Source organism: Hoeflea sp. YIM 152468, from assembly GCF_029210485.1.
GTDB lineage: Bacteria > Pseudomonadota > Alphaproteobacteria > Rhizobiales > Rhizobiaceae > Hoeflea.
Map to the genome: position 1 here is coordinate 57,672 of NZ_JARGET010000011.1, position 56,017 is coordinate 113,688.

54 protein-coding genes and 1 riboswitch (1 of these 55 running past the window's edge) are annotated in these 56,017 nt (G+C 61.0%); of the genes, 29 read left to right on the forward strand and 25 right to left on the reverse strand.

What is annotated here, in order from left to right:
* Nucleotides 1-47: 47 nt before the first annotated feature.
* The 3 genes from PZ897_RS05445 to PZ897_RS05455 all read right to left on the reverse strand — a co-directional run bounded on the left by PZ897_RS05445 (nt 48) and on the right by PZ897_RS05455 (nt 3,195).
* Nucleotides 48-1,103: a glycine betaine/L-proline ABC transporter ATP-binding protein gene (locus PZ897_RS05445; RefSeq protein ID WP_275750619.1), complete on the reverse strand. Its 1,056-nt coding sequence runs from the start codon at nt 1,101-1,103 to the stop codon at nt 48-50.
* The gene (locus tag PZ897_RS05450) at nt 1,096-1,983 is read right to left on the reverse strand and encodes a proline/glycine betaine ABC transporter permease (RefSeq protein ID WP_275750620.1); all 888 of its coding nucleotides are present in this window, start codon (nt 1,981-1,983) and stop codon (nt 1,096-1,098) included. The genes PZ897_RS05445 and PZ897_RS05450 overlap by 8 nt, the downstream gene beginning before the upstream one ends.
* Before the next feature lie 204 nt (nt 1,984-2,187).
* Nucleotides 2,188-3,195, reverse strand: a complete 1,008-nt coding sequence (locus PZ897_RS05455; RefSeq protein WP_275750621.1) for an ABC transporter substrate-binding protein — start codon at nt 3,193-3,195, stop codon at nt 2,188-2,190.
* Nucleotides 3,196-4,198: 1,003 nt separating this feature from the next.
* On the opposite strand from PZ897_RS05455, the gene PZ897_RS05460 reads away from it, so the two are divergent.
* The 8 genes from PZ897_RS05460 to cobO all read left to right on the forward strand — a co-directional run bounded on the left by PZ897_RS05460 (nt 4,199) and on the right by cobO (nt 13,562).
* Nucleotides 4,199-5,665, forward strand: a complete 1,467-nt coding sequence (locus PZ897_RS05460; protein WP_275750622.1) for a cobyric acid synthase — start codon at nt 4,199-4,201, stop codon at nt 5,663-5,665.
* Nucleotides 5,666-5,715: 50 nt separating this feature from the next.
* Nucleotides 5,716-6,089: riboswitch (cobalamin riboswitch) on the forward strand.
* Between the two features lie 49 nt (nt 6,090-6,138).
* Nucleotides 6,139-6,318, forward strand: coding sequence for a CbtB-domain containing protein (locus tag PZ897_RS05465; RefSeq protein WP_275750624.1), 180 nt, complete (start codon nt 6,139-6,141; stop codon nt 6,316-6,318).
* A gap of 12 nt (nt 6,319-6,330) precedes the next feature.
* Nucleotides 6,331-7,086 carry a CbtA family protein gene (locus PZ897_RS05470; protein ID WP_275750625.1) on the forward strand — a complete coding sequence of 252 codons (756 nt, stop codon included), beginning with the start codon at nt 6,331-6,333 and terminating at the stop codon, nt 7,084-7,086.
* Complete coding sequence (gene cobU / locus PZ897_RS05475) at nt 7,083-7,607, forward strand: bifunctional adenosylcobinamide kinase/adenosylcobinamide-phosphate guanylyltransferase (protein ID WP_275750626.1); 525 nt, start codon at nt 7,083-7,085, stop codon at nt 7,605-7,607. The genes PZ897_RS05470 and cobU overlap by 4 nt, the downstream gene beginning before the upstream one ends.
* 4 nt (nt 7,608-7,611) lie before the next feature.
* The gene (gene cobW, locus PZ897_RS05480; protein WP_275750628.1) at nt 7,612-8,664 is read left to right on the forward strand and encodes a cobalamin biosynthesis protein CobW; all 1,053 of its coding nucleotides are present in this window, start codon (nt 7,612-7,614) and stop codon (nt 8,662-8,664) included.
* Nucleotides 8,665-8,669: 5 nt separating this feature from the next.
* Nucleotides 8,670-12,419, forward strand: a complete 3,750-nt coding sequence (cobN, locus tag PZ897_RS05485) for a cobaltochelatase subunit CobN (protein ID WP_275750629.1) — start codon at nt 8,670-8,672, stop codon at nt 12,417-12,419.
* Nucleotides 12,416-12,859 (forward strand): GNAT family N-acetyltransferase, encoded by a 444-nt coding sequence (locus tag PZ897_RS05490; protein WP_275750631.1) that lies wholly within the window; start codon nt 12,416-12,418, stop codon nt 12,857-12,859. Before cobN ends, PZ897_RS05490 begins: the two co-directional genes overlap by 4 nt.
* Before the next feature lie 64 nt (nt 12,860-12,923).
* Nucleotides 12,924-13,562 (forward strand): cob(I)yrinic acid a,c-diamide adenosyltransferase, encoded by a 639-nt coding sequence (cobO, locus tag PZ897_RS05495; protein ID WP_275751018.1) that lies wholly within the window; start codon nt 12,924-12,926, stop codon nt 13,560-13,562.
* A 224-nt stretch (nt 13,563-13,786) separates the two neighbouring features.
* Here cobO and PZ897_RS05500 read toward each other — a convergent pair whose 3' ends face one another.
* Both PZ897_RS05500 and PZ897_RS05505 read right to left on the reverse strand, forming a co-directional pair.
* Nucleotides 13,787-14,023: a DUF4189 domain-containing protein gene (locus tag PZ897_RS05500; protein ID WP_275750633.1), complete on the reverse strand. Its 237-nt coding sequence runs from the start codon at nt 14,021-14,023 to the stop codon at nt 13,787-13,789.
* 80 nt (nt 14,024-14,103) lie between these two features.
* A complete protein-coding gene (locus PZ897_RS05505; RefSeq protein WP_275750635.1) occupies nt 14,104-14,889 on the reverse strand; it encodes a TSUP family transporter in 786 nt (261 codons plus the stop codon).
* A gap of 453 nt (nt 14,890-15,342) precedes the next feature.
* Between PZ897_RS05505 and PZ897_RS05510 the strand changes: the two genes are divergently transcribed.
* The 8 genes from PZ897_RS05510 to cobM all read left to right on the forward strand — a co-directional run bounded on the left by PZ897_RS05510 (nt 15,343) and on the right by cobM (nt 22,717).
* Nucleotides 15,343-15,765, forward strand: coding sequence for a TerB family tellurite resistance protein (locus PZ897_RS05510; RefSeq protein ID WP_275750637.1), 423 nt, complete (start codon nt 15,343-15,345; stop codon nt 15,763-15,765).
* Between the two features lie 270 nt (nt 15,766-16,035).
* Nucleotides 16,036-16,275 (forward strand): DUF6732 family protein, encoded by a 240-nt coding sequence (locus PZ897_RS05515; RefSeq protein WP_275750639.1) that lies wholly within the window; start codon nt 16,036-16,038, stop codon nt 16,273-16,275.
* 18 nt (nt 16,276-16,293) lie between these two features.
* Nucleotides 16,294-17,505, forward strand: coding sequence for a sirohydrochlorin chelatase (locus PZ897_RS05520; protein WP_275751020.1), 1,212 nt, complete (start codon nt 16,294-16,296; stop codon nt 17,503-17,505).
* A gap of 3 nt (nt 17,506-17,508) precedes the next feature.
* The gene (locus tag PZ897_RS05525) at nt 17,509-18,150 is read left to right on the forward strand and encodes a precorrin-8X methylmutase (RefSeq protein WP_275750641.1); all 642 of its coding nucleotides are present in this window, start codon (nt 17,509-17,511) and stop codon (nt 18,148-18,150) included.
* The gene (gene cbiE, locus PZ897_RS05530; protein WP_275750643.1) at nt 18,143-19,366 is read left to right on the forward strand and encodes a precorrin-6y C5,15-methyltransferase (decarboxylating) subunit CbiE; all 1,224 of its coding nucleotides are present in this window, start codon (nt 18,143-18,145) and stop codon (nt 19,364-19,366) included. Before PZ897_RS05525 ends, cbiE begins: the two co-directional genes overlap by 8 nt.
* Nucleotides 19,363-20,091, forward strand: coding sequence for a precorrin-2 C(20)-methyltransferase (cobI, locus tag PZ897_RS05535; RefSeq protein ID WP_275750644.1), 729 nt, complete (start codon nt 19,363-19,365; stop codon nt 20,089-20,091). Before cbiE ends, cobI begins: the two co-directional genes overlap by 4 nt.
* Nucleotides 20,088-21,938 (forward strand): precorrin-3B C(17)-methyltransferase, encoded by a 1,851-nt coding sequence (gene cobJ, locus PZ897_RS05540; RefSeq protein WP_275750645.1) that lies wholly within the window; start codon nt 20,088-20,090, stop codon nt 21,936-21,938. Before cobI ends, cobJ begins: the two co-directional genes overlap by 4 nt.
* Nucleotides 21,935-22,717 carry a precorrin-4 C(11)-methyltransferase gene (gene cobM, locus PZ897_RS05545; protein WP_275750647.1) on the forward strand — a complete coding sequence of 261 codons (783 nt, stop codon included), beginning with the start codon at nt 21,935-21,937 and terminating at the stop codon, nt 22,715-22,717. The genes cobJ and cobM overlap by 4 nt, the downstream gene beginning before the upstream one ends.
* Before the next feature lie 13 nt (nt 22,718-22,730).
* On the opposite strand, the gene PZ897_RS05550 is transcribed toward cobM, so the two are convergent.
* From PZ897_RS05550 to PZ897_RS05560, 3 genes are all read right to left on the reverse strand, one after another.
* On the reverse strand, nt 22,731-23,081 hold the full coding sequence (locus PZ897_RS05550; protein WP_275750649.1) for an MmcQ/YjbR family DNA-binding protein: 351 nt from the start codon (nt 23,079-23,081) through the stop codon (nt 22,731-22,733).
* 102 nt (nt 23,082-23,183) lie between these two features.
* Entirely contained in the window at nt 23,184-23,882 is a 699-nt protein-coding gene (locus PZ897_RS05555; protein ID WP_275750651.1) for a cobalt-precorrin-6A reductase, read from the reverse strand.
* Nucleotides 23,872-24,981, reverse strand: a complete 1,110-nt coding sequence (locus PZ897_RS05560; protein WP_275750653.1) for a cobalt-precorrin-5B (C(1))-methyltransferase — start codon at nt 24,979-24,981, stop codon at nt 23,872-23,874. The genes PZ897_RS05555 and PZ897_RS05560 overlap by 11 nt, the downstream gene beginning before the upstream one ends.
* 108 nt (nt 24,982-25,089) lie before the next feature.
* Here PZ897_RS05560 and cobA point away from each other — a divergent pair, with 108 nt between their 5' ends.
* From cobA to PZ897_RS05585, 5 genes are all read left to right on the forward strand, one after another.
* Entirely contained in the window at nt 25,090-25,935 is an 846-nt protein-coding gene (cobA, locus tag PZ897_RS05565) for a uroporphyrinogen-III C-methyltransferase (protein ID WP_275750654.1), read from the forward strand.
* Entirely contained in the window at nt 25,932-27,233 is a 1,302-nt protein-coding gene (locus PZ897_RS05570; protein ID WP_275750656.1) for a cobyrinate a,c-diamide synthase, read from the forward strand. The genes cobA and PZ897_RS05570 overlap by 4 nt, the downstream gene beginning before the upstream one ends.
* A gap of 5 nt (nt 27,234-27,238) precedes the next feature.
* Entirely contained in the window at nt 27,239-28,261 is a 1,023-nt protein-coding gene (cobD, locus tag PZ897_RS05575; RefSeq protein ID WP_275750658.1) for a threonine-phosphate decarboxylase CobD, read from the forward strand.
* A complete protein-coding gene (cbiB, locus tag PZ897_RS05580; protein ID WP_275750660.1) occupies nt 28,258-29,229 on the forward strand; it encodes an adenosylcobinamide-phosphate synthase CbiB in 972 nt (323 codons plus the stop codon). Before cobD ends, cbiB begins: the two co-directional genes overlap by 4 nt.
* 131 nt (nt 29,230-29,360) lie before the next feature.
* The gene (locus PZ897_RS05585) at nt 29,361-29,792 is read left to right on the forward strand and encodes a L,D-transpeptidase (protein ID WP_275750662.1); all 432 of its coding nucleotides are present in this window, start codon (nt 29,361-29,363) and stop codon (nt 29,790-29,792) included.
* 103 nt (nt 29,793-29,895) lie between these two features.
* On the opposite strand, the gene PZ897_RS05590 is transcribed toward PZ897_RS05585, so the two are convergent.
* From PZ897_RS05590 to hemN, 7 genes are all read right to left on the reverse strand, one after another.
* Nucleotides 29,896-30,840 (reverse strand): lipid A biosynthesis lauroyl acyltransferase, encoded by a 945-nt coding sequence (locus PZ897_RS05590; RefSeq protein ID WP_275750664.1) that lies wholly within the window; start codon nt 30,838-30,840, stop codon nt 29,896-29,898.
* Between the two features lie 15 nt (nt 30,841-30,855).
* The gene (locus PZ897_RS05595; protein WP_275750666.1) at nt 30,856-31,884 is read right to left on the reverse strand and encodes a zinc-binding dehydrogenase; all 1,029 of its coding nucleotides are present in this window, start codon (nt 31,882-31,884) and stop codon (nt 30,856-30,858) included.
* 161 nt (nt 31,885-32,045) lie between these two features.
* Complete coding sequence (locus PZ897_RS05600; RefSeq protein ID WP_275750668.1) at nt 32,046-33,332, reverse strand: beta-ketoacyl-ACP synthase; 1,287 nt, start codon at nt 33,330-33,332, stop codon at nt 32,046-32,048.
* A 13-nt stretch (nt 33,333-33,345) separates the two neighbouring features.
* Nucleotides 33,346-34,551: a beta-ketoacyl-ACP synthase gene (locus PZ897_RS05605; protein ID WP_275750670.1), complete on the reverse strand. Its 1,206-nt coding sequence runs from the start codon at nt 34,549-34,551 to the stop codon at nt 33,346-33,348.
* A complete protein-coding gene (locus PZ897_RS05610) occupies nt 34,548-35,033 on the reverse strand; it encodes a 3-hydroxyacyl-ACP dehydratase FabZ family protein (RefSeq protein WP_275750672.1) in 486 nt (161 codons plus the stop codon). Before PZ897_RS05610 ends, PZ897_RS05605 begins: the two co-directional genes overlap by 4 nt.
* Before the next feature lie 24 nt (nt 35,034-35,057).
* Complete coding sequence (locus tag PZ897_RS05615; RefSeq protein WP_047032279.1) at nt 35,058-35,336, reverse strand: acyl carrier protein; 279 nt, start codon at nt 35,334-35,336, stop codon at nt 35,058-35,060.
* Nucleotides 35,337-35,463: 127 nt separating this feature from the next.
* Complete coding sequence (gene hemN, locus PZ897_RS05620) at nt 35,464-36,813, reverse strand: oxygen-independent coproporphyrinogen III oxidase (protein WP_275750676.1); 1,350 nt, start codon at nt 36,811-36,813, stop codon at nt 35,464-35,466.
* Between the two features lie 591 nt (nt 36,814-37,404).
* On the opposite strand from hemN, the gene PZ897_RS05625 reads away from it, so the two are divergent.
* From PZ897_RS05625 to PZ897_RS05635, 3 genes are all read left to right on the forward strand, one after another.
* Nucleotides 37,405-38,166: a PAS domain-containing protein gene (locus PZ897_RS05625; protein ID WP_275750678.1), complete on the forward strand. Its 762-nt coding sequence runs from the start codon at nt 37,405-37,407 to the stop codon at nt 38,164-38,166.
* A 362-nt stretch (nt 38,167-38,528) separates the two neighbouring features.
* A complete protein-coding gene (locus PZ897_RS05630) occupies nt 38,529-40,193 on the forward strand; it encodes an electron transfer flavoprotein-ubiquinone oxidoreductase (RefSeq protein WP_275750680.1) in 1,665 nt (554 codons plus the stop codon).
* Nucleotides 40,194-40,465: 272 nt separating this feature from the next.
* Nucleotides 40,466-40,822 carry a YigZ family protein gene (locus tag PZ897_RS05635; RefSeq protein ID WP_275750682.1) on the forward strand — a complete coding sequence of 119 codons (357 nt, stop codon included), beginning with the start codon at nt 40,466-40,468 and terminating at the stop codon, nt 40,820-40,822.
* Nucleotides 40,823-41,036: 214 nt separating this feature from the next.
* Here the strand turns inward: PZ897_RS05635 and PZ897_RS05640 are convergent, their stop codons facing one another.
* The 4 genes from PZ897_RS05640 to PZ897_RS05655 form a co-directional block, all read right to left on the reverse strand.
* Nucleotides 41,037-42,536 (reverse strand): AMP nucleosidase, encoded by a 1,500-nt coding sequence (locus tag PZ897_RS05640; RefSeq protein ID WP_275750684.1) that lies wholly within the window; start codon nt 42,534-42,536, stop codon nt 41,037-41,039.
* A 118-nt stretch (nt 42,537-42,654) separates the two neighbouring features.
* The gene (locus tag PZ897_RS05645) at nt 42,655-42,828 is read right to left on the reverse strand and encodes a hypothetical protein (protein WP_275750685.1); all 174 of its coding nucleotides are present in this window, start codon (nt 42,826-42,828) and stop codon (nt 42,655-42,657) included.
* Between the two features lie 22 nt (nt 42,829-42,850).
* Nucleotides 42,851-43,021, reverse strand: a complete 171-nt coding sequence (locus PZ897_RS05650; protein WP_275750686.1) for a hypothetical protein — start codon at nt 43,019-43,021, stop codon at nt 42,851-42,853.
* Between the two features lie 449 nt (nt 43,022-43,470).
* Nucleotides 43,471-43,809, reverse strand: coding sequence for a DUF2147 domain-containing protein (locus PZ897_RS05655; protein ID WP_275750688.1), 339 nt, complete (start codon nt 43,807-43,809; stop codon nt 43,471-43,473).
* A gap of 460 nt (nt 43,810-44,269) precedes the next feature.
* Here PZ897_RS05655 and PZ897_RS05660 point away from each other — a divergent pair, with 460 nt between their 5' ends.
* Nucleotides 44,270-44,536, forward strand: coding sequence for a sel1 repeat family protein (locus tag PZ897_RS05660; protein ID WP_275750690.1), 267 nt, complete (start codon nt 44,270-44,272; stop codon nt 44,534-44,536).
* A 63-nt stretch (nt 44,537-44,599) separates the two neighbouring features.
* On the opposite strand, the gene PZ897_RS05665 is transcribed toward PZ897_RS05660, so the two are convergent.
* On the reverse strand, nt 44,600-45,055 hold the full coding sequence (locus PZ897_RS05665) for a hypothetical protein (RefSeq protein WP_275750691.1): 456 nt from the start codon (nt 45,053-45,055) through the stop codon (nt 44,600-44,602).
* 76 nt (nt 45,056-45,131) lie between these two features.
* Nucleotides 45,132-46,250 carry a pyridoxal phosphate-dependent aminotransferase gene (locus tag PZ897_RS05670; RefSeq protein ID WP_275750693.1) on the reverse strand — a complete coding sequence of 373 codons (1,119 nt, stop codon included), beginning with the start codon at nt 46,248-46,250 and terminating at the stop codon, nt 45,132-45,134.
* Nucleotides 46,251-46,634: 384 nt separating this feature from the next.
* Between PZ897_RS05670 and PZ897_RS05675 the strand changes: the two genes are divergently transcribed.
* The 4 genes from PZ897_RS05675 to PZ897_RS05690 all read left to right on the forward strand — a co-directional run bounded on the left by PZ897_RS05675 (nt 46,635) and on the right by PZ897_RS05690 (nt 51,270).
* Nucleotides 46,635-47,591 carry an AEC family transporter gene (locus PZ897_RS05675; RefSeq protein WP_275750694.1) on the forward strand — a complete coding sequence of 319 codons (957 nt, stop codon included), beginning with the start codon at nt 46,635-46,637 and terminating at the stop codon, nt 47,589-47,591.
* 112 nt (nt 47,592-47,703) lie between these two features.
* Nucleotides 47,704-49,209, forward strand: coding sequence for a glycerol-3-phosphate dehydrogenase (gene glpD, locus PZ897_RS05680; protein ID WP_275750695.1), 1,506 nt, complete (start codon nt 47,704-47,706; stop codon nt 49,207-49,209).
* Nucleotides 49,210-49,275: 66 nt separating this feature from the next.
* Nucleotides 49,276-50,769 carry a glycerol kinase GlpK gene (gene glpK, locus PZ897_RS05685; protein WP_275750696.1) on the forward strand — a complete coding sequence of 498 codons (1,494 nt, stop codon included), beginning with the start codon at nt 49,276-49,278 and terminating at the stop codon, nt 50,767-50,769.
* Between the two features lie 129 nt (nt 50,770-50,898).
* On the forward strand, nt 50,899-51,270 hold the full coding sequence (locus PZ897_RS05690; protein WP_275750697.1) for a VOC family protein: 372 nt from the start codon (nt 50,899-50,901) through the stop codon (nt 51,268-51,270).
* A gap of 140 nt (nt 51,271-51,410) precedes the next feature.
* Here the strand turns inward: PZ897_RS05690 and PZ897_RS05695 are convergent, their stop codons facing one another.
* From PZ897_RS05695 to pcaF, 4 genes are all read right to left on the reverse strand, one after another.
* Nucleotides 51,411-52,712, reverse strand: a complete 1,302-nt coding sequence (locus PZ897_RS05695) for a L,D-transpeptidase (RefSeq protein WP_275751022.1) — start codon at nt 52,710-52,712, stop codon at nt 51,411-51,413.
* A 148-nt stretch (nt 52,713-52,860) separates the two neighbouring features.
* Complete coding sequence (gene pobA, locus PZ897_RS05700) at nt 52,861-54,033, reverse strand: 4-hydroxybenzoate 3-monooxygenase (protein ID WP_275751024.1); 1,173 nt, start codon at nt 54,031-54,033, stop codon at nt 52,861-52,863.
* Nucleotides 54,034-54,038: 5 nt separating this feature from the next.
* Nucleotides 54,039-55,097, reverse strand: a complete 1,059-nt coding sequence (locus tag PZ897_RS05705; RefSeq protein WP_275750698.1) for a 3-carboxy-cis,cis-muconate cycloisomerase — start codon at nt 55,095-55,097, stop codon at nt 54,039-54,041.
* A gap of 1 nt (nt 55,098) precedes the next feature.
* Nucleotides 55,099-56,017 carry the 3' portion of a 3-oxoadipyl-CoA thiolase gene (pcaF, locus tag PZ897_RS05710; protein ID WP_275750700.1) on the reverse strand. The gene runs 287 nt beyond the window's last position, so the window shows 919 of its 1,206 coding nt (coding positions 288-1,206); its start codon lies beyond the right edge, outside the window; its stop codon occupies nt 55,099-55,101.

The following is a 56,017-nucleotide window of genomic DNA, read 5'->3' on the forward strand; positions in this document are numbered from 1 at the left end:
GTCTGATCCGTTTGAGATGCCCCGACAGGCTGCGGGGCAAGTGAGGATCAGGCGGCTGCGTCTTCGTGATCGACCGGTGTCACCATGGCAGAAATCACGTCATGGATATCCAGCGCCCCGACAGGCTTGCCTGAGGCATCAGTGACATGGGCCATCGATGTGTTGGAGTCGGTCATCTTCTTGGCGGCAACTTCCAGCACGGTTCCGGATTTTACCGCCATGCCCTGCGGTTCGCCCGACAGCGGTTTTACAACCATGTCGACGGAAATCACCCGGCCGCGATTGACCTCGCGCACGAAGCTGGAGATGTATTCATCGGCTGGATGAAGCACAATCTCCTGTTTCGTGCCCTGCTGAACCACTTCGCCGTCGCGCAGAATGGCGATGCGATCGCCGAGGCGAAGCGCTTCATCGAGATCGTGGGTGATGAAGACCACGGTCTTGCGGATTTCCTTCTGCAGATCCAGAAGAACGGTCTGCATGTCCATGCGGATGAGCGGGTCGAGCGCGGAGAAGGCTTCGTCCATCAGCAGGATCGGGGCGTCATTGGTCAGCGCGCGCGCCAGCCCGACACGCTGTTGCATGCCACCCGAAAGCTGATTGGGAAAATTGTCTTCAAAGCCATCCAGCCCGACACGGGTAATCCAGCGCCGCGCCTGCTTTTCCTGCTCTTCTCGCGGCAAGCCCTGGATTTCCAGGCCGTAAACCGCGTTTTCAAGAACCGTACGGTGCGGCAGAAGGGCGAACTTCTGGAACACCATGGCGGTCTTGTGACGACGGAACTCGCGCAGCTCGTTCTCGTTCATCTTGACGACGTCATCGTCACCGACAATGACTTCGCCGATGGTCGGGTCGATCAACCGGTTGATATGGCGGATCAGGGTCGACTTGCCCGAGCCGGACAGGCCCATGACCACCTGAATGCCGCCACCGGGCATGTCGATGTTGATGTCCTTGAGGCCGAGCACGTGATTGTGTTTGTCGTTGAGCTCGGTCTTGCTCATGCCACCTTTGACGGCGTCGATATAGGCTTCCGGATTGGGTCCGAAAATCTTGTACAGATTGCGGACACTGATTCCGATTTCTTCGGATTGCTCAACCATGGACCACCTCCAAATGCTTCTGCAACCGCTTGCCATAGGCTTGGCTGGTGCGGTCAAAGATGATGGCGATGCCGACAATGGCGAGGCCGTTGAAAATACCCAGCGTGAAATACTGGTTCGAGATTGCCTTGAGCACCGGCAGGCCCAGACCCTGGACGCCAATCATCGAGGCGACCACGACCATGGCGAGCGCCATCATGATGGTCTGGTTGACGCCAGCCATGATGGTGGGCAGCGCCAGCGGCATCTGCACATTCTTGAGCCGTTGCCAATTGGAAGATCCAAACGCATCCGCGGCTTCCAGCACATCCTTGTCGACCAGGCGAATGCCGAGATTGGTCAGCCGGATGATGGGCGGAATGGCGTAGACCATCACCGCGATCAGGCCGGGAACGCGACCGATGCCGAGCAACATGACCACCGGGATGAGGTAGACGAAACTCGGCATGGTCTGCATCACGTCGAGGATTGGATTGAGAACAGCCTGGATCTTGTTGGATCGACCCATGAGAATGCCGATCGGTATGCCAACAATAATGGCAAGGATCGTTGCCACCACCGTCATGGCGATGGTCTTCATGGTGTCTTCCCACATGTCGAAATAGCCGATCAGCAGCAGCGTGATGATGACACCAAAGGTTATCTTCGGGCTGCGGCTTGCCAGCCACGCGATCACTGCGAAAGCGAGAATGACGAGAGGCCATGGCGAACTGGTGAGCAGTTGCTCGACACGATACATGAACCACTGCACCGGATAGAGTGCCGTTTCGAACATGTCGCCATTGGCGCGGGTGAAATTGCGGAAGCCGAGATCGATCGTCTTTTTCAAGGCCGTCAGTCTGTCGGTGTCCATGGCGGGAAATTCTATGAGCCAGTCCATTTTCACGCTCCAAATACGGGAAATTAGTGTGCGCAGATCCCGAAGGACCAACAATTCATCGCTGCCTTCAGTCCGACGAACGCACCCAATGGCACTTGCTTCCCCCGGCCTCGGCCCCAGATCTGAGCGGCGCTATGGTCCCCAGCCGCATGTATCTGGTAAAAAAGATGGCGGACCAAAGCCCGCCACCTTTGAAGCGATGTCTTACATCACTGCTTTCTTGACCTTTTCAGCCGCTTCGGGCGAGACCCACTGCGTCCAGATATCCTCATTTTCCTTGAGGAAATGACGGGCCCCAGCTTCCCCGGTCGCCTGATTGTCGGCCATCCAGGCCAGCAATTTGTTCACCGTGGAGTTGGGCCAGCTGCGGTTTGCCAGGTAATCATAAGCCGGGCCGGCACGCTTTTTGAAATCGTCGGTGACAACCGTATAGACTTCAGACTTGGACCAGGCATTCTTCACCGGATCGGGACAGTCGGTGATCGAGGTGCAGCGGTCCCACTCTTCCTTGTTGTGCTCCACGCCATGGTCGAGCTTGACCATTTCGTATTTGCCAAGGATCGCGGTTGGCGCCCAGTAGTATCCGAGCCATGGCTTTTCGCTTTCGTAGGCCTTGGCGATCGAGCCATCAAGGCCAGCAGCAGAGCCGGTTTCGACTGTTACCCAGCCCTTGTCTTCAGCTCCATAAGCCTTGAACAGGTTGGTGGTGATGATGCGGCAACCCCAGCCTTCGGGGCAGTTGTAAACGCCGCCCTTGCCTTCGTTTTCCATGCCGGGGGCAGGGAACAGCTCTGGGTGTGCCAGCGCATCGTCAATGGTTTTGATTTCGGGGTGTTCGGCAGCGAGATATTTCGGGATCCACCAGCCTTCGACACCGCCATCGCTGAGCGATTCCGACGCGTAGTGCAGCTTGCCTTCGGCAACGGCCGCATCAAGCAACGTACGCAGCGAGTTGATCCAGGCTTCCGGCGCGACGTCCGGCTCCTGCTTTTCAACCATGGAGGTAAGTGTCGGCGTGGTGTCGCCGGCAACCAGTTCGGCCTGGCAGCCATAGCCTTCGGAAAGGATGATCTCGTCAATATTGGCCAGAACTTCCGCCGAGGCCCAGTTCATGTTCGCGATGGTAACGCGACCGCAATCTGCGGCAGATGCAACTCCGGCAAAGCCCATGAGGCCAGCGGCGAGGACGGTGGAAGCGAGTAGCTTCTTCATAAGTAAGACCTCCCAGTCTTGTTACGGCAGTGGTTGTTCCATTATTCGGCAAATCCGGTCACTGCGTCTACCGGAAACCGATGCAATTGACGTCGTGCCGTATCCAGATCTGCGGCTGCCAAGCCAGAGGCTGGCCAGCGACAAAAGGGCAACGACATCGACGTTTGGGTATGTGACCTGCGGAACTCTGTCACAGGCCTCAAGCGTCAATCTAACGCAGTTCAGGGTAAGGACTTGGCAAAAGAAATCAACCGCGTCGGCGTGATTTTGCAATTCGCCGCGTGGCATTTTCGGTCAAACGGCAAAAAAGATCGGGCAAAGTGAATTAATTGCCCGATTCATGATTGGTTAGGGTTTCACTAACCGTCCGGTAACGATGTCCGGGTTAAACCTTCACACACGGCGGGGGACAACCGCCGACCATTCCGGATCAGGTATTGCGTACCGGGATGTCGCGATCCTCGCGCGTTTTTGCGAGGGCGCCAGGCGTATCTTTGGCCGGCCGTCCGGACCGCAGGGTCCGGACGGCCTTCGCATTTGATGGCTGAATTCGATCTGTTGCAATGAAAAAAGGCCGGATGCCTGAGCATCCGGCCCTGTCGCGACTGCAGAGTCGTGTTGCGCGCTTTGTGGTGGGGCTGATCAGCCCGCAGAAAGCGTGCGAATAACGCTGTTGATGAACCCGCGATGGTTCTTCTGGTTGGCCCTCTGGGCCGGAATGACGCCATTCCATGCGATCTGAACGCGGTTGGCAGAATTAAATACGTAAAGCATCGCGATGCCCTTTCGGTCTGGTATTGATCACGCCTGAAATGGCCCATGCCATCTGCAGCAGCTCTAGGCTGATTGGCCATGCGGAGATGCATCAATCCCGCCCCGAAGTGTCGCAATTCAGATGTCGTGAAAAGAATTTTGCAGAGAAATGCAAACAGGGTTAGCGGCCGCTTAACGCACGGGGTGGAAAGCGCTTTCGATCTCTGCGTTGCGATGCTATCGACGGGCCATGACACGTGCATTGATGTTCCAGGGAACCGGGTCGGATGTTGGCAAGACCGTGCTGGTTGCGGGCTTTTGCAGGCTGGCGGCAAACAAGGGCTTGAAGGTGCTGCCGTTCAAGCCGCAAAACATGTCCAACAACGCCGCAGTCGCCGATGATGGCGGCGAAATCGGGCGAGCCCAGTGGCTGCAGGCGCTGGCCTGCCGGGTGCCTGCCAGCGTGCACATGAACCCGGTGCTGCTCAAGCCGCAGTCGGAAACCGGATCGCAAGTGGTGGTTCAGGGAAAAGTGTTCGGTCAGGCGCGGGGCCGCGATTACCAGGCGCTCAAGCCAAAATTGATGGCTGCAGTGATGGAAAGCTTTGCCACGGTCGCACATGGCGCCGATCTGGTGCTGGTGGAGGGCGCGGGATCTCCTGCCGAAATCAACCTGCGGGCGGGCGATATCGCCAATATGGGCTTTGCGACGGCGGCAGGTGTGCCGGTGGTGCTGGTCGCAGACATCGATCGCGGCGGCGTCATCGCCTCGGTGGTGGGCACGCACCGGATCTTGCCGGACCAAGACCGGGCGATGATTGCGGGCTATCTGATCAACAAGTTCCGTGGCGACGTCAGTCTGTTTGATGACGGGATTTCGGCAATCAGGGACTTCACCGGATGGCCGTGCCTGGGGGTGATTCCATGGCTCAAAGCCGCGGCACGGCTGCCGGCAGAAGATTCCGTGGCGCTGGAACGTCTCACACGGGGTGAGGCGCGGGCGCTCAAGATTGCCGTGCCGGTGCTGTCGCGGATCGCCAATTTCGATGATTTCGATCCGCTCAGGTCCGAGCCGGAGGTGGAACTGGTGTTCGTGCGCCCCGGCGAGCGGCTGCCGGACGACGCCGGACTGGTGATTGTCCCCGGGTCGAAATCGACCATAGCTGATCTCGCTGATTTTCGCCTGCAGGGCTGGGACCAGGACTTGCAGGCACACCGCCGCCGCGGCGGCCGGATCATCGGCATCTGCGGCGGCTATCAGATGCTGGGGCGTAGCGTCAGCGACCCGGAAAGGCTGGAAGGCGGAGACACCGTGGCCGAAGGCTTGGGGCTGCTCGACATCGAGACCGAGATGCGGCCCGGAAAGCGGGTTCGCAACACGCAGGCCCGGTCGGCAGAGCACGAGATCGACCTCTCCGGTTACGAGATTCATCTTGGCGTCAGCCACGGTCCGGATTGCGCGCGGCCGATGACCATTCTCAATGGACGTCCCGATGGTGCCATCTCGCCCGATGGCAAGGTCAAGGGGACCTATCTGCATGGCCTGTTTGGATCGGACGCCTATCGCGCACAGCTGTTGAGGGAATTCGGCGTGCAGGCCGGAATGATCAACTACCGTCAGGATGTTGACACCGCGCTCGATGAAATCGCCAGCGATCTTGACCGGCTGGTCGGGTTTGAGCAGCTCGTCGCCGCCGCCGGCCTCTTTCGCCGTTGAGAGATCAGAGGATGGCGCTGTTGCGATTGACAGTCTGGCGCGCCAGTCCTATCAATTGTGGTTCGGATGGTTCCAGAAATCCAAACTGGATTTCCGGATCAAAAGGGAATGCGACGGGATGGACCCAATCAGGGCATCTTTATCGCAGCCGACCCCGCGACTGTAGAGCGGTTAGGCAGATGTCACCGGCCCAGGAAGACCAGAATAGCGGGAAACAATGGTGTTTTTCGCGATTTCGAGGCCCCGGACCGGACAAGCCACTGACGTGGCGGCATGATCAATCGGCGCGGACGCCTCTTTGTCTACGAATCGTCCCGTTTTCATGACCGCAATCACCGTTGGGAAGGCCGGCATTTGCTGCTGTTGATGGCAACATCGACGTGACCCGCGAGCCAGGAGACCTGCCATTCGCACCGGTTGAGAGCCGGACCTTCGGGAGAAACGTTCTCCCGAAGTCACCCACGGAGGTTGTCATGACTGCTCATACTCAAACGCTTTCCCTGACCGATCGCATCGGTGCGCGTACTCTTGCCGGCCTGATGGCGCTGGCCATCGGCTCGATTCTGGTGTTCGGCGTTGGCCTGGCCAATTCGCAGGCGCTGCACGATGCAGCGCACGACACCCGCCATTCCTACGGCTTTCCCTGCCACTAAGGGGCTGAGATCATGATTGTCAGGTTGCTCCTGGCGGCTTTGGCCGCCGGGCTCATTGCCGGTATGGCGATGACGCCCGCTCAATATGTCAAAACGATTCCCCTGATCATGCAGGCCGAGGCTTACGAAGGCTCCGGGGCCGGACATTCGCATGGTGCGGGTGAAACCGCCGCCGCCGCTGCGGCGACGCCCGGTCACAGCCACGACGCCGGTGATGCGCACGGGGCGCATGGCCATGACGACGAGTCGATGCTCGGTTTCGGCCGGCTGGGCGACACTGTTCTCGCCAATCTTGTTGCCGGTGCCGGCTTTTCCCTGATGCTCGCCGCGGTGGCCTTGCTGACGGGTATCCATTTCCCGGTCGGCCGCGAGGGTCTGACGCGCGGTGTGCTGCTCGGCGCTGCCGCCTGGTTTTGCGTCCAGCTCGCACCGGCCATGAGCCTGCCGCCGGCGGTTCCGGGGTTTCCCTATGCTGATCTCGGCAACCGGCAGATCTGGTGGGTGGTCGCTGTGCTGATGTCGGGCATCGGCGTCTGGTGCATCGCGTTGCGTCCGGAATGGCCGCTCAAGGTTCTGGGTCTGGTGGTGATCGTCGCCCCGCATCTGTGGGGGTCGCCGGTGCCTGAAGATCTCTCGAGTGAGGTGCCGGCGTATATCGCCTCGGCCTATGCCGCAGCTTCGCTGGCGACAACGCTGTTCTTCTGGCTGTTGCTCGGTGGTCTCATCGGGCATTTCCTCTCCCGTGTTCCCGAGGAAGCACCGGCGTGACAAGCGGTTTGCCACCAGTGACGCTGGTGCTCGGTGGTGCAAGGTCAGGCAAATCCGCGTTCGCTGAAGGGTTGGTTGAACAGGCTTCGGCCGACCGGCTCTATCTGGCGACGGGGCAGGCCCGGGACGATGAAATGCGTGACCGGATCGCTGTGCACCAACACCGGCGGGGCGAGGGGTGGCAGACACTCGAAGCGCCGGTTGAGCTGGCGCAGGCGCTGAAGACCTGCGCCCGCGCCGACCGCCCGGTGCTGGTCGATTGCCTGACGCTGTGGGTCACCAATCTGATGCTTGGCGACCACGATCTCGGCATGGCCTTTGACGGACTTGCCGCCACCATTCCGATCCTCAAGGGCCCGGTGGTCCTTGTCTCCAATGAAGTCGGCCTCGGCATTGTGCCCGACAACGCCATGGCGCGCGCGTTCCGCGATCATGCCGGCCGTCTTCACCAGTTAATCGCAAGTCTGGCCGACGAAGTCCATTTCGTCGCCGCCGGCCTGCCACTCAAAATGAAGGGCTGACGCCATGATTGGTTCGAAAATCCCCGCCACCGTGATCACCGGCTTTCTCGGCGCCGGCAAGACCACGCTGATCCGCCACATGCTGGCCAATGCCAACGGCAAGCGGATTGCGTTGATCATCAATGAATTCGGCGATCTCGGTGTCGATGGAGACGTGCTCAAGGGGTGCGGCGAGGAAGTCTGCAGCGCCGACGATATTGTCGAGCTGACCAATGGCTGCATCTGCTGCACCGTCGCCGATGATTTCATCCCGACCATGGAGAAGCTGCTGGCGCGCAAGGACCGACCGGATCATATCGTCATCGAAACCTCCGGCCTGGCGCTGCCGCAGCCGCTGGTTGCCGCCTTCAACTGGCCCGGCATCAAGACCCAGGTAACCGTCGATGGCGTGGTAACCGTGGTCGACAGTGCCGCGGTTGCCGCCGGTCGCTTCGCCGATGATCATGACAAGCTCAACGCGCAGCGTCTGGCCGACGAGGGGCTCGATCATGAAAGCCCGCTCGAGGAGTTGTTCGAGGATCAACTGACCGCCGCCGATCTGATCATCCTCAACAAGGCGGACCTGATCAGCGCCGGGGAGCTTGAAGGCGTTCGCGCCGGAATCGCCGGGCACCTGACGCGCAAGCCGATCTTTGTCGAGGCGCGGCAGGGTGAGGTGGCACCGGAGGTGTTGCTCGGACTCGGGATCGGCACCGAAGACGATATCGCCAACCGCAAGTCGCATCACGAGCTGCACCATGCAGATGGCCACGAGCATGATCACGACGAGTTCGAAAGCTTCGTCGTCTCGCTTGGGCCCATCAATGACGCGGCTGCGTTTACCGAGGGTCTCAAGGCCCTCATCACCACCCACGACATTCTGCGGCTCAAGGGGTTTGCTGATGCATCCGGCAAGCCGATGCGGATGGTGGTGCAGGCCGTCGGCAACCGCATCGACAGCCATTTCGACCGGCCCTGGGATGCGGGAGAAGCGCGCGAAACCAGGCTGGTGGTGATTGGCCTGCACGGCATCGACGCCACCGCAATCCGTGCCGGCCTGACCGCGCTGACCGGTTAACCCCGATGCACCTGCTTGTTGCACAGAAGGGAAGCTTGAGCGATGGCGATGAGGCCGTCGATCTCGGACAGAGCCCCGGTGACATTCTGTTCTTGAGTGCGGCGGATACTGAACTGGCCAGCATCGCAGCAGCACGGCAGACGACAGGTCAATTGAACTGGCGTCTGGCGAGCCTGAGCGATCTCAAACATCCGATGTCGGTCGACACCTTTGTGGCGAAGATGGCGCCGAAGGCCAGGCTGGTGATCGTCCGTGCGCTCGGCGGCGCGAGCTATTTTGCCTATGCGCTGGAAAGCCTGCACGCCGCATCAATCGCCAACGGCTTCAAGATTGCGGCGCTTCCCGGCGATGACCGGCCTGATCCGGGGCTGGAGCCGCTGTCGACGCTGGAGGCGGCGCAGCGCGACCAGCTTTGGGCCTATCTGATCGAAGGCGGCGCCGAGAATGCCCGCGGCCTGATCGAGTATGCCGAGGCCCTGATTGAAGGCGGCGAGCGGCCCGCACCGGCCGCGCCGTTGCTCAAGGCGGGGTTGTGGCATCCGACCGTCAGCAGCCCCGAGCTTGCGGATCTGAGCAGGGACTGGATCAAAGACGCGCCGGTGGTGGCGATCTGTTTTTACCGGGCGCTGGTGCAGAGCGGTCAGACCGCGCCGGTACGCGCCTTGTGCGAGGCGCTCAAAGCCGGGGGCGCCAATGCGCTGCCGATTTTTGTCTCGAGCCTCAAGGATCCGGTTTCGGTTGGCACAGTGGAGGCGATTTTTGCCGATGCCGCACCCGACGTGGTGATCAATGCCACCGGCTTTGCGGTGTCGTCGCCCGGAAGCCAGACCAAGGGCACAGTGCTGGAATCGACCGGTGCGCCGGTGCTGCAGGCCGTGTTTGCCGGCGGGGGACGCGAAGCCTGGGCCGCATCGCAGCAGGGTCTGACCTCGCGTGATCTGGCGATGCATGTGGCATTGCCCGAAGTTGATGGCCGGGTGCTGGCCCGGGCGGTGTCGTTCAAATCGGCGGCGCGGTTTGACGAGATGGTTGAGGCCAATATCGTCACCCATGCGCCGGAGCCGGACCGGGTGCAGTTTGTCGCCGAACTGGCATCGCGCTGGGCGCGGTTGGCGCGGACGCCAGCGGCTGAGCGCCGGGTGGCCATTGTGCTGGCCAATTATCCCAACCGGGACGGCCGCATCGCCAATGGCGTCGGGCTTGATACACCGGCAGGCACCGTCGAGGTGCTGCGGGCTATGGCCGAAACCGGATACCAGGCGGGCGAGCTCCCCGCTGACGGCGATGCGCTGGTGCATGCATTGAAGGCCGGGCCGACCAATGCCATTGGCGACGGCCGCAGCGGCGGCGTGCCGCTGACGCTTGACGACTATCAGGCGTTTTTCGAGACGCTCGACGCGTCGATCCGAAGTGCGGTGACCGAGCGCTGGGGCGCACCGGAAGCCGACCCGTTTTATCGCGATGGGGCGTTTCATCTGGCGCTGCTGAGATTCGGCAATGTTGCTGTCGGCATCCAGCCCGCCCGCGGTTACAACATCGACCCCAAGGCCAGCTATCATGCGCCGGATCTGGTGCCGCCGCATGGCTATTTCGCCTTCTATGCCTGGCTGCGCCGGAGCTTCGATGTCCATGCAGTTGTGCATATGGGCAAGCATGGCAATCTCGAATGGCTGCCGGGCAAGGCGCTGGCCTTGTCGCAGAGCTGCTATCCGGAAGCCGTGCTCGGGCCGCTGCCGCATGTCTATCCGTTCATCGTCAATGATCCGGGCGAGGGGACACAGGCCAAGCGGCGCACCTCGGCGGTGATCATCGACCATCTGACGCCGCCCTTGACCCGGGCCGAGAGCTACGGGCCGCTGAGGGATCTCGAAGCGCTGGTCGATGAGTTTTACGAGGCGTCGGGTCACGACCCGCGACGGTTGAAGTTGCTCAAAGCCCAGATCCTCGACCTGGTACGTGATATCGGACTGGATGCCGATGCCGGAATCGTGCCGGGCGATGATGATGATCTGGCGCTGGAAAAGCTCGACGCCTGGCTGTGCGACCTCAAGGAAATGCAGATCCGCGACGGGCTGCACATTTTCGGGCTCTCGCCCGAGGGCGGGCTGCTGATCGACCTCACGGTGGCGCTGGCGCGGATCAAGCGCGGCGAAGCGCCAGGTGAGGACAGCCTGCAGCGGGCGATCGCGCGGGACATGGAGTTCACCGGGTTCGACCCGCTCGATTGCCCGATGGCAGAGCCATGGACCGGGCCGAAGCCTTCAATCCTGCAAGTGGTCTCGGACGATCTCTGGCGCACCCACGGCGACACCGTCGAGCGGATCGAGCTGCTGGCGATCGAGCTGGTCTCGGGCCGCGTCGCATTGCCGGAAAACTGGCCGGCCACGGCTGCAGTGATGGAGAACATCCAGACCCTGATCAGACCCTCGGTGGAGGCCTGCGGTGCCGCCGAAATCCAAGGTCTGCTGACGGCGCTTGATGGCCGTTTCGTGGCACCCGGACCCTCCGGCGCGCCAACGCGGGGACGACCCGATGTGCTGCCGACGGGACGCAATTTCTACTCAGTCGACAGCCGCGCGGTGCCGACGCCGGCGGCGTGGGAGCTGGGCCGGAAATCGGCGGAACTGCTGGTCACCCGGCATGCGCAGGATCACGGCGAATGGCCGACCTCGATGGCGCTGACCGCCTGGGGCACGTCGAACATGCGTACCGGCGGCGATGATATCGCCCAGGCGCTGGCGCTGATTGGGGCAAAGCCGGTCTGGGATCCTGCTTCGCGGCGGGTCACCGGCTACGAGATCATTCCCCTGGCAATGATGCGCCGGCCGCGGGTTGATGTGACCCTGCGAATTTCGGGATTTTTCCGAGACGCCTTTCCGGATCAGATCGCGCTGTTTGACCGGGCTACCCGCGCTGTTGCGGCGCTGGACGAGGAGGAAGCGGACAATCCGCTGGCCGCCCGGGCGCGGGCTGAGACCGCCGGGCTGATCGCCGGTGGGGCATCTCCGGAGGCTGCCGCACGGCAGTCCTCGTTCCGGGTGTTCGGCTCCAAGCCAGGCGCCTATGGCGCAGGCCTGCAGGCGCTGATGGACGAGGGCGGCTGGACCGAGCGCAGCGAACTGGCCGAGGCTTTCGTCGTCTGGGGCGGCTATGCCTATGGCGCGGGCAACGAAGGTCAGGCGGCGCACGAGCTGTTCGAGCAGCGGCTGTCGACGGTCGAGGCGGTGGTTCAGAACCAGGACAACCGCGAGCATGACCTGCTCGATTCCGATGACTATTACCAGTTCGAAGGTGGCATGACGGCGGCGGTGGAAGCGGCCCGGGGAAGCCGTCCCGCGATCTATCACAATGACCATTCGCGGCCCGAGCGTCCGGTGATCCGCTCACTGGAAGAAGAAATTGCCCGCGTTGTGCGGGGCCGGGCGGTCAATCCGAAATGGATCGACGGCGTCAAGCGTCACGGCTACAAGGGCGCCTTCGAGATGGCGGCGACCGTCGACTATCTGTTTGCTTTTGCCGCGACCACCGGAGCGGTGCGTGACGCCCATTTCGAGGCCGTCTACCAGGCCTACCTGATGGACGAGGACACGCTGGCGTTCCTGCGCGACAAGAATCCGGACGCGCTCAGGGAAATGGCGGCGAAATTCGATGAAGCGATCGACCGGGGACTGTGGACGCCGAAGAGCAATTCGGCCAGATTTGTGCTCGCTGAAGCTGGCGACAAGCTTATGCCAGATCACGGAGACCGGGCATGACACTGGCAATTTTCACGGTTGAAGGCGAAGGCAGGGATTTTGCCGATACGGTCGAAGCCATCATCGATGGCACGGCAGCCAAGCTTGGGTTGCCGTTCGAGCCTGAGCAGCTGCAGCTCAAGGCCTGTGATGCGACCGGAGAACTGGCTGGCGGGCTGACCGCGCACACGGTTCAGGACTGGCTGTTCATCAAGCTGCTCGGCATTGCCGAAGCCCAGCGTGGCAGCGGTGCCGGCCGTGCGCTTCTGGCCCGGGCGGAGGAGTTTGCCCGGCAGAAGCGGCTGGTCGGGGTCTATCTCGACACGTTCGCCTTCCAGGCGCCGGGATTTTACCAGAGTATGGGCTATACTGAATGCGGTCGATTGCCGGCGGTTGATGGCGCGGCGCAACGGATCTGGTTCGCCAAGACCTTTGATGACACTGCGGATAACAAGATCTGAGGAATGCAACTTGAACCGGCAGGTATTGCCGGTCAGGATTGATGATGAACAGGGATGCACCGAGATGAGCGAACGTGGAAAAATCACAGACACCATGAGCGAAGAGCAGCTCAATGAGCGCCATGCCGAAAAGATGAAGAAGAAGAAGGTCGCGCGTGACAAGATCATTGCCACCAAAACCATCGAGAAGGGCCTGGTGATCGTTCACACCGGCAAGGGCAAGGGCAAGTCGACGGCGGCCTTCGGCATGATCTTTCGCGCCATCGGCAACGGCATGAAGGTCGGCATCGTCCAGTTCGTCAAGGGCAAATGGTCGACCGGTGAACGCAAGGTATTGGAAGCCTTCCCCGACCAGGTGACAATGGCGACGATGGGGCAGGGCTTTACCTGGGAAACCCAGGATCGTGGACGCGATATCGCGGCTGCGGGTGAAGCCTGGCAGAAGGCCCGCGAGATGATCCTTGATCCCGAGATCGACATGGTGCTGTGCGACGAGCTCAACATCGTGCTGCGCTACGACTATCTCGATGTCGCTGACGTGATCGAAACGCTGAAGGCCAAGCCGGAGATGAAGCATGTCATCATCACCGGCCGCAACGCCAAGGAAGAGCTGATCGAATTTGCCGATCTGGTCACCGAGATGGAAGTGATCAAGCATCCGTTCCGCTCCGGTGTGAAGGCGCAGGTCGGGGTGGAGTTCTAATGCCTGTCGCGTGGCGAGCCTGCCGGCAAGCTGGCGGTTCCAGGCTCTGGTCGCGGCGGTGTTTGCAGCACTGACCGCGATCTTGGCCAGGATCGGCATCAACAAGCTCGGAAGTGATCTGGCCACCTTCATCCGTCCCTTGCGTGATCATGCTGGGGCCTGGCCGTGTTTTGATCGCGCTCAAATCACGGTGAAACAGGCAGTGCCGGCAAGCGCGGCAAGGCTTACTCGTCCGGGTCACATTCCTCAATGTAGCATGTATCATTGGATGGCGTCAGACGGGCGCATTCGTTGAGCGCGCGCTCGATCGCATCCTCCTCATACTCGTAGTCATAGCTGTAGCCATAGGTGCCATCAGAGGCGAGGGCGATGCAGCCCCAGGCCAGGGCAGGGCTCGCCGAGGACACGGCAACAATTGCGGCGCAAAGGCCCGCCAGCAGCAATTTCCCAGATGCCTTCATGATCAAACCCCAAAAGAATTCCCAATCGCGGCACATTATGCTTTTCCCTTGGAGAAGCAATGCGGAATATTCCTTGGTCGTCAGATGTTTAACCAGATCCGGATCGGGTTTGCCGGATCGGCGAGAAGCTTCGCCGCAAGTGCGATGCAGGTGATCACCAAGAGCGGCTTGATGATCCTGGCGCCGTTTTTCATCGCCAGCCGTGATCCGGCTTGGGCACCGGCGAACTGGGCGGCGCCCATCATCAGTCCGATCTTCCAGGAAATCACGCCGACAAAGGCAAACACCGCAAAGCCGCCGAGATTGGAGGCAAAGTTCAACAGCTTTGTATGGGCTGTGGCCTTGAGCAGGCCGAAGCCTGCAAGCGCAACGAAGGCCAGCATGTAGAACGATCCGGCGCCGGGACCGAAGACACCGTCATAAAAACCGATCACCGGCACGATCATCAGGCCGAAGAGAAACGGCGAAAGCCGCCGGGCGCGATCAATGTCGCCCATATTCGGCTTGACCGCGAAATATAGCGCAATGGCGACCAGCAGGAACGGCAGGAAGGCGCGGAAAATATCTCCGGGAATGACGGTGGCCAGGATCGCACCAAGCGCCGAACCTGCTGCTGCCAGCAGCGCGGGGCCGATCTGGCTCTTGAGGTCGACATGGCCTTTGCGGGCATAGGCAACGGTTGCCGAGCCCGAACCGAACAGGCCCTGCAGCTTGTTGGTGCCAAGCGCTTCAACCGGAGAGAAGCCAGCCAGCAGCAGCGCCGGCACCGCGATCAGACCGCCGCCGCCGGCGATCGAATCGACAAAACCGGCCATGAAAGCCGCCGCCAGCAGCAGCAAGGTCAGAATCAGTGTCGGATCGTCCATGAATTGCCTGTCTTTGGGAATGTGCACGCGGATGCGCGCGGGAAGCTATGGCATGCAGCGCATCGCTGGACAATCGGCTTGCGCTTGCTGTCCCGCCAATTCCCGGGGGAATCCTCCTCGACCGGAGGGGGCTGGCGCAAGCAGTGACATGTCATGTTCTGATGACCCGGACGCTCCAGCGCAAGCCGGATTGGATTGGCGCGCTTCAGCTCCTGTCTGAAAGTCCGTGAGAGACGCCAAGCTACCGATGCTGGTGCGGATGGTGTGTGCGGGCGGCGTTTTGCTGCTTTGACAGGTTGACACAGCCGTGCGATCCGCTTTTCTAGACGGCAGGGTGGCGACCGCAGGCCAACACCATCGTGGATGGCGGCGACGGTCGGCTGATCGGCTGGATGGCCATGCTGCTCGGGCCGGGCTTGAGCCGGCGCGGATGACCAAGGAAAAGGGTAGCCCATGACTGATGCGGCAAAAGACAACGGAACGTTCGGCGAGCGGGTGCGGGCTTTTCTCGATCTGAATACGTCAATGGACAAGGTGGCAAACGATCGGATGCTGACTGCCGAACTGCTGCTGCTGGTGAGAATGTCCTTTGCCAACAAGGCGGTCGACCCTGCCGAAGCCGATGCGTTTGCCGCCATCTGCACCCGGCTGCTGGGGCTTAATGGCGACGAACTGACCGACATCCTCAAATATCTCAATGATTTCGGCTACGAGACCACCGACGCCCAGGCGGCAGATATGCTGGCGGGTCTCGATGAAGCGCGCAAACGCCAAATTCTTGATCATATGGCCATGGTTGCCAAGGCTGATGGCGAAGTCGATCCGCGCGAACGGCGTCTGCTGGAAGCGACGGCGCGGCGGCTGGGTTTCGCCTGACACGATTTCCCAAACCGCGCGTTCGGTTTTGGCGCAGATCAGCGTCTGGTTGCCGCATTCGGTGTTTGACCTGCAAATCCCGAACGCCTATGACATGGACTCATGTGCGACGGCGCCTGATGACAGGCTGAGAACTATTCCGGTGCGACCGACTTAATTCAAGGGTCAACTCCGGAGCTGTCCAGTTCGGTAAGATGAGAGGATCCCTGTGGTCGTTTCGCTTCATCCGGCGTATCGTGCTGAAGTTGTCACGCTGTCCGGAGGCTACCGATGCGCACCCTTGTCTACTCCCTGATTTTCTCGATTCCCGGCGCGTCGCTCGCGCTCGCTCATGGTGGCCATGTCGGCGAACTGGCCGGCCACTCGCATTGGGTCGGCTGGGCTGCGGCTGCGGCGGCAGGTGCCATTGCGGCCTGGGCGATCAAGCGCGGCACCAGGAAGAAGTCAAACGCCCAGAACAATGCTGACGAAGCCGAATCCGACGCGCGACCAGACTCCGCGGAGGCTTGAGTTTTGAGCAAGACAGAGATTCCCGAGACGACCGGCATCATGGTGTGCGGTCACGGCAGCCGCAACCAGAACGCTGCCCAGCAATTCGCCACCGTGGCCGAAGGACTCAAAGCCCGTTATCCGGACACGCCGGTGGAATATGGCTATCTCGAATTCTGCAACCCGGTGATTTCCGAAGGGCTCGACCGGCTTCGCGCCAAGGGTGTCACGCGGGTGCTGGCGGTGCCGGGCATGCTGTTTGCCGCTGGCCACGCCAAGAACGACATTCCCTCGGTGCTCAACACCTACCAGGCGCAAAATCCGGGCATGGTGATCAGCTACGGACGCGAACTGGGCATTGATCTGAAGATGATCCGCGCTGCAGGCGAACGGATCCAGCAGGCGCTCGACACGGCCAACAAGGAGCAGGGCGAGGTTGCGCTGCATGATACGCTGCTGATGGTGGTTGGCCGCGGATCGTCCGATCCGGACGCCAATTCCAACGCATCGAAGGTGATGCGGATGCTGTGGGAAGGCTTTGGCTTCGGCTGGGCCGAGACCTGCTATTCGGGCGTCACGTTTCCGCTGGTCGGTCCGGGGCTCAGTCATGCAGCCAAGCTCGGCTACAAGCGCATCATCGTGTTTCCGTATTTCCTGTTCACCGGCGTGCTGGTCAAGCGGATCTATGCGCAGACCGACGAGGTGGCGGCCAGCCATCCCGATATCCAGTTCATCAAGGCTTCCTATCTCAACGATCATCCGCTGGTGATCGACACCTTCCAGGACCGGGTGCAGGAGATCCTCGATGGTCAGGCGCTGATGAACTGCCAGATGTGCAAGTACCGCGAGCAGGTGCTGGGCTTTGAGGCCGAAGTGGGGTTGCCGCAGGAAAGCCACCACCACCATGTCGAAGGCATTGGCGGCGGGCTGGAGGATTGCCCCTGCAAGGGCGATTGCGATGCCTCGTGCCGCGAGGAAGAGTTCTGCAAGGAGCACGGGCTGCCGTGGACGCCGGTGCACAGTCATGCAAGTCCGGCAGATCTGGAACCTGTGCATGATCATTCGCACGCGCATGACCATAGCCACGGGCACGATCATCATCATGGCCACGGGCATAGCCACGATCATGTCCACGGGCATGACCACGGGCATGACCACAGCCACTCCCACTCCCACGATCATCATCACCATCCCTATCCGCATGCCGACCATCCGCATGGCCCACGGTCGATGGAAAAGAAGAAGGCCTGAGGCATGGTTGCCTCCGCCCCCATCCGCGATCCGGCTGAAATCTACCGGAAGTCCTTCGCCATCATCCGCGCGGAGGCCGATCTTGCGCGGTTTGATGCCGATTCCCAGGAGGTGGTGGTCCGGATGATCCATGCCTGCGGCATGGTGGATCTGGCTGCTGATATCGTTGTCTCATCAGAACTGACGGCATCCGCGCGGGCTGCGCTGCAGGCTGGTGCACCGGTGCTGTGTGATGTGGAAATGGTGCGTCAGGGTATAATCACCCGGCTGATGCCTGCCGGCAACGAGGTGCTGTGCCTGCTCAATGAGCCGCAGGTGCGCGTGATCGCGGCGCGCGATGCGACCACCCGGTCTGCGGCGCAGGTCGATCTGTGGGTCGAGCGGATGGCGGGTGCGGTGATTGCGATCGGCAATGCACCGACGGCTTTGTTCCGGCTGCTCGAACTGATCGATGCAGGAGCGCCCAGGCCGGCAGCGATACTCGGCATACCTGTGGGGTTCGTCGGCGCGGTGGAAAGCAAGGACGCGCTGATTGCGAATCCGCGCGGAGTCGAGTTTCTCGCGGTCAAAGGCCGTCGTGGCGGCAGTGCGCTGGCCAGTTCGGCTGTCAACGCGATTGCCGGAGGGCTTGAAGGGCATGGCTGAGGCTCCGTGGCTGACCATCATCGGCATCGGCGACAATGGTCTCGACAGTCTGACACCGCCGGCGCGAATGCTGTTTGAGGCGGCGCAGACCATCATTGCACCGGAGCGGGTGCTGGCGCGGATTGACTGCGGCGGGCGCGAAACCATTGCCTGGACCTTCGGCATCAAGGAAACACTCGCCTTTGTTATGGCGCGGCGCGGAACGCCGGTGACGATCCTCGCCACCGGCGACCCGATGTTTTTTGGCGTCGGCGCCACCTTGATGCGTCACATGGATGCTGCGGAGATGCGGGTGATCCCGTCGCCTTCGGCCTTCTCCCTGGCCGCCGCACGGCTTGGATGGGCGCTGCAGGACGTGGCGATGATATCGCTGCATGGGCGCTCGGTGCACGGGCTGGCCGCACATGTCCAGCCAGGCAACCGGATCCTTGCGCTGACCTCGACCGGCCAAACGGTGATCGAGGCCGCCCAGATCCTGAGCGCGGGCGGCTATGGCCGGTCCGCGATGCATGTGCTTGAACATATCGGCGGGCCGGATGAGCGCAGCAAGGTTCTGCGCGCCGACCGGATTGCTGCTGACAAGCCGAACTTCGCCGATTTCAACACGCTGGCAATTGAATGTGAAACTCAGCCGGGAACGGTGCTGCTGCCGTCCGTTCCGGGCCTTCCAGATGAGGCTTTTGAGCATGACGGGCAATTGACCAAGCGGGAGGTCAGGGCGATGACGCTGGCCCGGCTAGGCCCTGTTCCCGGAGGACTGATGTGGGATGTCGGTGCGGGGTGCGGGTCAATCGGGATCGAGTGGATTCGGGCTGCCCGGGGCGCCAAGGCGATCGCCATTGAAGCCAGCGACGCGCGCCGGACCATGATGGCACGCAATGCCATCGCCCTGGGTGCGCCGGGGCTGGATATCATCGCAGGCACGGCGCCAGATGCGCTTGCCGATCTTGCAAGTCCGGATGCGGTTTTCATCGGCGGCGGCGTCTCGCATGACGGCGTCTTTGAGGCCGCATGGGACGCGCTCAAGCCCTCGGGCCGCATGGTTGCCAATGCGGTGACGGTGGAAGGTGAGGCGCGACTGTTCGCGCTGCACGCAGTGCATGGCGGCGAGTTGATCCGCCTGCAGGTGAGCCGTGCCGAACCGGTCGGCCGCTACCTCGGCTGGAAGCCGATGATGCCCGTGACGCTCTGGTCGGTGACCAAGGAGCAGGCATGACCGGTAAATTGTACGGGCTCGGACTTGGTCCGGGCGATCCCGATCTGATCACGTTGAAGGCGCACAAGATCCTGCAAAGGGTTCCGGTGATCGCCTGGCCTGCGCCCGACACGGGCCCGAGTTTTGCCCGCGCCATCGCCGCCCCGCATCTGCCCGGCGGCCAGATGGAAATACCGATTGTGGTGCCGATGCGGACCGACCGGTTTCCGGCGCGCGACGTCTATGACAAGGCCTCCGTCGAAATTGCGGCGCATCTCGATGTTGGCCGCGACGTGGCGGTGCTGTGCGAGGGAGATCCGTTCTTCTACGGCTCGTTCATGTATGTATTCGAGCGGCTGGCGGCCAAGTACCCGACCGAAGTGGTTCCGGGTGTCTCTTCGATGATGGCTGCAGCCAGTGCGGCCGGTCGGCCGCTGGCGGCGCGCAACGATGTGCTCACCGTTCTGCCGGGGCCACTTGGCAACGAAGAGCTCACAAAAAGAATCAACGCGTCAGATGCATTAGCGATCATTAAGATAGGCAGGCATTTCAACCGCTTGCGCGCGCTAATTGGCAAAATGAATCTGCTGCCTCATGCATTTTATGTCGAGCGGGTTTCCCTCGAGGCGGAACGCCTGATGCCGCTTGCGGAGGTGGCAGAAGACACCGCCCCCTATTTTTCGATGATCCTGATCTACAAGGGCGGCGAGGACTGGATCCAGACCCTGCCCGGGAGCAAAGCATGACCACATCTGCCGCCATTCTCATTCTCTCCGAGGCTGCCTTGCCAATGGCGCGGCGCATCGCTGCTGCAACCGGTGGCGAAGTGCATGGACTGGCCCGGCGTATCACCGGAACCGTTGACGTAACCTTTACGGAGACAGACCAACATTTGGGGGGGCTGTTTCGTGACGGCCGAACCATTGTCGCGCTGATGGCATCGGGGGCGGTGATCCGGCTGCTGGCGCCACACCTTAATGACAAGATGAGCGAGCCGCCGGTCATCGCTGTTGCCGAAGACGGGTCTGCGGTTATTCCCCTGCTTGGCGGCCATCACGGGGCCAATGATCTGGCGCGCAAGATCGCGGATCGGATTGAAGGTTTCGCCGCCATCACCACGGCGGGCGATCTCAAATTCGGCGTTGCGCTGGATGCGCCGCCGGAAGGCTGGGTTCTAGCCAATCCGGAAAACGCCAAGCAGGTGATGGCCGATCTGGTGGCCGGCAGTTCCGTGCGGCTTGAGGGGGAAGCGCTATGGCTGGCGGAAAGCGGGCTGGAACTTTCAGCGGATGCTGAGATCGCGTTGGTGGCGTCAGATCGTGCAATCCCCGTCCCGGCGGATGGTCTGCTTTACCATCCCAAATCTCTGGTGCTGGGGATCGGATGCGAGCGCGGCGCTGATGGTGATGAAGCTCTGGGCCTTGCGCTCGATAGCCTGGCTCAGTCGGGTCTGTCGCCCGCATCGGTGGGGCTTGTGGCTTCCATCGACGTGAAGGCCGACGAGGCAGCAGTGCACCATGTGGCGAGCCATTTTGGTTGCCCGGCCCGGTTCTTTGATGCGGCAACGCTTGAAGCGGAAACGCCGCGGCTGAAACACCCCTCCGACATCGTCTTTGCCGAAGTCGGATGCCATGGTGTGTCCGAGGGCGCGGCACTGGCGGCAGTCGGTGCAGCTGGCGAGCTGGTTGCGGAAAAGCGCAAGAGCCGCCGCGCCACCTGCGCCATCGCGCGCGCGACGGCGCCGTTCACGACCGCCAATCTGCCGGGCAGGGCGCGGGGCAAATTGATGGTGGTCGGCATCGGGCCGGGGTCTGATGGCTGGCGCTCGCCAGAGGTTTCGCAAATGGTTTCTGTTTCGACGGATCTGGTTGGCTACTCGCTCTATCTCGATCTGCTCGGGCCGCTGGCCAGCGGCAAGGCGCGGCATGATTTCGATCTCGGCAAGGAAGAGGCGCGGGTGCGTCACGCCATGGAGCTCGCCGGCAAGGGCAAGTCGGTGGCGCTGGTCTGTTCCGGTGACGCCGGGATTTACGCCATGGCGACGCTGGTGTTTGAACTGCTCGACAAGGCCGATGGTCCCGAGGGCCTGACGGCAGAGGCACGGCGGATCGAGATTGCGGTCTCGCCCGGCATCTCGGCGTTGCAGGCAGCTGCCGCGCGCGCCGGTGCGCCGCTGGGGCATGATTTCTGCACCATCTCGCTGTCGGACCTGCTGACGCCGTGGGAAGACATCAAGCGCCGGGTCACTGCGGCGGGCGAGGGTGATTTCGTCATCGCGTTCTACAATCCGGTGTCAAAGAAGCGCCGCACCCAACTGGCCTGGGCGCGCGACACGCTGCTCGAGCATCGCCCGGCCTCGACGCCGGTGATTCTTGCGACCAATCTGGGCCGAGACGGCGAGCTGATCCGCATCGTGCCGCTGGGTGCACTCGAAGTCGACGATGTCGACATGCTGACCGTGGTCGTGGTCGGCTCATCCAACTCCTCGACGGTTGCCACCGGCGACGGCAGGACCTGGGTCTACACACCGCGCGGTTACGCCCGCAAGCAAGGCACCGCCATGACATCTATCGTTTCAGGAGACGCGGCATGACCGTCTATTTCATCGGCGCCGGACCTGGCGCACCCGACCTCATCACCGTGCGTGGATTGAAGCTGATTGAGCGCTGCCCGGTGTGTCTTTATGCCGGTTCGCTGGTACCCGAAGAGATCGTCCACGCGGCGCCGGAAACTGCGCTGGTCAAGGACACCGCGCCGATGCATCTCGACGAGATCATTGCCGACATGAAAACAGCGCATGAAGCCGGTCAGGATGTGGCGCGGGTACATTCGGGCGACCCGGCGATCTATGGTGCGGTGGCCGAGCAGATGCGGCGGCTGGATGCACTTGAGATCGATTATGAAGTGGTGCCCGGTGTGCCGGCCTTTGCCGGCGTGGCGGCACGGCTCGCCACCGAACTGACGTTGCCGGAAGTCGCCCAGACCATCATCATCACCCGCACCGGGATGAAGGCGTCGTCGATGCCGGAATTCGAACAGCTGGAAATTCTCGGCCAATCGCGGGCGACGCTGGCGATCCATCTGTCGATCCGCAATCTCGATTATGTGCGGCGGTCGCTGGAACCTTACTATGGTGCCGACTGCCCGGTGGTGATTGCCTACCGCGCCACCTGGCCGGATGAGCTGTTCATTCGCACCACGCTTGAGGGCATGAAGGAAGAGGTGCGCAAGCACAAGATCACCCGCACGGCGCTGATCATGGTCGGAAAGGTGTTTGGCGATGTCAGTTTTCGCGACAGTGATCTCTACAATGCCGAGTACTCGCATGTGCTCAGGAATGTCGGAAAGAAGAAGAAGGTGAAGGCCGCTTGAGCCGCACTGAGCCTCACTCCGGCGAATAATCCGGCAGTTCGGCCTGTTGCTTCTTTGGCAGGCCTGTGCGGACGCGCCAATAGGACTGGAAGATGCGGTCGCGGAGTTCGCCGGGCTCCATATCCCACGGCAGCAACACCCATGAACGATGGAAATACGGCGCTTTGGTCCCGACGCCCATTTCGATCAACATTGTCGCGGTTTCCACGCTATCGGTCTTGATCGCGACGCCTGGCGTCACAGCGCCGATCGAGGCGAACATCTTGCCACCGATCTTCCAGGCATCGTGGCCTCCACCCCAGGGGTCGGACACTTCGGCGCCTGGCAAACTTGCGCATATGGAATTGACTGTTTGGCGGCTCACGGGGTTGGTTCCCTGTTCAATCGGGCCCATTTTGCCATGGGCATCAGGCGTGCGGCAACCGCTGCAACCAAAATGCGGAAAGCCATCGGCAGCCAAAAAATTTTAGACTTCTCGCCCGACCATGATCACCGGCAGCCCCAACTGCCGTGCCGCTTCGATCTTGGCGTAGGACGCCTTGCCGCCTGAATTGCGGCAGACGATGTGGCTGATCGAATGGGCGATCAGCAGCAGTGTCTCCACCGCTGCGCTGTCGCCGGGACGGCCCAGGACCAGAGCATGGTCGGGGAGCTCCAGAGGGGTCTCCGGCAGGTCGATCATGCGGACGACGAAATGCACGTCGTCGCGGCTGGCAAACAGGCCGATATGTTGCGAGCCCAAGGCCAGCAGCACGCGGGCGCGGGGCGGGATCGCGTCACGCGCCTGTTCCAGTGTTTCGACTTCTATCCAGTTGTCGCCTTGCTGCCTGACCCACGGCGTTCGCGTCCGGATCTCGAGCGGCACGCCGGCGAGTTTGCAGGCGTCAATCGCGTTGGCGCTGATCTGGCGGGCAAACGGATGAGTGGCGTCGATGAGACGGGTGACGCAGTTTTCCTGCAGATAGGAGGCGAGCCCCTCGACACCACCAAAGCCGCCGCTGCGGACTTCGCCTTCCAGCGGTGCAGGTTCTCTTGTGCGGCCGGCCAGCGAGGTGATGATCCGGGCCCCGGGTTTTGCCGCGACCAGTTGGCTTGCCAGCTTTGCAGCTTCCGCCGTGCCACCCAGGATCAGAATGGTCTCACGCGATTGGCTGTCAGCTGGCATGGGCAAGCAGGGCTCCGGCGCGATCGGTGACCATGACATCGACTGCGACCGGCGCGCCGCGCAATGTATCGAGTGTCACAGTGCGGGCTTGGGCGGCGATGGCGGCCGGGAGATCAAGTCCCTGATCTCGAGTCAATTCAAGCACTTCCATCGCTGTGTTGGCAGACAGAATCCGCTCCCTCAATTCCACATGAGCGCCCAGAGTTTCAGCTTGTCCGGCCAGCCATTGCATGTCGACCTGGCTGCGGCCCGAATGCAGGTCGAGTGCGCCCTGGGCGAGCTTGCTCAGCTTGGCAAAACCGCCGGCGATGGTCAGGCGCGGCACCGGATGAACACGGAGATATTTGAGCAGGCCGCCGGCGAAATCGCCCATGTCGAGACAGGCGACATCGGGGAGACCGTGAAAACTTTGCGCGGTTTTTTCCGAGGTCGAGCCCGTGGCGCCGAGTACATGCGGAAATCCTTCGGCGCGGGCGACGTCGATGCCGCGATGGATCGAGTGGATCCAGGCGGCGCAGGAATAGGGATGGACGATGCCTGTGGTGCCGAGCACCGAGAGCCCGCCGATGATACCCAGCCGCGGGTTCCAGGTCTGCAGCGCCAGTTCAGCGCCATTCTCGATGGCGATCTCGATCTCGATGTCGGGCGAGATCCGATGTGCGCTGCAGAGGGCTGTGACAACCTCGGTCATCATCCTGCGGGGAACCGGATTGATGGCGGCTTCGCCTACAGCAATCGGCAAGCCGGCTTTGGTGACGGTGCCGACGCCGTCACCGGCCCTGAAGACAATGCCCGCGCCTTCGGGCAAACGGCGTACACTTGCCATGACAAGCGCGCCGTGGGTGACATCAGGGTCGTCGCCCGCATCCTTGATGATGCCGGCCATGGCGTGTTGATCACTGCGCGCCTCGCGGGCGAGCGGAAAATATGGCTGTTCTCCCTTGGGCAGGGTGATTGTCACCGGATCGGGAAAGTCCCCGGCAAGCAGCGCGGTCAATGCGGCCTTGGTGGCGGCTGTTGCGCACGCGCCGGTGGTCCAGCCGCGGCGCAGCGCCGTGGCGGGTTTTTCCATCCGGATTTCGTTTTCGCCAGCGTCCATGTCGCAGTTCTTGATCGTGTCTTGCCTGTTGCCGTTATAGAGTGTGATTGATACGGGTGTAACCCTCGGGGCCTGACGGTAGAGCGTCGGTTGAATGAATGGAATAGCATGACTGACTGGCAACACAATCTGCCGCAGATGGAGCCGGGCGAGGTCTGGCTTGTGGGAGCCGGGCCGGGCGATCCGGGCCTGCTGACCCTGCATGCCGCCAATGCGCTCAGCCAGGCTGACGTGATCATTCATGACGCGCTCGTCAACGCCGATTGCCTCAAGCTGGCACGAACCGGAGCCAGCCTCGAATATGCCGGCAAACGCGGCGGCAAACCCTCGGCCAAACAACGTGACATTTCGTTGCGGCTGGTCGAGCTGGCGCGCGAGGGGCATCGCGTGTTGCGGCTCAAGGGCGGTGATCCGTTTGTCTTCGGCCGAGGCGGGGAGGAAGCATTGACGCTGGTCGAGAATCACATTCCGTTCCGGATCGTGCCGGGGATCACCGCCGGAATCGGCGGGCTTGCCTATGCCGGGATCCCGGTGACCCATCGCGACACCAACCACACGGTGACCTTTCTGACCGGGCACGATTCGTCCGGCCTGGTGCCCGACCGGATTGACTGGGTCGGCGTGGCGCGCGGCAGCCAGGTGATTGTGATGTACATGGCGATGAAACATATTTCGACCATTGCCGCGCGCCTGATCGACGCGGGACGTGATGCCGATGAGCCGGTGGCCTTCGTCACCGATGCGTCGACCGCCGCGCAGAATGTGCTCGAGACGACGCTTGGCCGCGCTGCGGTCGATGTTGCGGCGTCCGGTCTGCAACCGCCGGCCATCGTTGTTGTCGGACAAGTGGTGCGACTCCGGTCGGCGCTTGACTGGATGGGAGCCGCCGCCGGCAGGGTGCTGACCGCAGACCCGCTTGGAAACCGCGCCGAGGCGCAGAAAGATACCGCATGACCGGTTTGATGATTGCCGCGCCCCAGTCCGGCGCCGGCAAGACAACTGTGACATTGGGCCTGCTCAGGGCGTTCAAGCGCCGCGGCGTGGCGCTGGCACCTGGCAAGGCGGGGCCGGACTATATTGATCCGGCCTTTCATGCCGCCGCCAGCGGCCGGTCCTGTCTCAATTATGATCCGTGGGCGATGCGCAGTGATCTGCTCTTGGCCAATGCATCGCTGCAATCGCAGGGCGGACGCATGCTTTTGATCGAGGCGATGATGGGTCTGTTTGACGGTGCAGCGGACGGCTCGGGTTCGGCTGGTGATCTTGCAGGGTTACTCGGACTGCCGGTCATATTGGTGATCAATTGCGCCAGCATGTCACATTCGGTGGCGGCGCTGGCGCACGGATTTGCCAATTTCCATCCAGACGTGCTGGTGCCAGGTGTCATTCTCAACCAGGTCGGCAGTGCACGACATGAAGGCATGCTGCGCCAGGCACTCGAGAAAGCCCGCATCGACGTGATCGGGGCGCTGCCGCGAAACGAAAAACTGAGGCTGCCGCAGCGCCATCTGGGACTGGTGCAGGCCAGTGAGAACGATCAGCTGGCGACGTTGATCGATGATGCGGCCGACATGATGGAGAGCCGCATTGATCTCGACAAGCTGTTGAGGCTGGCGCAAAGGGCGCTCCCCAAGCCGTCTCCGGCAAATATTCCGCGGCTTCCGCCACCAGGGCAGAAGATCGCGGTGGCGCGGGACATCGCCTTCGCTTTCGCCTATGATCATATGCTGCTTGGCTGGCAGAGGCGGGGGGCGGAATTGTCGTTCTTTTCGCCGCTGGCCGATGAAGCCCCCGACGCCGGTTGCGACGCTGTGGTGCTGCCGGGCGGGTATCCTGAGCTTCATGCCGGTCGCATCGCCGGTGCGAAAACCTTCAAGGCGGGTATGAAGGCAGCCATTGACCGGGGCATTCCTGTCTATGGCGAGTGCGGAGGCTACATGGTGCTGGGCGACGGGTTGATAGACGGGGAGGGTGCGCGCCACGAGATGCTCGGTGCGTTGCCGCTGGTGAGCAGCTTTGCCGAGCCCAAGCGGCATCTGGGTTATCGCCGCCTGGTGCCGATGCCTGGTTTTTTCTGGAACATGGAGCTGTCGGCGCATGAGTTTCACTACGCCGGCATTGTGTCGGAAGGCGAGGCGGACGGGCGGTTGTTTTCATCGCGCGATGCACTCGGTGCCGATCTTGGCGCGGCCGGTCTGAGACGCGGCAATGTCGCCGGCTCCTTCATGCATGTGATTGACAGAATCGATTAGAGAAAATGAAACCGATCGAAGACCCCATCGCCCATGGCGGGGCGCTGTCGCAGGCAATCGCGCGGCACGGTGGCACGGCGTCGGAGTGGCTGGACCTGTCGACCGGGATCAGCCCCTTCAGCCTGCCGCTGCCGGAGCTTGCGGCCGATGTCTGGCGGCGTTTGCCGGACCCGGGCGAGGTTCAGCGGGTCTGCGAACTGGCCAAACGCCATTATGGGGGTGCAGTGGTGCCGATCGCGGTGCCTGGCTCTCAGGCCGCCATTCAGCAGCTTCCCTGGCTGACGCCGAACGCGGCGGAAGTCGCCATCGTCTCTCCGACCTATGGCGAATACCAGATGGCCTTTCGCCGGATGGACATAGCGGTTGCCCCTATCGATGCGCTTGATGCGGCTGCGGCGACGAGGGCAAGTGCGGCCGTGCTGGCAAACCCCAACAACCCGGACGGGCGGGTGACGCCGCGCGATGACATTTTCGGCTTCGCCCGCTCGCAGCGTCACCGTCTGGTCATTGTGGATGAGGCCTTTGCCGATTTGCGGCAGGACTTGTCGATGGCCGGAGCCGCCGGTGTGGAACCCAACCTGATTGTCCTGCGCTCGTTCGGCAAGTTTTTCGGCCTTGCCGGCCTGCGGCTGGGCTTTGTCTTCGCCGAAGCAGGCCTTGCCAACATCATCAGCGACCGGCTGGGGCCGTGGGCTGTGTCGGGCCCGGCGCTGGCGATCGCCGCTCATGCGTTTACACGCGATGATCTGGTCAATGAGCTTCGCGCCAAGCTGGACAAGGCACACCGGATAACGCGATCAGCGCTGAACATGGCGCGGGTGTCAATCACCGGCGAGACGCCGCTGTTTTTCTGTTGCGAGGTGGGCGACGGGGCAGCGGTGCGGGATGCTTTGGCGGAGCACCAGCTCCTGGTGCGCGCCTTTGATCATAGCCCTTCGCTGATCCGTATCGGTCTGGTGCCTGACGATCTCTCTGCCGTCCGGCTCCGCGAGACCTTGCGAATTGTCGGCGCGCGAGCGGTGTCGTGAGCCATCTGCTGGTGTTGCTGCTGGCCCTGGTCGGCGACCGGGTTGTCGGGGATCCGGACTGGCTCTGGCGGCGGATCAGTCATCCGGTGGTGTTTTTCGGTTACGCCATCGGGTTTGCCGACAGCCGCTTCAACCGGTCCTCGGATGGCGCCAAGCTGCGCCGTTGCAAGGGATGGATCGTCCTTGTCCTTCTGCTGGGGCTGTCTGCGCTTGGCGGTTGGGCTCTGGCATGCCTGTTCGGCGGGCTTGGTGTTGCCGGAATGGCGTTTGAGGTGGTGGTGGTGGCGGTTTTTCTGGCGCAGAAAAGCCTTGCAGACCATGTCATCGCGGTGGCCGACGGCTTGCGTGAAGGGGGGGTGGCCGGAGGCCGAACAGCGGTGGCGATGATCGTCGGGCGAGATCCCGATGTGCTGGACCAGGCGGGGGTTTCACGCGCCGCGATCGAAAGCCTGGCTGAGAATTTTTCGGACGGGATCATCGCGCCGGCTCTGTGGTATGCGCTTTTGGGTCTGCCTGGCCTGTTGGCCTACAAGATGCTCAACACTGCCGATTCAATGATCGGGCATCTCAATGAGCGTCACGGAGATTTCGGGCGCGGCGCGGCGAAGCTGGATGATTTGGCCAACTGGCCCGCGGCGCGGCTGTCGGCTGTGCTGATCGCGGCCGGCGCCGGGCTGGCGCGGGGAACCACTTCCATGCGCAACGCGATGGAGGCGGCGCTGGTGGATTCCGGGCTGCATCGCTCACCCAATGCGGGTTGGCCCGAAGCGGCCATGGCTGGAGCCCTTGGCCTGGCGCTTGCCGGACCACGTCAGTATGGCGGCGAGATGGTCATGGAACCCAGCCTGAATGCTTCCGGGCGCCAGCAAGCCGGCGAGGGCGACATACGGGCGGCACTGAGCGTCTTCGAGCGTGCCTGCGACTGCCTTGCCACGATCGTTCTACTGTCAATTCTGTTTTGCATTTAACTCCGCTATATCAATTGGTTAATTTGAAGTGTCGAATTTGCCACCGCATTTTAACTTTAACTCATCGGCTCATCTGTATAAATTGGTCTTCGGCTAGTACAATCAGGTACAGGGCAATTGGGGAGACACATATGCGCAATCTGTTTTTGGCTGGGATTCTTGCCCTTTCACTGCTGCCGCTGTCGGCGGCTTCCGCGTTCGCAGCCAAGCTTGTGGCCAATGTGGATATTTCATCGCAGACCATGGTGGTCAGCTACAACGGCAAGGTAAAGTACAAGTGGCCTGTTTCCACCGGCCGCAAGGGATACTCGACTCCGACCGGTTCCTATTCGGCCAAATGGCTGTCACGCCATCACCGGTCCCGCAAATACAACAATGCGCCGATGCCCTATGCGGTGTTTTATCATCGCGGCTATGCCGTGCATGCGACCTACGATACCAAGCGGCTCGGACGTGTTGCTTCGCATGGTTGCGTTCGTCTGGCGCCGGAACATGCGGCAAAGTTCTTTTCGCTTGTGCAAAAGACCGGCAACAGCAACACCCGCATTGTCGTCAAACACTGATCCATACACCGGGCCTGGCGCAAATCAGGCCCACCGCAACGCCGCGCGATCATCTGAAATGAGCGGCGTTGCCTGACGGATGGTGAGTTCGAACCGGCTCGAGCTATTTGATCAGGTGCTTGATTTGCCAGCGGTCATGGAACCACTGCCACTGACCTGGGTGCTCGCGCACCCAGCTTTCCACCTTGTCATTGAGCAATTGTGCTGTGGCGGCAATATCGACGCCGCCGCCGGGCTGGCGCGGAATCGGTATGGCCGGCTCTATCTCAAGCCGGTGCCGGCCATTTGGAAGCCGGATCGAGCGCGCCGGATAGACATCGCATTCATACTGACGCACCAGTTTTGCCAGCAGCGGATTGGTGTGAGCGTCGAGCCCGAAGAAGCGGGTCTTTGCGCCCTTGTGGAATTTCTGATCGACCAGCAGACCGACACCGCGACCGCTTTCGAGCCGCCGTGCCAGGGCAAATGCCGCGCCCGCGCGTGAAGGCACCAGATGGCCCATGGAGGTTTGCCGTGCGGCAAGGACCTTCGCGGCGATGTAGGGGTTGTTGGGCGGACGAAACAGCGCCATCACGTCAAGTCCGTAGCTTGCAGCGGCTATCGGCAGCAATTCGAAATTCCCGGTATGCGCCGTGAAGACGATGAACGGTTTATTGGTGTCGCGCAATTTCAGGAAAATCTCTGCGCCTTCCACCTCGATGCGGCCAGGTTCACTGGCTTCTGGATCGAAGTCGAAAAGCTGATCGAGAAAGACGTACTCGGTCGCCAGCCGGGACATGTTTCCCCACATGTCTCTGGCGATCATTTCGTGCTCGGCTTCGGTTTTTTCCGGGTAAGCCCGGGCAAGGTTGGTCAATGCCAGCTTGTGCCGCCGGGTCAACGGTCCGATGCGGCGGGCCATCCGGTCGACGAAACCGATCGCCGGGTCGGCGGGAAACAGCGCGATCAGCCGCAGCAGGCTGAAGATCATGTGCGCGATCAGCCAGTCCTTTGTTCGCCGCAGAGCGATGACGAGGCGTGTTAGCACCATGCGTGTTGGAGTTGCCATGACGCTCTACTGGCCTCAATCCATCCGCAGAATGATCTTGCCGAACACGTCCCGGCCTTCCATGCGGGCCAGCGCAGTGTCGATCTCGTCGAAGCCGACTTCGGTGTCGATAACCGGCCGGACCTGATTTGCTGCCATTTTCTGCATGGCGTCGGCCATGTTTTCCATCCGGCAGCCAAACGAACCGATCAGCTTGAGTTGCTGCTGGAACAGCATCATCAGGTTCATCTGCGTCGACACGCCCGAGGTCGAGCCGCAGGTGACCAGACGACCGCCACGCTTGAGCGAGAGCATTGATCCGGCCCAGGTGTCGGCACCGACATGCTCGAACACCACATCGACGCCGCGCTTCTTGGTGAGCTTGCGCACCACACCCTCGAACCGGTCCTCGCGGTAATTGATCACGTGGTCTGCACCGAGCGCTTTGGCCGGCTCGATCTTGGCGTCGGACCCGACGGTGGTGATGACGGTGCAGCCGATCTTCTTGGCGAGCTGGATCGCTGCAGAGCCAATCCCCGACCCACCGGCGTGGATCAAAATGGTTTCACCCGGCTCAAGCCTGGCATTGTCGAACAGCATGTGCTCGACAGTGCCGAAGGTGACCGGGGCCACGGCCGCGCCGATCGGGGTTACCCCGGGCGGCGCCGGCACCAGAAGCCGCGCCGGCAGATTGACTTTTTCCTGGGCGAAGCCGTCGAGATGGAAACCGTGGACGCCACTGACGTGTTCACACAGATTGTCGCGGCCTTCGCGGCAGGGACGGCACAGGCCGCAGGTGCGGGCGCCGTAGATTGAAACAAGTTGCCCCGGAAGCAGGCCGGCTACACCGTGACCAATGGCATCGACCACGCCGGATGCTTCCGCGCCAATGACCAGCGGCATCTTGCGCTTGGCAAACGCCATGCCGCGCCAGCCCCAGACATCGATATGGTTGAGCGCAACTGCCTTGATCGAGATTGTGGCTTCGCCGATGCCCGGAGGTGGGGGAGGAGGCAGGTCGACCGTCTCAAGCTTGCGATCTTCGATCAGTTGCAGTGCCCGCATTACTTTGTTCCTTCGCAGCTCGGCGGAATCATGCCCGGCGCCAATGTACGCGCAGGGTGGTCTGTACACCGGGCATCCAGCTGAACGCTTTGCTTTGGCGTTCAGCCTCGAGTGGATGCAAGATCCAGATGGGTCCGGCGGTTGCCGGTGCGGGAGATGACTTAAGCGGGTTCAGCCGCCATGACAAGGCATGCGTTCTGTCCGCCGAATCCAAAAGAATTCGATAGCACGCTGGTGACTGTCGCGTCGCGCTTGACGTTGGCAACCACATCGAGCGGAATTGTGGGGTCCGGATTGTCGTAATTGATGGTGGGCGGAAGCGTGCCTGTGGAGATGGTCAGCAGAGAAAAGACTGCTTCAAGTGCCCCGGCGGCAGTCAGTGTATGGCCGATCATCGACTTGTTGGAGGAGACCGGAACTTCGGCCATGCGGTCGCCGAAGACTTCGGACAGGGCCAGGTATTCCATCTTGTCGTTTTCCGGCGTCGAGGTGCCATGGGCGTTGACGTAGCCGATCTGGTCGGCTGAAATTCCGGCATCGTCGAGGGCTGCGCGAATGGTGGCGATTGCCGGTGCGCCACCCGGCGAAGAGCGTGTGCGGTGGAAGTGATCGGCCTTTTCGCCACAACCACTGATGATGCCAAGGATCCTGGCGCCGCGGCTGACCGCAGCTTCAAGTGATTCCAGCACAAGTGTCGCGGCGCCTTCGGCAATGACAAAACCGTCGCGATCCTTGGTGAAGGGACGCGAGGCCTTCTCTGGCGGATCATTGTTGGTGGACAGGGCCGACAGCAAGGAGAACCGGATCAGGGCTTCGGCACTGACCGACCCGTCGGTGGCGACGCTCAGGGCGCGGTTGGTGCGGCCCTGACGGATCGCCTCGACCCCCAACTGGATGGCGGTGGCGCCAGAGGCACAGGCGGTGGAAAGCGTCACGGGCAGTCCCCGGGTTCCGAACCGCTCGGCCAGCCGCTCGGAAATGGCGCCATACAAAAAAGCCTCATGAAGAACCGGATCGGCCTTCTCGCGCAGGATCGCGAGAAACTGCTCATAGGCATTTCCCGTCATCTGCTCTGGCCGGACCCGGTCGCCGAGTTCAAAACGTGCATTCCACTCCGGCTCGATGGGCGGGGCGGCAAGAAACAGCGGGCCGTCAAAATCTCCCGACACGCCGGCCTGCGCCAAAGCCTCGATCGTGGTTTCTCGGGCAAATGCATAGGAGCGTTCCACCGCATTGGGCACCGGGATGTCGATAAAGTCGACCATGCCGCAGATCCGGGTTGAGAGGCCCTCGCAGGGAAACCGTGTGATCGGGTGGATACCGGATGTGCCGGCGGTCAGGGCGGCCCAATTGTCTTTCACCCCCTGGCCCAGCGAGGTGACGACTCCCATGCCGGTGACAGCGACAAGCGGACGGCCAAGATGATCTTTGTAGGCAGAGTTGCTCATGACTTTCTCCGTCTCATGACGTCCTCGTCAGGCGGGCGATGCCTTCGCCGCGGACATGACCAATGGTGGTCACGATTGCCGAGTTTGCGGCGGTCGATGCAGGAGCGTCCTCGCCTGCTGCAAACGGGCTGATCGGCGCCGCATCGTCGAGTGCCAGGCAGGCAAGCGCCACTGCTGTGGGGAAGTGCGCTTCGACGGAATGACCAACGAGGGCTCCGACGGTTCGCAGCGGAGTGGCCGGGAAGCGGCTCTTCAAAAAGGCTCTTTCCCGGGCACTGAGGTCCGGATAGCCGCTGGCTCCGGAAAACACCACCGTGTCTGCACCGCCGTCGGATGCACCGGCGTCATCGGCGAGACGGGTGAGCCGCTTTTCCAGCCGGCCGTCGTCGCGGGGACCGCGATCTCCGAAAACCGCTTCCAGACGGGCGTAGACATGCGCACCCCGCGCCTGCGCATGCTCCAGCGATTCGAGCACCAGGAAAGCCCCCGAAGCTCCCAGATTCATGCCGTTTGCGGTTCCATCCTGGTTCCAGAATGGTGCGGTCGGGTCTTTGCCAAGGCCCTGGATCGTCTCCATCACCATCAGCATGTCGAGACGCTCGGAGACGAACGCGCCGCCCGCCAGACAATGGGTCGATTGTCCGGCTGCAATGCGTGCGTAAGCTGTTTCCACGGCGGAAATCCCGGCACCTTCCTCGCCCATCAACGTTCGCGACGATCCGGTGACTTTGTGGACAATGGATATGTTGCCCGCGAGCAGGTTGGACAATTGTGCAAGGAACAGGGTGGGGCGCAATTCGGTGGTCAGTTTGTCATTGAGCAATTGCTCCCGGTCGTTGCGCTTGCGGCTTTCTTCAATGATCAGCGTGTCGGCCGCGATATCGCGCTCGCCCCCGCCGGCGGCAACAATCATGTCCATTGAGGCGCAAGCCTCGGCATCGTCCTTGAAGCCGGCGTCATCGAGGGCAAGGCCGGCTGCGTAGACGCCAAGCCGCTGCCAGTTCTCCATCTGGCGCTGATCGCCACGGCGCGGGATCTGCGCCGACCAGTCGATCTCGGGCAACGGGTAGACCGTGTAGGGAGCGAAGCGTTCGCTGTCGGTCACCCGGTCCGGCGCGGTGCTTGCAAACAACTGGTCACGATGCGCCTGGCGCCCGACGCCCAGTGCGGTCACCAGCCCGATTCCGGTCACGACCACCTGATGGCTTGGTTCTGTCATTGCCGTTCTCCTGCGACGTCCGCCATGGCAGCCAAAAGGCCCACTTCAGCGGCGCGATTTTGAACAATGTCGGCCAGCGGAACCTGATCAAAGGGAAGAGTCTTGAGTTTGAGTTGGCAATCAGCCACTTTCTTGCCGCCACTCATGATCTTCGCCTTGATGACCGCATAACCCGAGCCTTCGTGCTCGAGTGTCGCGGTGATCTCCAGATCCGCGCCAGGCTTGACGAAATCGCGCATCTTGGCGCTGTCCACCGACATCAGAAACGGCATTGCCGCGAAATCAGTTTTGGCCAATATCAGAAAGCCGCCGGCCTGAGCCATGGTTTCGATCAACAAGACGCCCGGAACCAGCGGCATGCCGGGAAAATGGCCTTCGAAAACGGGGCTCGCATCCGGAACAGTCGCCCTTGCAACCAGCGTATCCGCATCAAGGTTCAGTGCCTCGATCCGGTCGATCATCTGGAAATATTCTAGCTGCATGGAATGCCCCGTTGCCAAGGGGCGTCAGCCCTTTGCAGCCCTCAGTTCATCGATCTTGGTGCAGAGGTTGCCAAGAACGAAGTACTCCTCGGTGGAAGCCTTGCCGTCGTTGACTTCCTGGGTCCATTGTTCGAGCGGAATCTTGATGCCGAACTCTTTGTCGACCGCAAAAACAATGTCGAGAAAATCGAGGCTGTCGATGCCCAAATCATCAATGGTGTGGCTTTCAGTGGTGATGGAATCGCGGTCAATCTCGCTCGTCTCGGCGATGATGTCAGCGACCTTGTCAAATGTTGCGGTCACGCTTGCTACCTCATTGAATGGTGGTTTGGGCGAAGCTATAGAAAAATCCGGAGCAAAAGCCAATGGCTTCTTTCTCCGGCGATTTTCAGCGCAGGCCCGGCAGCCAAGTCAAAAGGCGCAGAAAAGCTCAGACTGCGAGCGAATGGCGGGCAACTCCGGTGCCGAAATAACTGTCGAATGCGGAGGCCACGGAGCGGACGAACGGTCTGCCTTTTGCCGTGATCTGGAGCAGGCCATTGGCGTATTCGATCATGCCGTCGGTGTCACAGCCGGCCAGATACTCGGCTTCGTCCAGGATGGATTCGGCAGGGGCGCCAAATTCCTGCCGCAAAGCGGCGAAGGAGAAAGCGAAGTCGCACATCAGCAATTCGATGATGCGGGCGCGGATCCGATCCTCCGTCGTCAACTCGAAACCGCGCACCACTGCAAGGCGACCGAGATTGACCTGTCTCTGGTATTGGCCGGTCGAGGGCTGGTTCTGGATGTAGCCTTGCGGCAGTTGCCCGATCGACGAGGCCCCCAAGCCGATCAGCGCATCGGCTGTATCGCTGGTGTAACCCTGGAAATTGCGGCGCATCGCACCCGACGCGGCGGCAATGGCCAAGCTGTCGGCCGGCAGGGCGAAATGATCGATGCCAATCGCGGTGTAGCCGGCGGCGGTCAGCGCCGAGGCCGCGTGGTTCATCTGTGCAAACCGCTCGGTGAGATCCGGCAGCGCTGATTCGTCGATCATCTTCTGGTGGGTCTTCATCCACGGCACATGCGCATAGCCAAACAGCGCGATCCTGTCGGGTGTGAGCGAGAGAACCTGTTTGATGGTGCGGTCGACGGAGTGGCGTGTCTGATGCGGAAGGCCATACAGCACATCGCAATTGACCGAGCGGACGCCGCGCGCCCGCACCTGTTCAACGACCTCGCGGGTCTGGTCGAATGTCTGCTCCCGGTTGATCGCCTTCTGGACCTTGTCGTCGAAATCCTGAACCCCGATCGATGCACGGGTCATGCCGATGGCGGCAAGCGCATCATATCTGTCAGCGGTCAGGTCATTGGGGTCCATTTCAACACTGATCTCGGCGTCGGGATCGAAATTGAAGCGGCTGCGCAACGCCTGGTTCAGAGCCATCATGTCGTCAGGGCGCAGCATCGTCGGTGAGCCGCCGCCCAGATGCAGCGCGGTGACCCTGCAGCCCGGATCGATCAGTCCGGAAATGGTGTCGATCTCGTGGCTGAGAGCTGCAAGGTAGGTTGTCAACGGATCGTATTTCAGTGTCTGTTTGGTGTTGCAGCCGCAAAACCAGCAGAGGCGATCACACCAGGGGATATGGATGTAAAGGGATAGGGTCTGCCCCGGCGTCAGGCTGCGCAGCCAACGGGCATATACATCTGCATCAATACCGGCATGGAAATGCGGCGCCGTCGGGTAACTGGTGTAGCGTGGCGCCGGACCACCGTGTTTGCGAATGAACTCTTTTTGCATGAACCAGCCTCTCAGTTGCAAAGCTGGTCATTGCGGATCGGCTGTCATGTTGCCTTGACCTTGATCAAACCTGCCGGTGTTTGTGGTGTCATTGCAGGCGCGTTTTTCAGCGACCAGCTTATCGATCTCAACAGGCAATCGACCCGCCCGCGTGTTGAGGCCGGCTGTGCCGTAACACCGTCAAAGGCATTTTGCCGAAGATGCGAATCAGCTCGATTTGCCGATTCGGTGAGTGAAACGAGCCGAAACGCGGCTTTCTCGTGCCATTCTCGGCGCGACGCTGGGTGATTAATCAGGTCAAACCGGAAATCGTTCACGGTTTTGAGCAAGGCAAACACACGGTCCGGCGGCGTGGGTTGATGCGGCTGACCCAATGCAGCCTGGGCGGCGGGAGGGCGGAGCCAGGTTTTCTCTCTTGCGTGCAGTGTTTCTTATTTCCAAACATTTTCAATGGTTTGTCTTTCCTGACACGGTTTGCGTCAGTCGCCGGGAAACCAAGCTGGCTTCATCAGATCCGGAGTGCTGCGGGCTTCCAGTCTGGATCGGCCGGCATGGAACGCTGTTGTCTTGGCGGGCGGTGCTTGCAGTCTAGTGGCAATTGTCCTTATACAGGAAACACTAAAGTCAATCCGACAAGAACAATTCGGAGGCCGGATGCTGTCTGCTCTTATCGAGAGATTCGAAAAGCTGAGCAAAGACTTGGTTCTGTCCGTGCGCCGTGGTGATGAGACTGATATCAATATGCTTGATGCGCGTCTCAAGCCGCTGACCCGTCGCATATTCGATTTCCGGGCGCGCAATTGCAGCGAAGTCATCACGCAAATCGGGTTCTTCAATCAGCTTTGCATGCACAATAGCGAGGATGACAGCAGTGTTAGACGCTACACAGCCATGGTGGCAGAGCTGTCTAACCGCTATCGCGATGTGGTCGACTGCGCCGAGACTGACTTGCCGAAGTTTCCGAAGATACCCTTGAGTGATGGCTATGATCCATCTGTGCAGGACATGATTCTGGATTCGGTGCCGGAACGGGTCGCCGTGGTCAGCCGTGATTACCGCTATATCTATTGTAATCAACGCAACGCCGATTTTCATGACAAGCGGCCCTGCGATTTTATCGGCAAACACATGGTCGAAATGATTGGCGTCAATCGTTTTCAGTCCCGGGCGGGACCGCGCATTGATCAGTGTTTTTCAGGCGCGAGTGTCTCTTACACCTATGAGATTTCCGATCGGAGCGGTCAGATGTTCGAGGTGGATTGCCGGATGACGCCGATGACCGGTCTGGACAAGTCCATCGCCGGCGCAATCATCATACTGACCATGCAACCGATGTTTGCCTCGACTGCTTGACAGACGGGCGGGGCTGTCTGCCAGTGCTCGCGCCGAAAAAACCGGGTTGTCCTGCAGGGCTGCCGCGGTGTCGGCGAAATCAGGCTTTGCGACACAGATCCATGACCAAATCTGACAGGGTGCCCGAAGCCTATTGACGTTTACGTTTACGTCAACGATGCTCCAATTCCTGCTGCATCCGGCTCGACTCCGTGCGCGCCATTTGCCAAACAGGTTGGAAAGGTCGCATGGCCGGGCGGTGCGCGTGGAAACCAGGCCTGTGAGGCCCGGGTTTCAGGATCGGCGCCAAAGCCCGTTGTTGGATTGATTTGATGCTTCTGTCTGACTAAGGAAACGCTCGAATCTAAAGGTGAGGAATTCCGATGAGTGATGTTGTTGAGCCCGTGGAACGCGAGAGCATGGAGTTTGATGTTGTGATCGTGGGGGCAGGTCCGGCCGGACTTTCCGCTGCCATCCGGCTCAAACAGGTCGACCCTGAACTTACGGTTGTCGTTTTGGAGAAAGGCGGCGAGGTGGGCGCGCACATTCTTTCGGGCGCTGTGGTCGATCCGGTGGGTATCGACAAGCTCATTCCTGATTGGCGCGATGATCCCGATCATCCGTTCAAGACCGCCGTCACTGCGGATCATTTCCTGGTGCTTGGGCCTGCCGGCTCTGTCCGGCTGCCGAATTTCATGATGCCGCCATTGATGAACAATCACGGCAACTACATCGTTTCGCTCTCCAACGTGACCAAATGGCTTGGCGACCGCGCAGAGGCTCTGGGTGTGGAGATTTATCCCGGGTTTGCCGCCAGCGAAGTGCTGACCAATGACGAGGGCGCGGTGATCGGCGTTGCCACCGGCGATATGGGGGTGGAGCGCAACGGCGAACCGGGTCCGAATTATGCCCGCGGCATGGCGCTCTTGGGCAAATATGTGCTGATTGGCGAGGGGGTGCGCGGCTCGCTGGCCAAACAACTGATTTCGATGTTCAAGCTTGATGAAGGCCGCGAACCACAGAAATACGGCATTGGCCTGAAAGAGCTGTGGCAGGTCAAACCCGAGAACCACAAGCCCGGTCTGGTGCAGCACTCGTTTGGCTGGCCGCTGGATCTGAAAACCGGTGGTGGCTCGTTTCTGTATCATCTCGAAGACAACCAGGTCGCTGTCGGCTTCGTCGTTCATCTGAATTACAAGAACCCGTGGCTGTCTCCGTTCGAGGAATTCCAGCGTTTCAAGACCCATCCGGCGGTTGCGCCGGTGTTCGAGGGCGGCAAGCGTCTGGGATACGGCGCACGCGCCATTTCCGAAGGCGGCTGGCAATCGGTGCCGAAGCTTGCCTTCCCGGGCGGCGCGCTGATCGGCTGCTCGGCCGGTTTTGTCAATGTCGCCCGTATCAAGGGATCGCACAACGCGGTGCTGTCGGGGATGATGGCGGCGGAGCACGCAGCCGAAGCGATTGCGAGCGGACGGGCGCAGGATACGCTCGACGGTTACGATGCGGCCTGGCGCACATCGGAGATCGGTGCGGATCTGAAGAAGGTGCGCAACGTCAAGCCGCTGTGGTCGAAACTCGGCACCATCGGCGGCGTGGCGCTCGGCGGGCTGGACATGTGGCTCAACACCCTGTTCGGCATTTCGCCGTTCGGTACGATGGGTCACGGCAAGCCGGATTATGCGGCGCTGGAGCCGGCGTCACAGCACAAGAAGATCGACTATCCCAAGCCGGACGGTGTGCTGACCTTCGACAAGCTGTCCTCGGTGTTCTTGTCCAACACCAATCACGAGGAAGATCAGCCGGTGCATCTGCAGGTCAAGGACATGGCGCTGCAGAAATCCTCCGAGCATGATGTCTATGGCGGTCCTTCGCAGCGCTATTGCCCGGCCGGAGTCTATGAATGGGTTGAGACCAGCGGCACACCGACCTTCGTGATCAACGCGCAGAATTGCGTGCACTGCAAGACCTGCGACATCAAGGACCCGAACCAGAATATCAACTGGGTGCCGCCACAGGGTGGCGAAGGACCGGTCTATACCAACATGTAAGGGGAAGGCCGGGCAGGGCGGGGTGCGCTGCCGCGCCTTGCTTGACATCGCGCCTGTGTGGTGCCGAGTTGATCTGCCGTTCGCCCGAGCGGCAGACCAGGTGTGTTTGTCGGTCATTCTGCCGTTGGTGCGTGATTGCGATAAGATCCTAGCGACTGTCGCGTTTGGCTGAACCAGCCATTGGGCCGCCCCCTCGCTGGAAGGGGCAGAGATGCCAATTGATCTGCCACAGCCGGCTTGTCGCCGGCAGGGGAGTGCTCTAAGCCCAAGCGATGCGCATTCTCGATAACATCATAACTGACCGCGGGTCGAAATATGCAGTCTCGGGAGGACCCTGCGCATCCGAGGAAGAGGCTAGAGCCTTTGTCAAGGCGCTCTGCCGCAAGAAGAAATTCGCCAAGGCGTCACACAATACATGGGCCCTGCTGCGTGCCGATGCGCCATTGAAGAACGATGATGGCGAGGCAGGTGCGGGCATGGTGATCTTGCGGATGCTGGAGCGGGAAGGATTGCGCGACCATATCATCGTGGTGACGCGATGGTTTGGCGGCAAGCATCTGGGCGGCGATCGCTTTCGGCACGTGCAGGAAGCGGTGCGGATTTATCTTTCCGATCTGCGCGCAAACTGAAGCAGGGTGTCGAGCGTCAATCTGGCCGATTGCCGAGCTTGACGGTGATTGCGGCGAACGGCACATCTTCCGACAGATAGGGGCACTGCCATATGCGGCAAGGTCTTGCGACAGCCAAACCTATGAAATCGCTCTGCCCGAATTGAAGTCCAGCAGGGTCTGCGAACAGGTCAGGAAAAAACGGCGGGATCGGGGGGATCCCGCCTCTTGTCTGTCACTGAAACGCGGTCTCGAAAAAACTTCTGAGCTTGCGGGAATGCAGCCGCTCGGGCGGCATGGCGGCGAGCTTTTGCATCGCCAGCAGACCGATCTGAAGATGCTGGTTGACTTGCATCTTGTAGAAGGCCGACGCCATGCCGGGCAATTTCAATTCACCATGCAGCGGCTTGTCGGAGACGCAGAGCAGCGTGCCATAGGGGACGCGGAAGCGGAACCCGTTGGCGGCGATGGTGGCCGATTCCATATCGAGCGCGATGGCACGCGACTGGGACAGGCGCTGCACCGGGCCGCGCTGGTCCCGCAGTTCCCAGTTGCGGTTGTCGATGGTGGCGACCGTGCCGGTGCGCATGATGCGTTTGAGGTCGTAACCTTCAAGCCCTGTGACTTCGGCAACGGCGTCCTGAAGAGCAACCTGCACTTCGGCCAGCGCCGGGATCGGCACCCAGGCCGGCAGATCGTCATCAAGCACGTGATCCTCGCGGACATAGGCGTGGGCGAGCACGTAGTCGCCGAGATTCTGGCTGTTGCGCAGGCCGGCGCAGTGCCCCAGCATCAACCAGACATGCGGGCGCAACACCGCGATGTGATCGGTGATGGTCTTGGCGTTGGACGGGCCGACGCCGATGTTGACCACGGTGATGCCGTTGTGGTTCTTGGCCTTGAGATGGTAGGCGGGCATTTGCGGCAGCCGTGGCGGCGCAACGCCCTCGGTCGGGCTGCCATGACCGACCGGTGTAATCAGATTTCCCGGTTCGACGAAAAACTCATAATCGTCGTTGCCTTCGGCCATCAGCGAACGGGCGTGGGCACAGAATTCGTCGACGTAGAACTGGTAATTGGTAAACAGCACGAAGTTCTGAAAATGGTCGGGCGCGGTCGCGGTGTAATGGGACAGGCGCGCCAGGGAATAGTCGACGCGTTGGGCCTTGAACGGCGCCAGGGGCAGCAATTCGCCGGGTCCGGGTTCATACATTCCGTTGACGATCTCGTCGTCGGTGGTGGCGAGATCGGGGGTGTCGAACAAATCGCGCAAAGGCATGTCGAGTTTCTCGGCAACTGCCGCCTCGACATAGGCACCTTCGCCAAAGGCAAAATGCAGGGGAATGGGCGTGTTGGATTCGGAAATCACAAGCGGTGTGCCGTGATTGCGCAACAGCAATTCAAACTGCTTTTTCAGGTAACTGCGGAACAGAGCTGGCCGGGTGATGGTCGCGGCATAGTGGCCCGGCGAGACCACATGCCCGTAGGACAGTCGGGTATCGACCATGCCAAAGGATTTTGTCTCGAAGCTTATCTGGGGATAGTAGGCCCGGTAGCGGCCTGTCGGCTTTTCCGTGGCGATCCTTTGGAAGGCCTCGCACAAAAAGCGGGTGTTGCGATCATAAATGGCTTCCAGTGCCGCAACCGCGTCGGCCGCATCGGAAAACTCCTGCGGACCAATCGGATCGGGGGAAATGAAGCCATTCGCTGTGGGGGGAGAGATTCGATGATTCATGCATCGTTATATCCGAGAAATGATGACAAGGAAAAGACGACCATTTCAGAAAGGACTTTCAGTCAATCCCATCCAGCTCTTGGGGTCTCAAATCGGGCTTGTGCCCGCCAGGCCGGTTTTACATGCTGTTACGCTGCAGGCTGATGTAAAGAACGAACCCCGCGCCCGACAGGCCGGAATCCCTGTCACCGGTCTTGGCATACGCGTAGGCGCCGACAGGCCCAACCAGAAAGGCGGCCAAGGCGATTATCCGCAGCATAGTGGCAATGGCAACGTGGAGATGCAGAGTCATGTATTGTCCTCTCGGGCCGGTCTCAGTGTGAAACCGTGCAATTCAGGTCGGGATGGAAAACACAGGCATCGATCGCGCCATTGCGCCAACCGGCGGTCCGCCTTGCGGAATTGGCGACCGCTGCAGCCATCAGCAGGGCGAAGATCACGAAAATCAGGCTGATGATGGTGAGGCGGCGTGGCAGCGTGCTCATGCAAATGTTTTCCCGTTGTTGGAAACACCTTCGCATTTGCAGTCTGAACAGCGCCTGAGATGGCCGTTCATCTGGCATTCAAACAGGTTAATGGCGCGACGCGGGAAGGCCATGCGGGGGCGGTATGCGCCGTGCCGGATCACCGTCGCAGCACGAACAGCATTCGCCAAGTCTCATGCTATCTGGCGAACAAGCCGCCGAAGGTCATCAAACTCAGAGCAAGCAGACCATGCGCGGCCGCTGCCGGAACCGGAAATTTGACGCGGTGAACAAAGCCGGTGACCAGCCCATGATGCCATGGGCGCTCAGCCGAACCGGCCGTCGTTTGGGCGACTCCGCCGGTTGGACAGCGTCAACCAGACCGCGCGATCCAATCTCGTGCCAACGAAAAAAACCCGCGCCGGTTTGCAGCACGGGTTTTTCTTGTCAGGCGTTGCAATGGCGCCGAATTACATTTTGGCCCAGTTTTCCGAACGGCACAGAACGCCAAGGACACAGCCCTTCATTTTCATCGTGTTTCCGGAAATAGACGCGGAGCCTGAATAGGTCTTGTCTTTCGCCGGATCGGTGATCGTGCCGGAATAGCCGCCGCCCTTGGCGGTCATCTTGCCGATGCGTTTGCCGGCATGCTTGCCGGTCTTGAGCGTCACGCAATAAGAGCCGCCGCAGGCGGAAATTGCCGCCGTTTCACCGCTCTTGGTCTTCCAGTTGCCTTCGATCGGGTCGGCCAGCGCCGGGGCAGTCATGGCGGCAACAAGTGCGCCAGCTACAATCAGTTTGCGGATCATGGTGTTCCTCCAAAGGATAAACGCTTCCTCAAGCGTATTTCTTACTTAACTTACGTCTACGTAAAGGTAAACTGGCAATTCCAAGCCTGAAGCAGATTTCTGCGGCGAAAAATGCCCGCGGTTTTTCACAGGCTTTTCCAGATCCGCTCCGGTTTTCAGACAATGCGATGGATGTTTGGTTAGCCGTTGGTAACTTTTTCAACGTTCCCCGGGAGCCGATATTTGGCTGGTTTGGCCGGAAGCCAACGGCTTGGATGTTTAACAAAATCCCAAATTTACCAAGCCTTTGGACTTTGTTGGTCTCCAGTTAAGCATGCAATTTAACGCGCTTTTTAGTCGATTGCGACACAGTTCAATCCAACAACACAGCGCCGGGCCAAACCGGACGCACAGACAAGCATGGTGGCTCTCAAGAGCTGACAGGGACAACGAAACAAAGATAGTTACAGGGATCGAGACAATGGCACGTTACGAAATTCATGATCAGGATCAGGCCACCATCGGCGGCGAAGCCAGGGCAGACGTGTTCTGCGAAATGGGTCTGATGTATGCGACCGGACGCGAATGCGAAGTCGATTATGTCGCTGCTCACAAATGGCTCAACATTGCCGCGATCAAGGGCTCGGACCGGGCCGCGACATTGCGCGCCGAACTGGCGGAAAGCATGAGCAAGGCCGACCTTGCCTCAGCCCTTCGTGCCGCACGCGAATGGATGACCATGCATTGAGGCTATCCCAAGGGCAGCGAGATGAAGGTCAAACCCTCCAGTGAACGGAAAGGCTGGACCTCGTCAGTGACCAAAATAGGCGCATGTTATTTGTGAGAGCGGCGGTTGATTGTCTTGAGTGGCGATGATGAACGACTTGTCTTCTTGCTTCGTGCACAATGGCAGAAGCGCGACGGCATAGCCCTTAGCCTCAATACAGCGGTTTATATAGCGCGTGCGGATCGACTGATTAGCGTCGATATTGGAGTAAGTTGGTGCGATGTTGACTGCTCCGACACGATAGCATGAGGTAGAGTTGCCATAAGTGTTGCATTGTAAGGTTCCCGGGTTGGAGTAACCTGGGCTGACCGCAACAGTCATAGCGCGAGGGATAGCCTGTATCGCGGCAAAGTCGCATTGATCAAAAACGGCTTGCCTCTCTGCAAGCGTCGATCCCTCTCGGTGGATAATGGATTGCGGCTCGGAAGCGGTGCAGCCAGTGATTGAAATAGCGAGTATCGCTACAAACCAATTTTTCATGTAATATTCTCATTTAAGTAATTGGAATTATAATTAAAAACAAAAATACTTTTGGTGGAAAAGTCTACGCGGCGATCTATCTGAGATCAAGCGCCGTGATGACTTCTGACAAGGCTTCTTGAAAAACATCGATCTCCGCCTCTGGACCTGTCGAGATGCGTATGCAGCGGTTGAGCGGCGCCACGCCGGGCATGCGGATGAAGACGCCGCGGGCCACGAGGGCGTCGAGGACCGCCTTGGCATAGGCTGCGTCCCGTCCGCAATCAATGGTGACGAAATTGGTCGCCGAGGCGATCGGCGTGAAACCATGGCCTTGTGCAATGGTTGCAATGCGGTCGCGCGATGCGGCCACCTGCGCGACCACCTGCCCGAGCCATGCCTGGTCCTGAAGCGCCGCGCGCGCCGCCACCTGGCCAAGGCGGTTGACGCCGAAATGATTGCGCACCCGGTGAAACATCGACACCGTCTCCTCGACGCCGAAGACATAGCCGACCCGTTGGCCGGCGAGGCCGTAGGCTTTTGAAAATGTCCGGAACCTGAGCACATTGGGCATGTCGGAAAGGGCTGAGATGGCGGGCAGGGCGGAGGCCGGGGCAGTTTCGCCATAGGCTTCGTCGAGCACCAGCAGGGTGGTTTCCGGCAGGGCTTTGGCGAAGGCGGTCACCGTTTTGGCCGAATGCCAGGTGCCCATCGGATTGTCGGGATTGGAGAGATAGACCAGCGGGGCGTTTTCCCGGCGAACGGCTTCGACAAGCGCATCGAGATCCTCGTGATCGTCGCGGTAGGGCACGGTGATCAGCCTGCCGCCGAAGCCCGCAACATGGAAATTGAACGTGGGATAGGCGCCAAGCGAGGTGACCACCGGGGTGCCGGGTTCGACGATCAGCCGCACCAGTAGGCCCAGAAGGGCGTCAATGCCCTCGCCAATCACCACTCGCTCCGGCGCCAGACCAAGATGGGCGCCAAGCGCCACACGCAGATCATGGTTTTCCGGATCGGCGTAACGCCAGCTCAGCGGCGCTTCGCGGGTGATGGCCTCAATCACCGAAGGCGCGGGACCGAAGCCGCTCTCATTGGCGCCAAGCCGGGCCAGGAATTTTTCGCCCCGCGCCCGTTCCTGGGTTTCAGGCCCGACAAACGGCACGGTGGGCGGCAGCGATTCGGCAAGGCCGGTGAAGCGGGAGAAAGCGGGCATGGCGGAATCCGTCCTCAGTAAATTACCAGAAATCCCTAGCGGCAATGAGGCATGGCTTCAAGCAGTCAGAGCGTCTTTGCCGCATAGCCAAGGTGTAGGGGCAAGTTCACCACATGGACACAACGCAGGCGCACCGGCGCTCGATGCCTCTCCAGAGAGGGAAAAGGGGCTGACCTGGCCGCCGCCCTTCGTCCGAGCGACGACTTTTGCAGGCCACCGCGACTTGAGCTCTTGTCCATGCAGCTACGGGAACATGTCGCCACGTGCTCCGCACGCGCGGTAAATCAGACCGGCGGTCGGGCATCGATGCAACCGGCCACTTTGCCTCGCGGTCCGGAGCGGTTAAGACCAAAGGCCCGCTATCAAGTTCCGAGGCGCACGCCCATGCCCCCCTTTGCCGAAACCATCCTTGTTGTCTTCACGCTGATCGCGATCGGCTATGGGGCTGCGGCCTTGCGGGTGCTCAAGCCGGAGACCGGGGAAGGGCTGTCGGATTTCGTCTTTACCATTGCGGTTCCGCTCTTGTTGTTTCGCACCATCGCGACAGCAAGTTTCGATCAGGGATTGCCCTGGGCGGTGTGGGTGACCTACTTCACAGCCGTGCTTCTGACCTGGGGGTCGGCGCATGCGGTCATTCGTGCAGGCTTTGGCCGTGATGCGCGGTCGGGTGTGGTGGCCGGTGTGACGGCGGCGTTTTCCAATCTGGTGCTGCTCGGGATTCCTTTCATCACCGGTCTCTACGGCGAGCCCGGATTGGCGGTGCTGTCGCAGATCGTGTCGATTCACCTGCCGATCATGATGGCGGCGTCGATCATTCTGTTCGAGTGGGGGCTCAAGCGCGATGGCGCCGGCACCGGGGCCAAATCCCTTTCCGCCCTGCTTTCAGGCTTTCTGCGCCAGTTGATTTCCAATCCGATGATCATCGGCATTCTGGGCGGCATACTGGTGCGGCTGACAGGCCTCGCAATTCCCGGTGTCGCCGACCGGGTGATTGCCAGCCTCGCCAGCGTCGCCGGCCCCGTGGCATTGTTTGCGATGGGCTTCTCGCTGCGCGGCTATGGCATAAGAGGCCAGGTGCCGCAGGCTTTGACGATGGTCTCCCTGAAGCTTCTGCTGATGCCGGCGGTGGCTCTGGGCATGGCGCTGCTGCTGGATCTGCCGGACCTGCAGGCCAAGGTGGTGGTCGCCGCCGCCGCTCTGCCCGCCGGGGTCAACGCCTGGCTGATTGCCAGCCGTTTCGGCACCGGCCAGCGGCTCGCCTCGACCTCCATGACGCTCGGAACGGCGATCGCGGCGGTGTCGACGGGGGTCTGGCTTTTCATTGCCGACGCAGTCCTGTGACCACTTTGTCCACCGGCAAGAGGTGTTGTTTTTCTTTCGTTTGTTTTCTTTTGACATTCGCCAGGGTTTCGAATTAGAAAAAGTTACGGGTTGTGCGTGACTGGAGAGGCCAATGGCACAGGACAAGCTCTACGACGTTTTCGTCATTGGCGGCGGTATCAACGGATGCGGCATCGCCCGCGATGCGATCGGGCGTGGTTATTCGGTGTTTCTCGCCGAAATGAACGATCTCGCTTCCGGTACCTCGTCCTGGTCATCCAAACTCATTCATGGCGGCTTCCGCTATCTCGAATATTACGAGTTCCGGCTGGTCCGCGAAGCCTTGAGCGAGCGTGAAGTGCTGTTGTCGAATGCGCCGCATATCATCTGGCCGATGCGCTTTGTGCTGCCGCACCACAAGGACATGCGGCCGGCCTGGTTGCTCCGGCTTGGCCTGTTTCTCTACGATCATATCGGTACCCGCAAGCTGCTGCCCGGCACCACGACGGTCAATCTGAAAACATCACCGGTGGGAAAGCCGCTCAAGCCGCTGTTTTCCAAAGGATTCGAGTATTCCGATTGCTGGGTTAACGATGCCAGGCTGGTGGTGCTCAATGCCCGGGATGCGGCAGATCGCGGTGCCGAAATCCGCACCCGAACCGAGGTGGTGTCGGCCGAGCGCAAGGATGGTGTCTGGGAAATCGAAGTGACGGACCGGGCAAGCGGCGTGCGCGAGACGGTGCGGGCACGGCTGATCGTCAATGCCGGCGGACCCTGGGTCGACCGCATCCTGTCCGGTGTTGTGGGGCGCAAGGACGCGCACAATGTGCGGCTGGTGCAGGGCAGCCACATCGTGGTGCCGAAACTGCACGATCATGACCGCGCCTATATTTTCCAGAACGGCGACGGGCGGATCATTTTTGCACTCCCCTATGAAGAGGATTTCACCCTGATCGGCACCACCGATCAGGATTACACCGGCGATCCGAAAGACGTGGTGATTACCGATCCGGAAATCGACTACCTGTGCGCGGCGGCGAGCGAGTATTTCGCCAAGCCGGTGCAGCGCGATTCGATTGTCTGGACCTATTCCGGCGTCCGGCCGCTGTATGATGACGGAGCGTCCGCAGCCCAGGAAGCAACCCGCGATTACGTGCTCAAGCCCGACACGGCAGAAGGCGCGCCGCTGCTCAACATTTTTGGCGGCAAGATCACCACCTACCGCAAACTGGCGGAATCAATGCTGGAGCTGATTGAAGCCCGGCTTGGCAAGAAGGCAGCCCCCTGGACCCACCGGGCCGCCTTGCCGGGCGGCGATTTTCCCGCCGACGGGTTCGATGCGCAGGTGGCCCGGTTGCTTGCCGACTATCCGTTTCTCGACCCGAAGCAAGCCCGGCGCTATTTCCGCCAGTATGGCACCAAGGCACGGGTTCTGCTCGGCGGATGCTCCAGCCGGGAAGCTCTGGGACAGCATTTTGGCTATGGTCTTTATGCGCTGGAAGTGGATTATCTGATCGCCCAGGAATGGGCGAGGGAAGCCGCCGACGTGATCTGGCGGCGATCAAAGCGCGGGCTGCGGCTCGACAAGGACCAGGTTGCCGCGCTTGATGCCTATATGACCGGCAAACGCGCCGTATAAGGGTGACGCTGTCATGACCCGGATTTTGCTGATCCGGGTCAGGTATGGCGAGCAGGGGAGGACACAATGAGCGGATACATACTGGCAATCGACCAGGGCACCACATCGAGCCGCGCCATCGTTTTCGACAGCGAGATGCGCATTGCCGGTGTCGGTCAGCAGGAATTCGAGCAGTTCTACCCGCAATCGGGCTGGGTCGAGCACGATCCCGAGGAAATCTGGCAAACGGTGGTCTCGACGGTCAAGCAGGCGCTGAAACGGGCCGGCATTGGCGCATCGGAGGTTTCGGCGATCGGTATTACCAATCAGCGCGAGACGGTGGTCGTGTGGGACCGTGAAACCGGCGAACCGATCCACAAGGCGATTGTCTGGCAGGATCGCCGAACTTCGTCCTATTGCGACAAACTCAAGCGCCAGGACCTGGAAAAGACCTTCACGGCCAAGACCGGCCTGCTGCTTGATCCCTATTTTTCCGGCACGAAGCTGTCCTGGCTGCTCAGCACTGTTAAAGGCGCACGGAGCCGAGCGGCGCGCGGCGAAATTTGCTTCGGCACCATCGACACATTCCTGATCTGGCGGCTGACCGGCGGCAGGTCGTTTGTCACCGACGCGACCAATGCCTCGCGCACGCTGATGTTCAACATAAAGACCCAGGAGTGGGACCCGGAACTGCTCGAGATCCTGCGGATCCCGGTAGAAATGCTGCCGGAAATCAAGGACTGTGCGGCCGATTTCGGCATCACCGAGAAGGCCCTGTTTGGTGCCGAAATTCCAATTCTGGGTGTGGCGGGCGACCAGCAGGCGGCAACCATTGGCCAGGCCTGTTTCGAGCCCGGCATGCTGAAATCGACCTATGGGACGGGGTGTTTTGCGCTGCTCAACACCGGCGAGGACCTGGTGCGGTCGAAGAACCGGCTGCTGACCACCATTGCCTACCGGCTCGACGGCAAGGTCACCTATGCGCTGGAAGGCTCAATCTTCATTGCCGGAGCGGCAGTGCAGTGGCTGCGCGACGGCATCAAGGTGATCAACAAGGCCGAGCACAGCGGCGATCTGGCGGCTGAGGCCGATCCGACACAGGATGTCTATCTGGTGCCGGCCTTTACCGGTCTGGGTGCGCCGCACTGGGATGCTGATGCACGCGGCGCGATCTACGGCATGACCCGCAACACCGGTCCGGCCGAATTCGCGCGCGCGGCGCTGGAGGCGGTTTGCTACCAGACGCGGGATTTGCTTGATGCGATGCGGAAGGACTGGAAGAGTTCGGAGGCTGATACGGTGCTGCGCGTCGATGGCGGCATGGTGGCGTCCGACTGGACCATGCAACGGCTTGCCGACATCCTCGATGTTCCGGTCGACCGGCCGACGATCCTTGAAACCACGGCGCTGGGTGCTGCCTGGCTGGCGGGAAGCCGCGCCGGGGTGTGGCCCAAAGAAAAGGCGTTTGCCAAGGCCTGGGCGCGCGACAGGCAGTTCAAGCCCGAGATGGACGACAAGACCCGCAACGCCAAGCTCAAGGGCTGGCGCGACGCGGTGCGGCGGACGCTGAGCCAGGGCTGAAGGTTAGCAGTCAGACCGCGCGGCATCGCGGGGTTTTGGCGTTTGGCGAAAATGCTGTAGATTTTGCCCGGTATCGCCTTTGTCCTGCCAGATGGCGGGCAGGAACCGGATGCTGAGGGGAGTCATTTCATGCAGCTTGGCGCATTTTCACTCAGTCTCGCCGTCAAGGATCTGGCGGTATCGAGAGCGTTTTACGAAAAACTCGGATTTGAAGCCTTTGGCGGCGACGCGGCGCAGGGCTGGCTGATCATGAACAATGGTGGATGCGTGATTGGGCTTTTCCAGGGGATGTTTGAAAAGAACATGCTGACCTTCAACCCGGGCTGGCGTGAAACCGCCGAGCCGCTGGCGGAGTTTACCGATGTGCGCGCGTTGCAGAAGCAACTCAAAACCAAGGGAGTTGCGTTCGACGTCGAGGCGGACGAAACCACCACCGGGCCAGCGAGTTTTCTGGTCATGGACCCGGACGGCAATCCGATTCTTGTCGATCAGCACCGCTGACGGCAGACCGATCAGGGCCGGAAGGGGATGCAGGCATCGGGTTGGGTGCTGTTCAGTCTTTGAGTCGGCCAAACACTTTACTGCCTTGCTTTCACATGCATTCAAGCAGATGCGAAACTATCCTTCTTCCGGATTGACGCCTATTCGATGAAGCTGACATTGACCCCCGGCGTCACCATGCCGGCCAGTTCCTCTGCATCCCAATTGGTCAGCCGCACGCAGCCGTGGCTCTGGGTCTTGCCGATGGCGGAAGGTTCGGGCGTGCCGTGGATGCCATAGGTGGGTTTGGACAAGGCAATCCAGATGGTGCCAACCGGGCCATTCGGCCCGGGCGGAACCTGCAGAATCTTGTCATTGTTGCCCTGCTTGAAATTGATTTTCGGATTGTAGGTATAGCCGGGATTGTGGGCGATGCGTTCGATGGTCACGTCTCCCGATGGCGATGGCGTGTCGCTTGATCCGATCGTGGCAGGATAAGCTGCCAGAAGCTTGCCATTGGCATCATAGGCGCGAACCTGCTTGCGGCCCTTGTCGGCAATGATGCGGGTGACCACGCCGGTCTTTTTCGGGCCGATATTGACCACCTTGATCTGAACCCCGGGCAGGGTGAAATCGACATCCGGGTTGAGGGCTTTGAGATAGGCCTCATCCATGTGGAAGCGTTCGGCCAGCATCTCGAGTGTCGAGGTGTAGGCCAGGCGCTCCAGTTGCGCCTTCTCGGCATAATCGGTCGGGATCGAGGCCACGAACGGGCCTGCGGCGTCTTCCGCCGTGATGGTGTAGGTGGTGAACGCCAAGCCACCGCCTGCAGCAAGACGGCTGACGACAAGATCGGTATCCGCAGGATCAATGCGCTCGCCGGTTGCTTCCTCCCAGGCGTCAATGGCCTTGTTGACATTGGAGCCCATGCGCCCGTCAATGACACCCGGAGAGATGCCGTTGCGGTCAAGATAGACCTGCAAGGCAGCCACCTGGGCTTTTGACAATGCCGGAGCCTTCGGAGTCGTCCGGTGCTGCTGTTCGGCCTTCGCTGGCGGCGTTTCGACGGTGGGAGCCTTGATGATATCCGGTGCATCCGGCACAGTGCCGGTCATCGGGTTGAGATCGCGGCGTTCTATGCCTGCGCCGCTCTCCGGCATGGAGGCAAAGTCATCGCGGCGGAACTGTTGGCGCGGCGGCAACGGCCGCTCGGGAAACCGAGCGGCGTCCCGCTGGCGCCCAACACCGCTCTGCTGCTGGTATTGCCAGGCCGGGATTTCGAAACCGATTACCTGGTTCCAGTTGTCAATGAGAAGACGCCGCCCCTGATTGTCGATGACAATGCGAACCGAACCGGCCTCGGGGATGTCTCGCATCAAGTTACCATCAACAGTAACGAGAACCATGCGCTGGCCGCCATACTGATCAGCAAATGCCTGCGGCGCGGAGACGGGGCATGCCATCAGGAGTGCCACAGTCAGGAGCGCTGCGGCGGAGCGGAATCGGGCGGTCGTCATCATCTGGTCAACCTGCGGCTAGGAACGACAATAATGCCACCATCATTGTCACGGGCTGCTGAATACAAGCTGAACAAACGGTTTAAAACCGGCTTCAATATGGCAAGCCGACATAGTTTTCCGCAAGCGCGGCCTTTGTCGCTTCCGATTCGAGCGTGTAGGCAAGCTCGGCTTCCAGAATGCGGGCTTCGAACGGCGTCTGGTTGGGAAAGCGGTGCAACATGGTGGTCATCCACCAGGAAAAGCGCACGGCCTTCCAGACACGGCTGAGAGCGCGCTTCGAATAGGCGTCAAGCAGCGAAGCATCGCCTTCGAGAAAATATCCGCGCAAGCCTTCAAACAGATAGTTCACGTCCGAGGCGGCAAGGTTGAGCCCTTTGGCGCCGGTCGGAGGGACGATATGCGCCGCGTCACCAACCAGAAAAAGATTGCCAAACCGCATCGGCTCGGCGACGAAGGATCGAAGCGGGGCGATGGTTTTTTCAAAGGACGGCCCGATGGTCAGGGTCTCGGCAATTTCCGGCGGCAGCCGGCGGCGCAACTCGCTCCAGAACTGCTCATCCGACCAGGCTTCGACGCTGTCGCCGGCATCACACTGGATGTAGTGGCGGCTGCGGCTCATCGAGCGCATGGAGCACAGCGCAAAACCGCGGGAATGGCTGGCATAGATCAGTTCATGACTGACCGGAGGTACGTCGGACATGATGCCGAGCCAGCCAAACGGATAGACCTTCTCGAAAGTGCGGATTGCCGATTCGGGCACCGACCGCCGGCTTGCACCATGAAATCCGTCACACCCGGCAATATATTTACATTCCACGCGGACATCCTCGCCACCGATGCGGCAGGTAACGTGCGGCGTGTCGCCATCAAAATCATGCAGGTCGACCGAACTTGCTTCGTAGTGAGTCACGCCACCGGTTGCAGCGCGGCGCTCGACCAGATCCTTGGTCACTTCAGTCTGGCCGTAAACCATCACTGTTTTGCCACCGGTGAGCCTGTCGAGGTCAATCCTATGGAAGTCGTTTTCGTGGGTTATGGCAAAGCCACCGTGAACCATGCCTTGGCTGTGCATCCGTTCGCCGACACCAGCCCGCTCGAGCAGGGCCACCATGCCCTGTTCCAGAACACCGGCACGCACACGTGAGAGCACATGATCGAGGCTTGAGCGTTCAAGGATAATGGTGTCGACACCGATATCGTTGAGCAATTGCCCGAGCAGAAGGCCCGAGGGGCCGGCGCCGATGATGCATACCTGGGTAGTCAGTGTCTTCATGACGGCTCTCCCATGCGGTCGATGGATTTGAATAAGGCACGGGCTGCCGCGAGGCTGGCGCCGGTGGTTTCGCACATTTGTGGCAGGATCATCCATTCCAGCATCCACGCTGCACCGGAACGCTCCATCTCATGGATCTGGGCGTGGTGCATGCCGGAGACGAGTGTGGCGTTGTAGCGCGCCAGGGTGACAAGCCGCTCCGCTGTCACCGGGTTTTGCTTGTGTGGCATGGCGGAAGAAGCGCCTGCATCCGAAAGCCGGATGTCTTGCGGACCACGTAACGCCATGAGCGCCACGTCCTGGCCGATCTTGCCCAGCGCCCCGCTGAGATCGCCCATCCATGTGGCATGGGCGGTGATCGGGTCCCGCGCGGAATGCCAGCTGTGGCCAGGCCAGTGCAGGTTCAACTGCTTGGCGAGAGATCGGGCAACAGATTCGCGCCTGTCGCCGAGAGCTTGAAGTGTCCCTATCGCCCCGCCGAACTGAAGGAGGCCACTGCGGTGTCTCAGCGCCGGAAGCTGGTCGCGCAGTGTTTCGAGCGGCCGCCGCCATGCCGCCAGGCGATCTTGCGTGGAAAATCCCAGCGCCGGCTGCATCCGGGTTATGGCCATCAGCGGATTGCTGCCGTCGCGGGCGGCGAGACTGTCGAGGAGGGCAAGCAAATCATCAAGCCGGTCACCGAGAATGGCACTGATCCTTGCCAGCGCTTGAACCGTAGCGGTGTCGATCAGATCCTGACTGGTGGCGCCGTGATGCAGCAGCGAACTGCCTGGTCCCGAGACATGGGCGCGCAACTGCCGGACATAGTCGGGCACCGGCAGTCCGTCGCGAACCACAGCGGTGGCGATGGCCTCGGGATCGGGTTCGAAACCTGCAATCTGGCCAACCAGCCGCTCCGCATCGGCGGGCTCAATCAGGCCGGCCTCCGCAAGAGCGTGGATCAGCGCCTTCTCGAAGCTGGCGAAACGGGCGAACATGGCCGCATCGGAAAACTGCTTGGCGATTTCGCCATCAGTGAACAGTCGAGATGTCCAGCCGTACCCGCCTGTTTGCATGTCAGACCCGTTCCAAAGCGATGGCGATGCCCTGGCCGACACCGATGCACATCGTGGCCAGAGCCAGCTTTTCCTTGCGGATGGCAAGTTCGAGCGCGGCGGTGCCGGTGATCCGGGCGCCGGACATGCCAAGCGGATGGCCGAGCGCAATGGCGCCGCCATTGGGGTTGATGTGTTCGGCGTCCTCGTCGAGGCCAAGCTGGCGCAGGACGGCGATGCCTTGGCTGGCAAAGGCTTCATTGAGTTCGATCACGCCGAAATCGCTCGGCTTGAGACCCAGGCGGGCGCAGAGATTCCGGGTCGCCGGAGCCGGACCGATGCCCATGATGCGCGGCTCGACACCGGCAGTGGCGCCGCCGACAATGCGGGCGATGGGCGTCAGCCCATATTTCTTCGCCGCCGCCTCGCTGGCAATGATCAGGGCCGCCGCCCCGTCATTGACACCTGAGGCATTGCCGGCCGTGACGCTGCCGCCTGCGCGGAAGGGTGTGGGCAGTTTGGCCAGTTGTTCCGGTGTGGTGCCGGGACGCGGATGCTCATCGGTGTCGACGACAATCGGGTCGCCCTTGCGGCGCGGGATTGTCACGGCGACGATTTCCCTGGCGAAACGGCCTGAATCCTGTCCCTTGCCGGCCCGGCTCTGGCTGCGCAGCGCGAAAGCGTCCTGATCATCGCGTGTGATGTTGAAATCCGCAGCGACGTTCTCACCGGTTTCCGGCATCGAATTAATGCCATACTGGGCTTTCATCAGCGGATTGACGAAGCGCCAGCCGATGGTGGTGTCATGGATTTCCGCCTTGCGCGAGAATGCGCTGTCGGCCTTGGGCATGACAAACGGCGCGCGCGACATGCTCTCGACACCGCCTGCAATGACGAGGTCTGCCTCGTCGGAGCGGATGATGCGGGCGGCTGCGAGCACG

Excerpts from the sequence above, each read along its gene's own strand:
- PZ897_RS05445 (WP_275750619.1), bottom strand. The coding sequence starts at position 1,103 with ATGGTTGAGCAATCCGAAGAAATCGGAATCAGTGTCCGCAATCTGTAC.
- PZ897_RS05455 (WP_275750621.1), bottom strand. The coding sequence starts at position 3,195 with ATGAAGAAGCTACTCGCTTCCACCGTCCTCGCCGCTGGCCTCATGGGC.
- PZ897_RS05515 (WP_275750639.1), top strand. The coding sequence starts at position 16,036 with ATGCGCACCCTTGTCTACTCCCTGATTTTCTCGATTCCCGGCGCGTCG.
- cobI (WP_275750644.1), top strand. The coding sequence starts at position 19,363 with ATGACCGGTAAATTGTACGGGCTCGGACTTGGTCCGGGCGATCCCGAT.
- cobD (WP_275750658.1), top strand. The coding sequence starts at position 27,239 with ATGAAACCGATCGAAGACCCCATCGCCCATGGCGGGGCGCTGTCGCAG.
- PZ897_RS05500 (WP_275750633.1), bottom strand. The coding sequence starts at position 14,023 with ATGAAGGCATCTGGGAAATTGCTGCTGGCGGGCCTTTGCGCCGCAATT.
- PZ897_RS05630 (WP_275750680.1), top strand. The coding sequence starts at position 38,529 with ATGAGTGATGTTGTTGAGCCCGTGGAACGCGAGAGCATGGAGTTTGAT.
- PZ897_RS05465 (WP_275750624.1), top strand. The coding sequence starts at position 6,139 with ATGACTGCTCATACTCAAACGCTTTCCCTGACCGATCGCATCGGTGCG.
- hemN (WP_275750676.1), bottom strand. The coding sequence starts at position 36,813 with ATGCAAAAAGAGTTCATTCGCAAACACGGTGGTCCGGCGCCACGCTAC.
- PZ897_RS05670 (WP_275750693.1), bottom strand. The coding sequence starts at position 46,250 with ATGCCCGCTTTCTCCCGCTTCACCGGCCTTGCCGAATCGCTGCCGCCC.
- cobN (WP_275750629.1), top strand. The coding sequence starts at position 8,670 with ATGCACCTGCTTGTTGCACAGAAGGGAAGCTTGAGCGATGGCGATGAG.
- PZ897_RS05525 (WP_275750641.1), top strand. The coding sequence starts at position 17,509 with ATGGTTGCCTCCGCCCCCATCCGCGATCCGGCTGAAATCTACCGGAAG.
- PZ897_RS05675 (WP_275750694.1), top strand. The coding sequence starts at position 46,635 with ATGCCCCCCTTTGCCGAAACCATCCTTGTTGTCTTCACGCTGATCGCG.
- glpK (WP_275750696.1), top strand. The coding sequence starts at position 49,276 with ATGAGCGGATACATACTGGCAATCGACCAGGGCACCACATCGAGCCGC.
- PZ897_RS05590 (WP_275750664.1), bottom strand. The coding sequence starts at position 30,840 with ATGGCAACTCCAACACGCATGGTGCTAACACGCCTCGTCATCGCTCTG.
- PZ897_RS05690 (WP_275750697.1), top strand. The coding sequence starts at position 50,899 with ATGCAGCTTGGCGCATTTTCACTCAGTCTCGCCGTCAAGGATCTGGCG.
- PZ897_RS05505 (WP_275750635.1), bottom strand. The coding sequence starts at position 14,889 with ATGGACGATCCGACACTGATTCTGACCTTGCTGCTGCTGGCGGCGGCT.
- PZ897_RS05660 (WP_275750690.1), top strand. The coding sequence starts at position 44,270 with ATGGCACGTTACGAAATTCATGATCAGGATCAGGCCACCATCGGCGGC.
- PZ897_RS05460 (WP_275750622.1), top strand. The coding sequence starts at position 4,199 with ATGACACGTGCATTGATGTTCCAGGGAACCGGGTCGGATGTTGGCAAG.
- PZ897_RS05595 (WP_275750666.1), bottom strand. The coding sequence starts at position 31,884 with ATGCGGGCACTGCAACTGATCGAAGATCGCAAGCTTGAGACGGTCGAC.
- PZ897_RS05610 (WP_275750672.1), bottom strand. The coding sequence starts at position 35,033 with ATGCAGCTAGAATATTTCCAGATGATCGACCGGATCGAGGCACTGAAC.
- PZ897_RS05555 (WP_275750651.1), bottom strand. The coding sequence starts at position 23,882 with ATGCCAGCTGACAGCCAATCGCGTGAGACCATTCTGATCCTGGGTGGC.
- PZ897_RS05645 (WP_275750685.1), bottom strand. The coding sequence starts at position 42,828 with ATGACTCTGCATCTCCACGTTGCCATTGCCACTATGCTGCGGATAATC.
- cbiE (WP_275750643.1), top strand. The coding sequence starts at position 18,143 with ATGGCTGAGGCTCCGTGGCTGACCATCATCGGCATCGGCGACAATGGT.
- PZ897_RS05450 (WP_275750620.1), bottom strand. The coding sequence starts at position 1,983 with ATGGACTGGCTCATAGAATTTCCCGCCATGGACACCGACAGACTGACG.
- PZ897_RS05650 (WP_275750686.1), bottom strand. The coding sequence starts at position 43,021 with ATGAGCACGCTGCCACGCCGCCTCACCATCATCAGCCTGATTTTCGTG.
- PZ897_RS05640 (WP_275750684.1), bottom strand. The coding sequence starts at position 42,536 with ATGAATCATCGAATCTCTCCCCCCACAGCGAATGGCTTCATTTCCCCC.
- cobW (WP_275750628.1), top strand. The coding sequence starts at position 7,612 with ATGATTGGTTCGAAAATCCCCGCCACCGTGATCACCGGCTTTCTCGGC.
- cobJ (WP_275750645.1), top strand. The coding sequence starts at position 20,088 with ATGACCACATCTGCCGCCATTCTCATTCTCTCCGAGGCTGCCTTGCCA.
- PZ897_RS05635 (WP_275750682.1), top strand. The coding sequence starts at position 40,466 with ATGCGCATTCTCGATAACATCATAACTGACCGCGGGTCGAAATATGCA.
- PZ897_RS05585 (WP_275750662.1), top strand. The coding sequence starts at position 29,361 with ATGCGCAATCTGTTTTTGGCTGGGATTCTTGCCCTTTCACTGCTGCCG.
- PZ897_RS05655 (WP_275750688.1), bottom strand. The coding sequence starts at position 43,809 with ATGATCCGCAAACTGATTGTAGCTGGCGCACTTGTTGCCGCCATGACT.
- PZ897_RS05695 (WP_275751022.1), bottom strand. The coding sequence starts at position 52,712 with ATGGCATGCCCCGTCTCCGCGCCGCAGGCATTTGCTGATCAGTATGGC.
- PZ897_RS05560 (WP_275750653.1), bottom strand. The coding sequence starts at position 24,981 with ATGGACGCTGGCGAAAACGAAATCCGGATGGAAAAACCCGCCACGGCG.
- cobM (WP_275750647.1), top strand. The coding sequence starts at position 21,935 with ATGACCGTCTATTTCATCGGCGCCGGACCTGGCGCACCCGACCTCATC.
- cobA (WP_275750654.1), top strand. The coding sequence starts at position 25,090 with ATGACTGACTGGCAACACAATCTGCCGCAGATGGAGCCGGGCGAGGTC.
- PZ897_RS05490 (WP_275750631.1), top strand. The coding sequence starts at position 12,416 with ATGACACTGGCAATTTTCACGGTTGAAGGCGAAGGCAGGGATTTTGCC.
- PZ897_RS05665 (WP_275750691.1), bottom strand. The coding sequence starts at position 45,055 with ATGAAAAATTGGTTTGTAGCGATACTCGCTATTTCAATCACTGGCTGC.
- PZ897_RS05470 (WP_275750625.1), top strand. The coding sequence starts at position 6,331 with ATGATTGTCAGGTTGCTCCTGGCGGCTTTGGCCGCCGGGCTCATTGCC.
- PZ897_RS05570 (WP_275750656.1), top strand. The coding sequence starts at position 25,932 with ATGACCGGTTTGATGATTGCCGCGCCCCAGTCCGGCGCCGGCAAGACA.
- glpD (WP_275750695.1), top strand. The coding sequence starts at position 47,704 with ATGGCACAGGACAAGCTCTACGACGTTTTCGTCATTGGCGGCGGTATC.
- cobO (WP_275751018.1), top strand. The coding sequence starts at position 12,924 with ATGAGCGAACGTGGAAAAATCACAGACACCATGAGCGAAGAGCAGCTC.
- PZ897_RS05705 (WP_275750698.1), bottom strand. The coding sequence starts at position 55,097 with ATGCAAACAGGCGGGTACGGCTGGACATCTCGACTGTTCACTGATGGC.
- PZ897_RS05510 (WP_275750637.1), top strand. The coding sequence starts at position 15,343 with ATGACTGATGCGGCAAAAGACAACGGAACGTTCGGCGAGCGGGTGCGG.
- PZ897_RS05600 (WP_275750668.1), bottom strand. The coding sequence starts at position 33,332 with ATGAGCAACTCTGCCTACAAAGATCATCTTGGCCGTCCGCTTGTCGCT.
- PZ897_RS05605 (WP_275750670.1), bottom strand. The coding sequence starts at position 34,551 with ATGACAGAACCAAGCCATCAGGTGGTCGTGACCGGAATCGGGCTGGTG.